Here is a 54,838-nt window from a genome sequence, read left to right on the forward strand (position 1 = left end):
AAGGCGTTGCCGATGCCTTTTCGGGCCGTACGCAGCTCGAAAACGACGAGCGTTTTCAGAGCGCCCGCTTCGAGACGCTGGTAACGGGCGCGCCAGTCCTTGCCGATGCACTTGCCGTTTTCGATTGCCGGGTGACCGATATCAAGGAAATGCCGACCCACAATGTCATTTTCGGCGAGGTCGCTGCCGTGCGCTTTACCGAAATACATCCGGCACTGCTTTATCTGAACCGCGGCTATCACTCGGTATAGGTCTGAAGCGATGGACAATGCCGGCATCGAGGAAATGTTTCAGTCGCTTGGACCCGTCACCATCAAGCGCATGTTCGGCGGCAAGGGCATCTACCATCTCGGCCGTATCCTGGCGCTCGAGGTGCGCGACGAAATCCTGCTGAAGGCCGATGAAGAGAGCGCGCCGGAATTTGCCGCGGCAGGCGCCAGCCAATGGTTCTACGAGGGCAAGAAGGGCGCTCCGGTGAAGATGCCCTACTGGAGCATCCCCGACGAAGCCTATGACGACCCAGATGTCATGGCGCGCTGGGTGCGGCTTGCCTACGAAGCTGCGCTGCGGGCCGAATAGCTGCAATTCTGCATCACGGGGCGTTTACGGAAGAAGCGGTACCTTTTCTTCGATTGAAAGGCCTAATTCAATATTCCCAGGCCTTTATCTGCACGACCGCCAGTGCCACTTTATGATGTAGTCGTTCCAAGTTTTCATATGGATAGATTCCGCTTAAGCGAAATCCATCCATATGAAATCATTTATAAAAAAGATGACATCGCCACAACAAATCTGAGTTTTTGATCGACGGAGTCAACCACAAAGCGAAAAGTTTTAAGATGGAGGTAACCCGATGTCGGCAATCTGTAGTCGTAAATTCCATTATCCCACTGTGTGGAACGGCTACGAAAGAATGAAAAATTTTTGGCAAGAAACTTGAAGTAAGCCATATCTGGCGTGATCGTATAATCCAAATCGACACTCGTTGATGTGATTGTATCAAAAATACGATTAGCCTCTTCTATTATTGAATCATCTTCAGTTTGCTGGGATGAAAATAAAATGAGAAGGCTCTGCGAATTAAAAACACTTTTCTGGTTGGAAGTCAGTATTGCATCGCCAGACGACGGCATATTCTGTTGCGTCGGGTGTAACGCTTGCCCAGTAGACGTCGCTTCAAAAGCGAAACCGGAGATTCCTAGCAAAAGCAAAGACCGTATAAAATAAACAGACATGGAACCGTCCTGAAAGCGCATCAGTCTTATATACAACGGCTATATGACGACTATCGCAATTGCAACCTGGTCGTCATACTCAGGAGGAGGACTGATTATTCTTATCCGGGCGGCAGCCGTTCATCTAGTTCCATGCCGCGTTCCGCTGCTGGCAAAGCAGCGATCGCGGCCTTCGTGAAAGCCGACAGCGGCTCCGGCAGGTCGGCAAGACCGAACCAGCCAAAATCCGACAGCTTGTCCGGTTCCGTCAGTTGCGGTTCACCCGTTACTTCGCGGGCGATATAGAGAAGGGAAATCCAGTGCTGGCGGTCGGCATCGATGATCTGCTCGGTAGAGCCGATCCGCTCGACGCGGCCGATTGTGAGGCCCGTTTCTTCTTCGGCTTCGCGGCGCGCGGCTTCCTCAGCGGGCTCCATATGGTCGACCTTGCCGCCGACGATATTCCAGTAGCCAGCTTCAGGCGGATTCACGCGCTTGTAGAGAAGGATCTTGCCGTCGCGCAAAATCACCAGACCTACACCGAGGCCTGGGAAATCAATGCCGGGCTTGCCCATTGAGGGTCTCAGATCTTGGCGTTGGCCGCGATCAGCATGAAGGCAGGAATGTCGTCGCCGAACCCGACCGGTGTGGGGCCATCGTCATGATCACGGTGACGGCGACGCTCGCGATTGTCGTCGTTTGCCGGATAGGGCCGACCGCCGCGCGCATTGTTCTGCGGCTTCTGTTCTGCTTTGCGCTCGTTCTTCACGCTGTCGGCCTTTGCTGCTGCTTCCACGACTTCGCCACCATTATCTTCGGCGTTGATATCAGATTTATGACTCGAAGACCGGCGCTCGCGGCCACGATCCTTATCCCGCTCACGGCCCTTGCCGCGACGGGGAGAGCGCTCGCTGTCGCGGCTCTCTTCGGCCGGCGGCAGGGCGGCGAGATCGCCGCTCAGCCATTCGACCTTTTCGCCGATCAGCTTTTCGATCGCGTCGGCATGTTTCTGGTCGCGGCGCGTGACGATGGTGAAGGAGGCCCCTAAACGACCGGCGCGGCCGGTACGGCCAATGCGGTGAACATAGTCTTCGGAGTGAATCGGCACGTCGAAATTGAAGACGTGGCTGACATCGGGAATATCGAGGCCGCGGGCGGCGACGTCGGAGGCAACGAGCAGCTTGATGTTGCCGTCCTTGAAATTGGAAAGCATGGTCATGCGCGAGCGCTGGTCCATGTCGCCGTGCAGGGCGCCGACGGAGAAGCCGTGGCGGTCCAGCGAACGGAAGAGTTCGGCGACATCCTTCTTGCGGTTGCAGAAGATGATCGCATTCTTGAGATCTTCCTGGGCGCGGATGAGATCGCGCAGGACGGCGCGCTTCTCGTAATCCTTGTCGTGCGAGGCGACGAAGCGCTGCGTGATCGTGCTCGATGCCGAGGCCGGCTTGGAGACCTCGATACGCTCCGGATTCTGCAGGAAGCGGTCCGCGAGCTTCTGGATTTCCGGCGGCATGGTGGCCGAGAAGAACAGCGTCTGGCGGGTGAAGGGGATCAGCTTGGCGATGCGTTCGATATCGGGAATGAAGCCCATGTCGAGCATGCGGTCGGCTTCATCGATGACGAGAATTTCAACACCGCTCATCAGGAGCTTGCCGCGCTCGAAATGGTCGAGAAGTCGGCCGGGGGTGCAGATCAGCACGTCCGCGCCGCGCTCCAGCTTGCGGTCCTGATCTTCAAAGGAAACGCCGCCAATGAGCAGGGCGACGTTGAGGCGGTGGTTCTTACCGTATTTTTCGAAATTTTCGGCAACCTGGGCGGCCAGTTCGCGGGTCGGCTCCAGGATCAGGGTCCGGGGCATGCGGGCGCGGGCACGGCCTTTTTCCAGAAGCGACAACATGGGAAGAACGAAGGAAGCCGTCTTGCCGGTGCCGGTCTGCGCGATACCGCAGATATCGCGGCGCTCCAGCGCGAAGGGAATTGCCCCGGCCTGAATGGGAGTGGGGATCGTGTAGCCCGCATCGGTAACAGCGGAGAGCACTTTGGGGCTCAAACCAAGTTCAGCAAATGTCGTCAAAGGGAAAACTGTTTCCGTTTCGTTCGGCCGGTCTCTGGCGAGTCGGCAGGATTGCATGCCGCAATGTGGGCGACATATTCCGAAACGGCCGGCAAGTCAAGGAATAGCGTCTCCACCCCAGGTAGCGAGGTGAAGCATTCGTTACCGCGACCGGCTATTTTATATAAGTGGCAAGTTTAAGGCCGGCATTCATGAAATAGATCGGATCGACCGCATGTCCATCCTGGCGCACCTCATAATGCAGATGCGTACCCGTTGAACGGCCCGTGCTGCCGGCAAGCCCGATGACATTGTTGCGGCCAACCGTATCGCCGACCTTGACCAGAATTTCCGACATATGGCCGTAGCGCGTCGAAATGCCGTTGCCATGATCGACCTCGACCATGTTGCCGTAGCCTCCGGTCCAGCCGGCTGCAATCACCTTGCCCGGCGCGGTCGGGCGGATCCTTTCCCCCGGCGAGAAGCGGAAGTCGATGCCGGAATGAAGCGCAAGCCGGCCGAGGAAGGGATCGCGCCGGTTGCCGAAGGGGCTGGTGACTTCCTTGCCGATGGCCGGATTGCGGAAGGGCAGGGATTCCGCGGTGCTGCGCACCGCTTCCAGACGCGTCAGCGCGCCATCGAGCTGGATCAGCGAATTGTTGAAATCGTCGTTGCTTTCGGGCTCCACATATGGGCCACCAACTGCGTCTTCGTCTTCCTTGGCGGCGATCGTCTCGGCCGGAACGGCGATATGGAAGCGGTCCAGCACGCCTTCGATCGTATTGGCGGCGTTGCCGGCGTCACTCGTCAGCTGGTCGATGCGGCTCTTCTGATCCTGCTCGACGGTCTTCAGCGAGATCGTGACCTTCGAAAAGATGCGGTCGGCGCGGTCGCCGACGGTTTCTTCTGCGGGAACAAAGGCAAGCGTGGAATTGTCGGGGGTTTCGGCGTCGGCCGGTTTGCCGTCGCCTGCCAGCATCTTTTCAATTGCCAGCGCGCCGCCGGTCAGCGACGCACGTTTGTCCTTGATGTCAGGCGCATAGGACTGCGCCGGGATATCGGTCGCCGGAGCATCCTTGCTCGTCAGACCGGAGCTTTCGGCGCGGTCAAGCAGGTTGTCGAGCTTTCCGTGGCGCGAGGTCAGCGCCATCTGCTGCTCCATCAGCTTGTCGACCTTGTCCTCGACGACCTGCTGATCGAGAAGCTGGCGGGAGGTGATGCGGTCGACCTGGGCACGCAGTGCCGCGATGCGATCCTCATAGTCGTGCTGCATACGGGCCTGGCGGGCCATGGTCGCGCCGATCAGATCGTCGCGCAGCACGAGGTAGGAGGTGGCGAGCAGGTAGCCGATCGAAAAGACCCCGACGAAGCAGAAAGCCAATGCCGCCATCCAGGGTTTGACCGTCATGTGACGCACCTTGTCGCCACTCGCAAGAATAAGGACGTGTTCCTGCGACCTCTTGCCGAATACCCGACTGTGATGTCCGTTCGTCACCGAGGATCCCCCGAAGATTCGCTTTTTAGCGCCTGCCCCATTGGGAGATGATTACATACTTTTATGGTTAACAGCCGGTTTACGTCAGCAAGCCAGAGCTTACCAATCAGCTCTGGCTGGTCGAGGTCAGTGCCCTGTAGAAGGAGGGCGTCAGCCCGGCTTCGGCGCGCGCCACATCATTGAACGGCGCCTTCAGCGGACCGCGGAAATTGGCACGCACCAGTTCCTGAAAAGTCCTTGCCGGATCACGCTTTTCACGGGCGCAGAGGAAGCGGAACCATTTGGCGCCGACGGCGACATGGCCCTTCTCGTCATTGTAGATGACGTCGAGCACCGCCGCGCTTTCGAGATCGCCGGTTTCGCGCATCTTGGCCTGCAGGGCAGGCGTGACATCCAGTCCGCGCGCCTCGAGAATCAGCGGCACGACGGCAAGGCGGGCGGTGAGATCGTTGCGGGTCGAGTGCGCTGCCTGCCAAAGGCCATCGTGGGCTGGCAGATCGCCATAGTCGGCGCCGAGATCATTGAGGCGCTTGCGCACCATGCGGAAATGCTTGGCCTCTTCAAAGGCAACCTGCATCCAGCCGTCGAAGAAAGAGTTCGGCACATGCGCCGAGGCAAATCGAGCCACGATGTCGAGTGCCAGGTCGACGGCATTGAGCTCGATATGGGCAATCGCGTGGAGCAGGGCGATACGGCCAGGCACGGTATGCAGCGAGCGCTTCTCGACCTGGGTCGGCGGCACCAGCAGAGGCTTTTCCGGCCTGCCGGGGCGCTCGGGCAGCGGTGCATCCAGCGGCGAGCGCAGCGAGATGCGCCGGGCGAACCACCTGTTAGCACTTTCCTGCGCCAGTTCCGTCTTGCGGTCGAGATCTGCCGAACGGATTGCATCGATCGCGCCACCGCGCAGCGAGGTGATCGCCGTCACGCAGCGAGGTTCCTGACGGCTGCCAGCACCGTTTCGGCGTGCCCCGCGACCTTCACCTTCTGCCAGATGGTGGCGATGGTGCCGTCCCTGCGGATCAGGAACGTGGTACGTTCGACGCCCATGAAGGTGCGGCCATACATCTTCTTTTCCTTCCACACGCCATAGGCCTGCAGCACCGTCTTATCCTCGTCCGATGCGAGTGCCACCGTCAGCTTGTGCTTCTTGATGAAGCGGTCGTGGCAGGCGGCCGAATCGGGCGACATGCCGACGATGGCAGCGCCGGCGGCTGCAAACTCATCTGCAAGTGCGGTAAAATCCAGAGATTCCGTCGTGCAGCCCGTCGTGTCGTCCTTGGGGTAGAAGAAAAGCACCACCGGCTTGCCATGATAATCGGAGAGCGAAATATGCCCGCCGCCGTCGCGCGGGAGGCTGAAATCGGGAGCACGGGAGCCAATACCGGGTGCGGACATCTCAAAACTTTCTTTTGCCGGGTTTAGGAGAGATACTATATCGAACCGGTATATAGTGGACGAAACGGCGTCCCGCACAGAGTGATTCAAACCAAACTCAGGAGTTTCCCAAGGCGCATGTCAGCCATCCGCGGCGAAAAGGTCACGTTCCGAAAGAAGGACATCGTCGCCTTGCACAACCTGCCTTCAGCGCAGGTGCAGGATCCTCTTATCGTGCATTGCCCGCCGCCGCGCTCCCGCATGCGCGGCACGGCGAAGGCTACCGGCGGTTTCTGCGCAGTCATCCTGCTCATCCTGGCGGCGATCGTCTTTACCATCGAAAGCGGGATCATCGACGCGCCCCTGTCGCAGCAGGCGCAGTCGGCGCTGAACAGTGCGCTCGGGCCGCGATACCGCGCCGAAGTCGGCTCCACCGTCATCCGCTTCACCTCCGGCATGCGGCTGGCGCTCGAAGCGCGGGACGTCAACATGATCGACCAACAGAGCGGTCAGCATCTTTCGACCACAGCTTCCATGCGCATGGCGCTCGATCCGCTGCAACTCTTCCGCGGCCGCATCGCCATATCATCGGTCGAAGCGGACGATATCGCCCTCGACACCTCGCTGCTTCCATCCAGCGCCCCCATCAAGCTTGACGATCTGCGCGTCGATGCCATCCCGGCGGCAATGGAGACGATCTTTTCCCATCTCGACCTGTTCGAGAACTTCATCGAACGCGGGGCCACCGATTCCGTGCGCTTCTCCGGGATCGATATCAAGCTTGCGGATACAGCAAACGGGCCGCTTTCGCTCGTCGTCAACAATCTCGCCTTCGAACATGCCGGGCCGAACTCGCTGCAGCTGAGCGGCCAGATTTCCATCAACGGCGAGACGGCCGATCTCAATGTAATCACGGAGCAGGCGGGGGGGCATGCAACCCGGCTCATCGCCACATTATCACACGGTGACCTGACGCCGTTTACGCTGAAGCGCAATGAACAGGGCGAGATCCGCCAGGGGCTCAACACCTTCGGCGATCTTACCATTTCCGCGGTCAGGGCAGCCGACGGCGCCAAGCCGCTTCTCAATGCCGCTCTCAAGCTCGATCCGGGCCTTATCTATGTCGACGGCGATTCTCAGCAGCTGACGGATGGGCAAGTCAATCTGGCCTATGACTTCGACAAGCAGACATTGGAGATTGCCAAATCGCAGCTCCATCTCGGGCCGACAGTGCTGCCGATCAGCGGCGCGGTCATCGATCTCGACAAGCTCGATCCGAATGCCGGCAAGGGGTTCGGCATCGACGCGCTGATCAGCGGCGGCACGGCAGCACCCAATTCCGGCGAGCAGCCGCTGTCCTTCGATCTGCAGGCGACCGGACGCTATCTTGTCGCCGGCCGCGAATTCCAGTTCACGAATATGGTGGCTTCCTCGCCGCTTGGCTCCCTCTATGGGGCTCTGCATATCCGGCTGAACGAGAAATCACCGGAGATCAGCTTTGCCGGGCAATCGCAGCAGATGCAAACGACCGCGATCAAGCAGCTCTGGCCCTTCTGGATGGCGTCCAAAGCGCGGGTGTGGGTGCTGGCAAACCTCTTCGGCGGCCTGGTGACCGATGCCTCCATTTCCGTCTACATCCCGCCAGGGCGCCTGGACGAGGCGGCAGAAGGCCGTGGGCTGCGGCTCGACGAAAATCAGCTCCGCATCGCTTTCGACATCGACGGGACTCGCCTGAATGTCGCCGGCGAGATACCGCCGGTGCGCGATACCGCGGCGCATTTCGACCTGTCGGGCGGGCGGGCGACCATCTCCCTCAAGAGCGGCACTTCCTATTTTCCGTCGGGGCGTTCCGTGACGCTGCAGCCGAGCACCTTCGTGCTGCCATCGACCTACGACAAGCCATTGATGGCGGACGCCGACATTTCCGTCTCAGGTTCAGCGGATGCGGTCGGCGAGCTTCTGACCTACAAGCCGATCAAGGTATTGCAGCGCGCGGGCTTCGTGCCTGACGACCTCAAGGGCAATATCGACGCGCATGTGAAGGCGCATTTCGGACTTCTGTCCTCGCAGAACCCGCCGCCCCCCGAATGGCAGGCGCAGATGAAGCTCACCGATGTCGCACTTGCCAAGCCATTTTCGGGACGCATGATCACCGATCTTGACGGCACGCTCGATGCCGATCCGCAGCAGATAAAGGTCAAGGGCAACGCCGACATCGATGGCGTCTCCGCCGATATCGACATGCTGGAGCCCGTCGACAAATCTTCCGGCATCGAGCCGCAGCGCGTGATTTCGGCAACACTCAACGGCGACCAGCGCGACAGGCTGCTGCCTGGCCTGTCCAGCATTCTTGGCGGCAGCGTCAAACTGGTGCTGACACGGCTGGACGAAAACCGGCAGGACGTGCAGCTCGACCTCGGCAAAGCATCGCTCGATCTTCCCTGGATCGGCTGGTCGAAAGGTGTCGGTATTCCTGCCAATGCCGAATTCGAGGTTTCAGGCCCGCCTGACAATACGCAGGTCAAGAATTTCCGCCTGAAGGGCGATGGCTTCGGGGCGACCGGAGCACTCATGATCGGCAAGAGCGGCCTGATATCGGCAGATTTCGATAGTGTGAAGCTGTCTTCCGTCGATGATTTCGGGTTGTCGCTGAAGCGCAGCAAAGGCGGCTTCGATATTTCCATAGCCGGCGCCAGCGCCGATGCGCGACCGATCATCGCCAGGCTGAAATCGGATTCGGACAGTAGTGGCAGCGACGACACCAGCGTAAGCGTGCGGGCAAAGCTGCAGAACATCATCGGCTTCAACGACGAGAAGATCGGCAATTTCCAGGCACAGATCGCCCTGAGCGGCAGCCGGCTGCAATCGCTGAATTTCTCCGGCATCACCGATAGCGGCGAGGCGGTCGTCAGCCGGATGCAGGGTGGGGGCGTCATCAATATCACCAGCGGCGATGCCGGCTCAGTGTCACGCTTTGCTGATCTTTACCAGCATATGCAGGGCGGGCTTCTCAACCTGGCTATCCGCCTCAGCGCAGGCAGCGGCTGGGATGGATCGGTCGACGTGCGCCGCTTCTCGATCGTCAACGAACAACGCCTGCGGTCTATCGTCTCCACACCGGTCGGATCGGACCAGCGCAGTCTCAGCGAAGCCGTGAAGCGGGATATCGATACCTCCTCGCAGCGCTTCCAGCGTGGCTTTGCCCGTGTCGTCTCACGCGGGGGGACGATCTCCATCGAAAACGGCGTGCTGCGCGGTGATCAGATCGGCGCCACGTTCCAGGGAATGGTGCGCGACCGGAAGGGCAATATGGACATGACCGGCACTTTCATGCCGGCTTACGGTCTCAACCGGCTTTTCGCCGAATTGCCGCTGATCGGCGTCATCCTCGGCAATGGTTCGGACCGCGGCCTGATCGGCATCACCTTCAAGCTGACCGGAAAATTCGATCAGCCGAACCTGCAGATCAATCCGCTCTCGGTGATCGCGCCCGGCGTCTTCCGTCAGATCTTCGAATTCCAGTAATCCGCTGGGGACCAGCGCTGCCTGATAGTGTCATGACGGAGAAAATCTACCCGCCGTCATGCTGACAGGCGGCAAAGAAAAAGCCGGCGCGACGGCCGGCTTTTCTTTTCGTATCGCTTGCGCGGCTCAGGCCGCGCGGCGGATCAGGATGTGCTTCTTCTTGCCGAGCGACAACTTGATGACGCCATCTGCGGTGATCTCGCCGCTGCCGATCATCTTGCGTTCGTCGCTGACGGCCTGGTCATTGATGCGCACGGCGCCGCCCTGGACGTGACGGCGGGCTTCGCCGTTCGACGCGGCAAGACCGGCGCGGACGATCAGCGACAGAAGGCCGATGCCGGCATCGAGTTCGGAGGCGGGAACCTCGACCGATGGCAGGTTGTCGGAGAGGCCGCCTTCCTCGAAAGTCTTGCGGGCCGTCTCGGCAGCCTGTTCGGCGGCTTCACGGCCGTGCAGGATCGCAGTGACCTCGGTCGCCAGGATCTTCTTCACCTCGTTGATCTCGGAACCGGCGAGTGCCGAGAGGCGGGCAATCTCATCCATCGGCAGCGTGGTGTAGAGCTTCAGGAAGCGCGAGACATCAGCGTCTTCCGTATTGCGCCAGTACTGCCAGAAATCGTAGGCCGAGAGCATGTCGGCATTCAGCCAGACGGCACCCGTGGCCGACTTGCCCATCTTGGCACCGGAGGAGGTCGTCAGCAGCGGCGAGGTCAATGCGTAGAGCTGTTTCGTCCCCATGCGGTGACCGAGGTCGATGCCGTTGACGATGTTGCCCCACTGGTCCGAACCGCCCATCTGCAGGCGGCAATCATAGCGCTTGGCAAGCTCGACGAAATCGTAGGCCTGGAGGATCATGTAGTTGAATTCCAGAAAGGAAAGCGACTGTTCGCGGTCGAGGCGCGTCTTGACGCTGTCGAAGGACAGCATGCGGTTGACCGAGAAATGCTTGCCGACATCGCGCAGGAACTCAAGGTAGTTCAGCGAACGCAGCCATTCGGCATTGTTGATCATCAGCGCGTCCTTGGGGCCGTCGCCGTAATTGAGGTAGTTCGAGAAGACGCGATTGATGGAAGCGATATTGCCTTCGATCGTATCGACGGTCATCAGCTGGCGGGCCTCCTCCTTGAAGGAGGGGTCGCCGACCATGCCCGTGCCGCCGCCCATCAGCGAGATGGCGCGGTGACCGGTCTTCTGCATCCAGTGCAGCATCATGATCTGGATCAGCGATCCGGCATGCAGGCTGGGCGCGGTCGGATCGAAGCCGATATAGGCCGTCACGGTTTCCTTGGCGAAAAGATCGTCGAGGCCGCTTTCATCGGAAATCTGATGAATGAAGCCGCGCTCTTGCAGCGTGCGGAGGAAATCGGACTTGAACTCGGGCATGGGCTTCGTCTCTTGAACGTCGAACGGGAATGGGATTGACGCTTGTTGAACCGTCGCGGCGCGTTTAGCACTGTTTTTCCAAAAGTGCATCCGGGAATCGCATGAAAGGCGCGCGGCGCAATGGATATCGTCAGGACTGCGGTCGGCTTGATGAGCGGCACCTCGATGGACGGCATCGATGTGGCACTGCTCCGGACAGACGGACGAGGCTTCATCGAGCGCGGTCCGTTTCTGGGCGTGGCCTATGACGGCGGCTTTCGCGAGGAGCTGAAGCGGGCGCTTGATCTGGCGCGCCCGCTGACCGATCGCAGCGCGCGGCCGGACGAGCTGCGCAAGATCGAGGTCGAACTGACCCTGCGTCACGCAAATGCCGTTACGGCATTTCTAGAGAAGTTCGGCCTCGTCAGGGGCGATATCGACGTGCTGGGCTTCCACGGCCAGACCGTGCTGCACCGGCCCGATGATGCGCTGACCATCCAGATCGGCGATGGTGCGCTTCTGGCCGAACGATCCGGCATTCCCGTCGTCCATGACATGCGCGCCAACGACATGGTGCATGGCGGGCAGGGCGCGCCGCTGGTGCCTGCTTACCACGCGGCGCTCGCCGGCCGCTTCCAGAAGGATGGACAGGCCGTCTGCTTCGTCAATATCGGTGGAATTTCAAACCTCACCTATATCGGCGCGGAGGGGCGCATCGCTGCCTTCGACAGCGGCCCCGGCAATACGCTGATCGACCAGTGGGTGGAGATGCACACGGGCAGGACTTACGATCCGGGCGGCGAGATCGCGAGGCGCGGGCAGGTGGTGCCTGACCTCGCCGCGCGCTACCTCGGTAGCCCGTTTTTCAGCGGCAATATCCGCCGCTCGCTTGATCGCGGCGATTTCAAGCCACTGGCGCACGGTGAAGCGACCCTCGAGGATGGCGCGCGCACGTTGGCGCATGTCGCTGCGGGCTCGATCATCAAATCGGCCGGTTATCTGCCTGACAGACCGTCAGTCTACATCGTTTGCGGTGGCGGACGGCTGAATGGCACGATCATGGCTGAGTTCGCCGACATGGCCGGCAAGAACGGCTCTCGTGTCATGAGTGCCGAAGAGGCCGGTTTCGATGGGGATGCCATGGAGGCAGAAGCCTGGGCCTATCTCGCCGTCCGCTCGCTGGAGGGCCTGCCGCTGACCTATCCCGGCACCACAGGTGTCAGCCAGCCGGTGAGCGGCGGCGTGCTGTCGGAGCCCGAAAGATGAGCGGCGACGTTATTTTCCGAACGCCGCGCCTTGTCGCCCGGATGTGGGAAAACGGCGATGCTGATCTGATCCAGGACCTGCATTCGACGATCGAGACGACGCGCTACATGTCTGGAGCGGCCCCGTGGTCACGTGAAAAATGCGAGGAGCGGCTGCGATCCTATTTTGCCGAGCAAGCGCGCGACGGCACGACAAAATACAAGATCGTCAGCCGCGAGGACGGCCGCTTCATCGGGCGAGCCGGTATTTCGCTCTTTCATACCGGCGAACATGAAATGGGCTATGCGTTTTACGCCGGCGAATGGGGCAAGGGATATGCGAGCGAAATCGCAGCGGGGCTCGCGGACTGGTTCTTCGCCGAAGGCATCGCGCCGCATTTCGTGGCCTTCACCCACCCGGACAATCTCGTCTCGCAGCACATATTGAAAAAGATCGGCATGCGGGAGCGCGGGCCGATCTTTATCGAAGGTGTCAAGGGCGTAGAATTCGAGATGACGGCCGCCATGCGGCAAGCCGTTACCTGATGCGCTTGGCGGCCGGTTCCGGCACGAGTTCGCCATTCAGGCGGCGGTCGAGGTAATCCTCGCATTCGGCCATAAGCGTATCAACCTGGCCGTTGAAGAAGTGGTTGGCGCCCGGCACCGTGCGGTGGGTGATCAAAATACCCTTCTGGGTCTTCAGCTTCTCGACGAGACCATTGACGTCCTTTTCAGGTGCCACCTTGTCCGCCTCGCCATTGATGATCAAGCCGGAGGAGGGGCAGGGTGCCAGGAACGAGAAGTCGTAGGTGTTCGGCTGCGGCGCGATCGACATGAAACCTTCGATTTCCGGGCGGCGCATCAGAAGCTGCATGCCGATCCAGGAGCCGAAGGAATAACCGGCAACCCAACAGGTCTTCGAATCGGGATGCAGGCTCTGCACCCAGTCGAGAGCGGAGGCGGCATCCGAAAGCTCGCCCGCACCGTGGTCGAATTCGCCCTGGCTGCGGCCGATTCCCCGGAAATTGAAGCGCAGTGTCGTAAAGCCGCGCTTCTGGAACATGTAGAAGAGCTGGTAGACGATCTGGTTGTTCATCGTGCCACCAAACTGCGGGTGCGGGTGCAGAATGACGGCGATCGGTGCGCTTTTTTCCTTGGAGGGCTGGTAGCGGCCTTCAAGACGGCCGGCTGGGCCGTTGAAAATAACTTCGGGCATCGGTACTCCGGTTTTATTTCGCGTTCACGCTACGTTTGGCGACAACATGACTTGACGACGGTTGTCAGCTTTTCTAAAACGCAGTTTAGAACAATTCGAAACTTGCATGGCGATCCACGCAGCGTGGAACGTGTCATACGGCAAGCCCGGCGGAAATTTCAAGAAAAATGCACCGCCGCGCCCGAGCAAGCTCGTCAAGCGCAGGACCGAAGACAATGGCGCCGCCACGCCTTTATCTCGATTGGAACGCAACATCGCCGATGCACCCTGCTGCGCGTGACGCGGTCATGCGCGCCGTGGATGTCTTCGGCAATCCCAATTCCGTGCACGGCGAAGGCCGTGCTGCGCGTGCAGCCATCGAGGGCGCACGCCGCAAGATCGCGCTTTTGTCAGGCACTGATTCCGCCAATGTGATCTTTACGAGCGGTGCAACCGAAGCCGCCAATATGGTCCTGACGCCGGAATTCAGCATGGGCCGCACGCCGCTGAAACTCGGCCGTCTCTATCATTCGGCCGTCGAGCATCTGGCCGTGCGCGAAGGCGGACGCTTCCCGAAAGAAAAAACGACGGAAATTCCGGTCACCGACGCCGGCATCGTCGATCTGAAGGCGCTGGCCGCTCTTCTCGACGCTCACGACAAGGCGAGCGGCCTGCCGATGGTGGCGATCATGTTCGTCAACAACGAGACGGGCATTGTCCAGCCGGTCGAGGAGGCGGGCAGGATCGTGCGCGCCCATGGCGGGCTCTTCGTCGTCGATGCCGTTCAGGCGGCCGGCCGTCTGCCGATAGAGATCGAACGGATCGGCGCGGATTTCATGATCATATCCTCCCACAAGATCGGCGGCCCGAAGGGTGCCGGCGCACTGATTGCCCGCGGCGAGGCGCTGATGCCGAAGGCGCTGATCCGTGGTGGCGGGCAGGAGAAGGGTCACCGCTCGGGGACACAGAATTCACTGGCGCTGATCGGCTTTGGCGCCGCTGCAGACGCCGCCCTGCAGAACCTTGAGGAACGGAATGCGGCAATTGCAGCGTTACGAGACCGGCTGGAAGCCGGCATGCGTGCTGCCGCGCCCGATGTCATCATCCACGGCGCGGACGGTCCGCGCGTTGCCAACACGATCTTCTTCACGCTTCCTTCCATGAAGGCAGAGACCGGCCAGATCGCCTTCGATCTCGAAGGGGTGGCGCTTTCGGCGGGGTCTGCCTGCTCCTCCGGCAGGGTCGGCGAAAGCCATGTGCTAACGGCGATGGGCCGCGATCCGAAGCTCGGGGCCTTGCGCATATCGCTCGGCTTTTCGACGACGGAAGACGACGTGGATCGGGCGATTGTGGCCTTTGCGAAAATTGCCTCCCGGCGAAAGCTGGCGGGCGAGGCAGCCTGAACGCCTCATAATCTTGCGGAAACGCAAATTTCTACTTGCCATCAGGGCTGAAAAGTCCCTTTTGGCCACTTACATCAGGGGCAAAGAAAAATAGCCCCACTGACAAGCTGCCGGACCTTTTCTCCGGCGAGATTGGAGAGTGACATGCCTGCTGTCCAGGAAACAGTCGATCGCGTCCGCCAGATCGACGTGGACCAGTACAAATACGGCTTCGAAACCGTCATCGAAATGGATAAGGCACCCAAGGGCCTTTCCGAAGACATCATCCGGTTGATCTCCTCCAAGAAGCAGGAGCCGGAATGGATGCTCGAATGGCGTCTCGAAGCCTACAAGCGCTGGCTGACGATGGAAGAGCCCACCTGGGCGCGCGTCGACTATCCGAAGATCGATTTCAACGCGATCCACTACTACGCGGCGCCGAAGAGCACGCCAGGCCCGAAGTCGCTGGACGAAGTCGATCCTGAAATTCTCAAGGTCTATGAGAAGCTCGGCATTCCGCTGAAGGAACAGGAGATCCTCGCCGGCGTCGAGAGGCCGAAGATCGCCGTCGATGCTGTGTTCGATTCCGTCTCGGTCGTGACGACCTTCAAGGAAGAGCTGAAGAAGGCCGGCGTGATCTTCATGTCGATCTCGGAAGCCATCCGCGAGCATCCGGATCTCGTGCAGAAATATCTCGGCTCCGTCGTTCCGACGACCGACAACTATTATGCGACGCTGAACTCGGCTGTCTTCACCGACGGTTCCTTCGTCTTTGTGCCGAAGGGCGTGCGTTGCCCGATGGAGCTTTCCACCTACTTCCGCATCAACGAGAAGAACACCGGCCAGTTCGAGCGCACGCTGATCATTGCCGAGGAAGGCGCCTACGTCTCCTACCTCGAGGGCTGCACAGCACCGCAGCGCGATGAAAACCAGCTGCATGCCGCCGTGGTCGAGCTCGTCGCCCTCGATGATGCCGAGATCAAATATTCGACCGTCCAGAACTGGTATCCGGGCGACAAGGACGGCAAGGGCGGCATCTACAACTTCGTCACCAAGCGCGGCGATTGCCGCGGCGACCGCTCGAAGATTTCCTGGACGCAGGTCGAAACCGGCTCTGCCATCACCTGGAAATATCCGTCCTGCATTCTGCGCGGCGATGACTCCCGAGGCGAGTTCTACTCGATCGCCGTTTCCAACGGCCATCAGCAGATCGACAGCGGCACCAAGATGATCCATCTCGGCAAGAACACGTCGAGCCGCATCGTCTCCAAGGGCATTGCTGCCGGCGTTTCGCAGAACACCTATCGCGGCCAGGTTTCGGCTCACCGCAAGGCATCGAACGCCCGCAACTTCACGCAGTGCGACTCGCTCTTGATCGGCGACAAGTGCGGTGCTCATACGGTGCCCTATATCGAGGCCAAGAACTCGACGGCACAGTTCGAGCATGAGGCAACCACCTCGAAGATCTCCGAAGACCAGCTGTTCTACTGCCTGCAGCGTGGCATTCCGACCGAAGCGGCGATCGCGCTGATCGTCAACGGCTTCGTCAAGGAAGTCCTGCAGGAACTGCCGATGGAATTCGCCGTCGAGGCACAGAAGCTGATCAGCATCTCGCTGGAAGGCTCGGTCGGCTGACATGAGCGAGGCGGACAAGAAGCGAATTCTTGAACGCCTGACGAATATGCGCGGGGAGATCCTGTCGAAGATAGGCCCCCGCGAGCAAAGATACGAGACGGAAAGGCCGCCGGGGCGACCCTATGTGTTTCTCCGGCAGCGCATGGAAAAAATGGCAAAACCGGGAGGGATGATTGCGGATAGCCCGGATCTTGAGGGGCTTTCGCTCGTAACGGCCGCCATTTTCCGTGTCATTCGTTTCTTTTGGCGGTAGCGCCGTGCACAACATGTCAATGCCCTTAGAAATTACGCGAGGCTCCGATGAGCTACGCAGACAAAACGCAGGAACCAAAGATGCTTGAAATCAAGAACCTTCATGCCCGCATCGCCGAAGACGGCACCGAGATCATCCGTGGCCTGAACCTGACCGTGAAGGCTGGCGAAGTTGCCGCCATCATGGGCCCGAACGGCTCCGGCAAGTCGACGCTCTCCTATGTGCTGTCCGGTCGTGAAGATTATGAAGTGACCGAGGGCGACATCCTTTATAATGGCGAGAGCATTCTCGAGCTCGATCCGGCCGAGCGTGCGGCCAAGGGCATCTTCCTCGCTTTCCAATACCCGGTCGAAATCCCCGGTGTCGCCACCATGCAGTTCCTGAAGGTTGCGATGAACGAGCAGCGCAAGGCGCGCGGCGAAGACGAGCTGACGACGCCCGATTTCATGCGCCGCGTCAAGGACGCTGCCGCCAAGCTGCAGATCAACACCGACATGCTGAAGCGCCCGCTGAACGTCGGCTTCTCCGGCGGTGAAAAGAAGCGCGCCGAGATCCTGCAGATGGCGCTGCTCGAGCCGCAGCTGTGCGTGCTCGACGAAACCGATTCCGGCCTCGACATCGACGCGCTGAAGATCGTTGCCGACGGCGTCAACGCGCTGCGTTCGCCCGACCGTGCCGTTATCGTCATCACCCACTACCAGCGCCTGCTCGATTACATCGTGCCCGACACGGTCCACGTCCTCTACAAGGGCCAGGTCATCAAGTCCGGCGACAAGACGCTGGCTCATGAGCTGGAAGCCAACGGTTACGCCGATATCATCGGCGCCGCAGCCTGAGCGTGGCGGAAAGGACGACGTCCATGAATATGCAAACGACGAGCCGCCTGACCGCGGCCGAATCGGCGCTGATCGAAGCCTTCAACGAGAAGATCGGCGAATTGCCGGGCAATGGCGCTGTCACCGCGCTGCGTGACCGGCTGCTCGACGACCTGAAGAAGCAAGGCCTGCCGACGCGCCGTATCGAGGCCTGGCACTATACCGACCTCAAGAATCTCTTGCGCAATGTTCCGGTCCAGGCGGGTGACGCCGGTTCGGAAGCGCTGGAGCCGCTGGTCGAAGGGTCTCCGGTTCTGTCCGTCATCCAGGGCAAGGCAGCCAACAAGGCTTCGGCTGGCGATGTCCAGGTTTTTCCCTATTCCGAAAAACTGATCGACGGTTCTGCCGCTGCAGGCCTTGATGCGCTCGGCAATGACGACGCGGTCGGCCGTATCAATGGCAGCTTCGTCAAGGACGGCTATGTCGTCGAAGTGCCCGAGGGCACCGAGCTTGAAGAGCCGCTGGAAATCCAGTTCATCCATGCTGGCGGCGACGTTCATACCCGCCTGCCGGTTGCCTTTGGCGCGAATGTGAAGGGTGTCGTCATCGAGCGTCACCAGTCGGTGACCGACAATGCCGCGCTTGTGTCGCATGTCAGCGAGATCGCGGTCGGGCAGGGCACGGAGCTGACCTGGATCATCCTGCAGCAGCAGGGCGCCGAGGATACGCATCTTGGCCAGATCCGCGTCGATCTCGGCCCTGACGCAAAGCTGAAGCTCTTCGTCATCAATGCCGGCGGCAAGCTTGTGCGCCAGGAGCTGAACATCAAGGTGAGCGGCGAGGGCGCCGATCTGACGCTGCGCGGCATCAACCTGCTCGGCGGCGAGACGCATACCGATGTGACGATGGTTCTCGGCCACAACGTGCCGCATACCGGCTCGACGGAAGTCATCCGCAACGTCGTTTTCGACCGCGCCAAGGGTGTCTTCCAGGGCATGATCCGGGTTGCACCCGATGCCCAGAAGACCGATGCCAAGATGGCCTGCAACACGCTGCTGATGTCCGATGATGCAGAGTTCTCGGTCAAGCCCGAGCTCGAAATCTTCGCCGACGACGTTCAGTGCGGCCACGGCGCGACGGTTGCCGATATCGACCACAACCATCTCTACTACCTGATGGCTCGCGGCATCCCGGAGAACAAGGCGCGCGCCATGCTCGTCAACGCCTTCGTTGCCGAGATTGTCGAGGAACTGGAAGACGAAGCCCTGGTCGAGGCGCTGGAAGGCGTCATCTCGGCCTGGCTGGAAAAGCACGCCTGATCGGAAAACGCCATGGACAAGATCGTACCGGCAACCGCCTATGATGTCGAAGCCATCCGCAGGGATTTCCCGATCCTTGCGGAGAAGGTGCATGGCAAGCCGCTGGTCTATCTGGACAACGGCGCTTCCGCCCAGAAGCCGCAGGCGGTGATCGACGCGATCTCGCATGCCTACAGCCATGAATATGCCAATGTGCATCGCGGCCTGCATTACCTTTCCAATGCGGCGACGGAAGCCTATGAAGCGGCGCGCGAAAAGGTTCGCCGCTTCCTGAATGCGCCTTCTGTAGACGATATCGTCTTCACCAAAAACTCGACCGAGGCGATCAATACCGTCGCCTACGGCTGGGGCATGCCCAAGATCGGCGAGGGTGACGAGATCGTGCTGACGATCATGGAGCACCACTCCAATATCGTGCCCTGGCATTTCATTCGGGAGAGGCAGGGCGCCAAGCTCGTCTGGGTGCCTGTCGATGATGAGGGCGCCTTCCATATCGAGGATTTCGAGAAGAGCCTGACCGACAAGACCAAGCTCGTCGCGATCACCCATATGTCGAATGCGCTCGGCACCATCGTCCCGGTCAAGGAAGTCTGCCGCATCGCCCATGAGCGTGGCATTCCGGTGCTGATCGACGGTTCGCAGGGTGCTGTGCATCTGCCCGTCGACGTGCAGGATATCGATTGCGACTGGTATGTCATGACCGGCCACAAGCTCTATGGCCCCTCCGGCATTGGCGTGCTCTATGGAAAGAAGGACCGGCTGAAGGAGATGCGGCCGTTCCAGGGTGGCGGCGAGATGATCTTCGAAGTCAGCGAAGACATCGTCACCTACAACGATCCGCCGCATCGCTTCGAAGCCGGCACCCCGCCGATCGTGCAGGCGATCGGGCTCGGCTATGCGCTCGACTACATGGACAAGATCGGCCGCGAGAATATCGCCGCCCATGAGGCTGATTTGACGGCCTATGCGGAAGAGCGGCTGAAGGCGGTCAATTCGCTGCGCGTCTTCGGCAATGCGCCTGGCAAGGGCGCGATCTTCTCCTTCGAGCTTGCAGGCATCCACGCCCATGACGTCTCGATGGTAATCGACCGACAGGGTGTTGCCGTGCGCGCGGGCACGCATTGCGCCATGCCGCTCTTGAAACGCTTCGGCGTGACCTCCACATGCCGTGCATCCTTCGGCATGTATAATACCCGCGCCGAAGTGGATGCGCTGGCCGATGCGCTCGACTATGCGCGCAAGTTCTTTGCTTGAGGAAGAAGCCATGAGCCTGGATGAAGAAAAGATCGACGTGCGCGAGGGCATCGTGCATTCCAGCATTCCGGAAGCGGAACTGGCGCGGCTCAGCGAGGACGTGATCGGCGCTCTCAAGACCGTCTACGACCCGGAAATTCCCGCAGACATCTTTGAGCTCGGCCTCGTCTACAAGATCGATATCGAAGATGACCGCATGGTGAAGATCATGATGACGCTGACGGCTCCGGGCTGCCCGGTTGCCGGCGAAATGCCGGGCTGGGTGGAAAATGCCGTGGGCGCAGTCGAAGGTGTTTCGGGCGTCGAGGTTTCCATGACCTTCGATCCACCGTGGACGCCGGACCGCATGTCTGAAGAAGCGCAGGTCGCGGTTGGCTGGTACTGATACGGTACCGTGGTATTGATCGCTTAAGGTGCTCGCCTTACATTGATTCATGAAGCGCCGGATCTTGACCCCGGTCGTGGAAGGAGATTTGGCCCATGGGCTTTGCAGTAATGAGCATGACGACAGCCGCCGCGGACCGCGTGAAGGCGATCGTCGAAAATGGCGGGCCGGATGCCAAAGGCATTCGCGTCGGCATCAAGAAGGGTGGCTGCGCCGGGATGGAATATACCATCGACATGGTGACAGAACCCAATGCCAAGGACGACCTGATCGAGCGCGACGGCGCCCGGGTCTGGATCGAGCCTTCGGCCGTTCTCTACCTGCTCGGCACCGAACTCGGCTTTGAAACGACCACGCTGCGCTCCGGCTTCATCTTTACCAATCCAAATCAGACCTCGGCCTGCGGATGTGGTGAATCTGTCGAGCTGAAGCCCGCCGATCTCGCAGCCCTTGCCGCGCGCGGCGATGCCGTGGTTCCGGCTCAGCATTAACAGTTTTCCATTGAAATTGCCTGATGGCCGCCATAATTGGCGGCCTTTTGATTTTGACGAGCCTGTCCGAGATCGACAAGCGACCAAGAAGAAACGAAGCGGACAATGCTCCTCCTGTTCCTCAAGGGCGCCCTCCTGGGTGTTATCATCACTGCGCCGCTCGGGCCGATCGGAACGCTCTGCATCAACCGCAGCCTCGAGAAGGGGTTCTGGTATGGCTTTTCCGGCGGACTAGGGACCGCGCTCGGGGATGCAAGCTATGCGCTGGTCGCTGTCGCCGGGATTGCCGTTTTCTCCGAAACCATGTCGATGGCCACCATGCCGCTGGCGCTTGGGGGTGGCCTGATGCTGCTCTGGCTCGGCTGGCGCGGGCTGAAAAACAAGGGAAAGATCAAGGCGGCAAAGATCAATGCGGCCGATTTCCTGCACACGACCATCTCGACCTTCCTGCTGACCATTTCCAATCCGGCAACGATCCTCTCGTTCGGCGCACTGTTTGCCGGCCTCGGCCTGACGGAGGAGACGCGCCGGTTCAGTTCGGCAATGATCGTCTCGGGCGTCTTCATGGGATCGCTGCTCTGGTGGTTCTGCCTGAGCGGCGCCGTCAGCCTCGCCAGGGACCGGCTGTCGACCGATTTCACGGCCAAGGTCGGCCGAGCGACAAGCTACATGCTGATCGCCTTCGGCGCGGTGGCGCTCGGTTCGGTGGCTTATTCGATCGTATAGAGCAGGAGAGCGCGTTAATCGCGCTTGATGCTCATCAGCACGTCCCAGAGATCGGCGCCGGTTTCGAAGACCGCGGCATTGGCCTTGTAGCTCTGTTCGGTTTCGACGAGGTCGGTCAGTTCGGTGGCGAAATCCACGTCCTGGTCGGTCGCGGTGACGCTTGCCTGAACACCCGTCGGTTCAACAGACTGGAAGCTCGTGTCCAGCCGGCCGTAGCCCGGCGTGCTCGCATTGGCGACATTGTTGGCGATCGCGCCTGCGCGCTTCGTCTGCGCCAGCATTCCCGAGAGAGCCGTATGCGTGATTGCAGAAATGCTCATCGACCGTTTCCCTGTTCCGGACACCAGCGTTGTATCGGCAAGGATTTAGGGAATGCTGAACGGCTTCGGTTAGCGAAAGGCGAGGGTGATTGAACGGTTGTGCCGGAATGGCACGCGGCCTTAGCGATTGGCCCTCATGCCCGCGATCAGGATATCGATGAGCTGGCGGGCCGCTTGCCTCCAGGCCGGGCCGCAGCTGATGCTTGCACCACCGGCAAGTGCCCGAAGAAGGTCGAGCGGGTCCATGGTGAGGCGGATCTCGCCGGCCTCAGTGGCGCGGTCGATCAGCAGATTGACGGCATCGGTGATCGGGGTAACGGAATCGGCATAGAGCTGCGACGTACCTCCAACAAGTGAATCCAGCAGTTCGGACATGCCGTGTTTGGTCACCACATAGTCGACGAACTGCACCAGCCACAGGCGAAGCGCTTCGACCGGCGGATGCGTTTCGGACAAGCTCCCGGCCGCAGCCGCAAGCTGGGCAGTCTCGTTGCGATAGACGGCGGAAATCAGCGCATCGCGCGTCGGGAAATGGCGATAGAGTGTACCAATGCCAACGCCGGCTAGGCGGGCGATTTCCTCCAGGCTGGCGCTGGAGCCCTTATCGGCGAAGACGGTCTTTGCCGTTTCCATCAACAGCAGGCGATTGCGTTCGGCATCCGCACGCGGCTTTCGGACGGCAGGCCCGTCACTTTTTCCGGCCATTTTTCGAGACGTCCCCTTGATAAACGGAGGGTCCCTCCGTATTTATCTGGAGGCATCCTCCTTTTATTCCATCAGAGGCCGGCGGGCAATGGTCCACCAGCCCGGAGCGGTGCGTCCATGATCAAGGAGATAATCATGAGTGGACTTTTTGGCACGACATCGACCACCGACGAGGTGCTTTCCGGCGTCGATCTCAAGGGCAAGCGTGTTTTCGTGACAGGTGTTTCGGCCGGTCTCGGTGTGGAAACCGCGCGCGTGCTGGCAGCCCATGGAGCACAAGTCGTTGGTACGGCACGCGATCTCGCAAAGGCAAGGGTGGCAACGGAGGTCGTGCGCGCCGGTGCAGCCGATGGAGGCGGCCTTGAGATCGTCGAGCTCGATCTTGCTTCTCTGGCAAGCGTACGAGCCTGCGCCGATGCGCTCATTGCGGATGGGCGGCCCTTCGACGTTGTCATTGCCAATGCCGGTGTCATGGCCGCTCCCTTCGGCCGCACGGCAGACGGTTTCGAAACACAGTTCGGCACCAATCATCTCGGTCATTTCGTGCTGGTCAACCGCATCGCGCCGCTCGTCAAATCCGGTGGCCGCGTGGTGATCGTCGCATCCTCAGGCCATCGCATGGCACCTTTCAGCCTCGACGACCTCAATTTCGAGAGCAAGACCTATGAGCCCTGGGCGGCCTATGCCCAGTCGAAAACCGCAAATATCCTCTTCGCGGTGGAGCTCGACCGGCGCCTCGGGGAGCGCGGCATCCGCGCAACGGCATTGCATCCCGGCGGCATCCAGACTGAGCTCGGCCGTCATCTCGACCCCGGCATGATCGAAGGCATGCTGGCGCAGATCAATGCGGCACTTGCTGCCGAGGGCAAGTCGGGCTTCGAGTGGAAGACAATACCGCAGGGTGCAGCGACTTCCGTGTGGGCCGGTTTCGTCGCCCCGGCAGACGCGATCGGCGGCAAATATTGCGAGAATTGCCACGTCTCGCACGTGACGGACGCGGAGATCAGCCCGATTTCCGAGGGCGTACGCTCCTATGCGCTCGATCCCGAAACGGCGAAGGCATTGTGGGCCAGGAGTGAAGAAATGGTTGGCGAGCGCTTCTAGGCAGCAAACCCACGCTTCGCCAACGACAGAGAGCAGGGGGCCGGGAGACTGGTGCCCCTGCCGAGGAATTGAACCTGGATCGGCTGCAAACCAGACAGCTGCTCTGACGTTGAGCTACGAGGGGCGTGGTGTCTTTATGCCAGAAACGACGTCCGCAGGCGAACGGAGCTTCAACAGACGGTTAGGCAGTAAGGTTAACCTGCCGCAGATGGCGGATACAGGAGAAGGGCGCCCGGTACAGGGGCAGGCAGCCCTTCTCCCAGCTGGTCGTTAAAGCATCCAGCATGAATGATTACGCAGAGAATCGAAAATGGTTCACCGGTGCGGACAAAAGTCCCGAAAAAGTCTCAACGCCCTCATCGCCGGGAAAGCAGAGCCGCGCATCGTCCAATCTCGCGGCTCTTTGCCAATCGCCGCTGCTCAGGCCTTGATGTCGAGGCCAGCTTCGACTGCGGCGGCGATGAAAGCCTTGCGCGCATCCTCGCCGGTGCGCTTGCCCTTGATGACATCGGCGCAGATCAGCAGCGCCTGATCCAGTGCGGCACCATCTTCCGTCGGCCAGTCCTCGATCATCGCCCAGGAGGCCGCCTGGGTATTGGCGATGGTCTCATATTGGCCGGGCTCTTCGAGGGCGACGAGCACGGGCTTCGACCAGGGCGCCTGCATTCTTGCTTCGCTTTGATCCTGAGACATGGTGTGAATTTCCTTCGCGCATTTCCATCAGAATTAGGAAAGCCCCTCCCATGATGGAAGGGGCTTTGATCGCTCGGCCCTTCACTTGCGCTTCGGGCAGCTGGCTTGGCCGCTACTCGGCTGCCTCTGCGTAGGCCTCGACGGGCGGGCAGGTGCAGATCAGGTTGCGGTCGCCGAAGACGTTATCGACGCGGTTGACCGGCGACCAGTACTTGTCGACGCGGAAGGCACCGGGGGGGAAGCAGGCCTGTTCGCGCGAATAGGGGCGATCCCATTCGCCGACGAGGTCTTCCACCGTATGCGGGGCGTTCTTCAGCGGGTTGTTCTGCTTGTCCGAACGGCCTTCCTCGATATCGCGGGCTTCCTGACGGATCGCCAGCATCGCTTCGCAGAAACGGTCGAGTTCGGCCTTGGTTTCGGACTCGGTCGGCTCGATCATCAGCGTGCCGGCAACCGGCCAACTCATGGTCGGCGCATGGAAGCCGCAATCGATCAGGCGCTTGGCGACGTCGTCGACGGTCACGCCGCAGCTATCGACCAGCGGACGCGTGTCGATGATGCATTCATGCGCCACACGGCCGGCAGCCGACTTGTAGAGCACGTCGTAAGCGCCCTTCAGGCGGGCAGCGATATAGTTGGCGTTCAGGATCGCCACCTTCGTTGCCTGCGTCAGGCCTTCGCCTCCCATCATCAGGCAGTAGCTCCAGGAGATCGGCAGGATGGACGCCGAGCCAAAGGCCGCTGCGGAAACCGCACCCGAACGACCGTCCGTTTCAGGATGGCCGGGCAGGTGAGGCGCCAGATGCGACTTGACGCCGATCGGGCCCATGCCGGGACCGCCGCCGCCATGCGGGATGCAGAAGGTCTTGTGCAGGTTGAGGTGCGAGACGTCGGAGCCGATGTCACCAGGACGGGACAAGCCGACCATGGCGTTCATGTTGGCGCCGTCGAGATAGACCTGGCCGCCGTGCTGATGCACGAGATCGCAGATTTCCTTGACGGTTTCCTCGAACACGCCATGCGTCGAGGGGTAGGTGATCATGCAGCAGGAAAGGTTTGCCGCATGTTCTTCTGCCTTGGCGCGGAAATCGTCGAGATCGATATCGCCGTTTTCACGTACCTTGACGACCACGACCTTCATGCCGACCATCTGGGCCGAGGCCGGGTTGGTGCCATGCGCCGAGGTCGGGATGAGGCAGACGTCGCGGTGACCCTGGCCGTTGGCAATGTGGTAATTGCGGATGGTCAGCAGGCCCGCATATTCGCCCTGCGCGCCGGAATTCGGCTGCATGGAGAATGCGTCATAGCCAGTGACGGCGCAGAGCTTTTCCGTCAGGTCATCGATCATTTCGCGGTAGCCGAGCGCCTGATCGGCCGGCACGAAAGGATGGATGTCGGAAAATTCCGGCCAGGTGATCGGCAGCATTTCCGCCGTGGCGTTCAGCTTCATCGTGCAGGAGCCGAGCGGGATCATCGAGCGGTCGAGCGCCAGATCGCGGTCGGAGAGCCGGCGGATGTAGCGGGTCATTTCGCTTTCGGCGCGGTTCATGTGGAAGATCGGATGCGTCAGGTATTCGCTGGTGCGCAAGAGATCCTTCGGCAGGCGATAGGACGGCTCGAAATCGGCGATCTGGAAATTGCCGCCGAAGGCGCGCCAGACGGCTTCGAGCGTTGCCGGGCGGGTGCGCTCGTCGAGCGACATGCCGATCTTCGTCTGACCGACCTTGCGCAGGTTGACACCTTCGGCGACGGCTGCGCGCAGGATGAGACCCTGCATATGTCCGACATCGACGGTGATCGTGTCGAAGAAGGTGTCCGGCTCGACCTTATAGCCGAGCTTTTCCAGGCCCTTGGCCATCAGCACGGCCTTCTGGTGGACCTGCTGGGCGATCGCCTTGATGCCCTTCGGACCGTGGAAGACGGCGTACATGGAGGCCATGACGGCGAGCAGAACCTGCGCGGTGCAGATGTTCGACGTCGCCTTCTCGCGGCGGATATGCTGTTCGCGCGTCTGCAGCGACAGGCGATAGGCGCGGTTGCCGCGGGCATCGACGGAAACGCCGACGAGACGGCCGGGCATGGAGCGCTTGATGGCATCCTTGACCGACATGTAGGCCGCGTGCGGACCACCGTAGCCGACCGGAACGCCGAAACGCTGCGAGGAACCGATGGCGATGTCGGCGCCCATTTCGCCCGGCGATTTCAGAAGCGTCAGCGACAGAATATCGGCGGCAACGACGGCGATCGCGCCCGTCTGGTGCAGGCGGGAGATCAGGCCGGTGAAATCGCGCACATGGCCGTGCGTGCCCGGATACTGGAAGATCGCGCCGAAGACATCGACCGGATCGAGGTCCTTGAAGGGGTCGCCGACGACAACAGACCAGCCAAGCGGCTCGGCACGGGTCTTGATCAGCTCGATCGTCTGCGGATGGCAGTCGGCATCGACGAAGAAGGCCTTGGCCTTCGACTTGGAGACGCGCTCTGCCATCGCCATGCCTTCGGCAGCGGCGGTGGCTTCATCGAGCAGCGAGGCGTTGGCGACGTCGAGGCCGGTCAGGTCGCAGATCATCGTCTGGTAGTTCAGGAGCGCTTCGAGGCGTCCTTGAGAGATTTCCGGCTGGTAGGGCGTGTAGGCCGTGTACCAGGCAGGGTTTTCCAGGATGTTGCGCTGGATGACCGGCGGCGTGATCGTGCCGTAGTAGCCCTGGCCGATCAGCGAGGTCAGAACCTTGTTCTTGTTGGCGGTTTCGCGCAGCTTGTCGAGCGCCTCGCGCTCCGTCATCGGCGCGCCCCAGAGGAGCGGCGCCTTCTGGCGGATGGCGGGCGGCACGGTTGCGTCGATCAGCGCATCGAGGCTCTTGTAGCCGATGACGCCGAGCATATCCGACATTTCAGACGGCGAGGGGCCGATATGACGACGGTTTGCGAAGTCATAGGGCTGATAGTCGGTGAACTGGAATTCGGTAGGCGTCGTCATTACGCAGTCAGCTCCTTGTAGGCTGCTTCGTCGAGCAGGCCATCGGCATCGGAGAGGTTCTTGAGCTTGAGCTTGAAGAACCAGCCAGCACCCTGCGGATCGGAATTGACGAGCGACGGATCGGCAACGATAGCCGGATTGACTTCGACGATCTCGCCATCGAGCGGGCAGTAGACATCCGAAGCCGCCTTGACGGATTCGACGGTCGCGGCATTGCCATCCTTGGAGAAGGTGGCGCCGACCTCAGGCAGTTCCACAAAAACGAGGTCACCGAGCTGCTCGACAGCGTAAGTGGTGATGCCGACGGTCGCGACATCGCCTTCGAGCTTCAGCCATTCATGTTCCTGGGTAAATTTCAGCATGGAAAAATCCTCTCGCAATAAGGGTCAGCGTTTGTAGGTCGGCGTGATGAAGGGAAGGGCGGAAACGGTGATGGGCAGATATTTGCCGCGCACTTCCGCGTAGATCTGCGTGCCCGGTGCCGTGTGGGAAACCGGCACATAGCCCATGGCGACGGGGCCTTCGACGGAAGGGCCGAAACCACCCGAGGTGACTTCGCCGATCTCAGCCTTGCCTTCGGCATCGGCATAGAGCTTGGCATGGCCGCGCACCGGCGCCTTGCCCTCCGGCTTCAGGCCGACGCGCTTGCGGGAAACGCCCTTGTCCAGTTCGCCGAGGATACGCTCGGCACCCGGGAAACCGCCGGCGCGGGCGCCACCGGTGCGGCGGGCCTTCTGCATGCCCCATTCGATGGCCGCTTCGACCGGCGACGTGGTCGTGTCGATATCGTTGCCATAGAGGCAGAGGCCGGCTTCAAGGCGCAGCGAGTCACGGGCGCCGAGGCCGATCGGCTCGACATCGGGATGCTCGAGCAACCGGTTGGTGACATCCACGGCCTTGTCGGCGGGAATGGAGATTTCAAAGCCGTCCTCGCCGGAATAGCCAGAACGCGAGACGAGACAGGAAACGTCGTGCAGACGGCAGTGGCGCACGTCCATGAATTTCATGGCGGCGACATCGGCCCAGAGTTCGGCAAGTGCTTCGACGGCGCGCGGGCCTTGCAGGGCGATCAGGGCGCGGTCGAGCACGGTGATGTCGCAGGTGTCAGACAGATGCTTCTGCAGATGCGCGACGTCCTCATCCTTGCAGGCAGCGTTGACGACGACGAAGAGATGGTCGTCGAGATGGGTGATCATCAGGTCGTCGAGGATGCCGCCATTCTCATCCGTGAAGAAACCGTAGCGCTGGCGTCCCTCGGCAAGGCCAAGAATATCGACCGGCACGAGGCTTTCGAGCGCGAGCGCCACGTCCTCGTACTTGCCGGACTTCGCCTTGATGATGACCTGGCCCATATGGGAGACATCGAAAAGACCGGCGGCGGTGCGGGTCTGCAAGTGTTCCTTCATCACGCCGGCCGGGTATTGCACCGGCATGTCATAGCCTGCGAAGGGCACCATGCGGGCGCCGAGCGACAGATGCAGCGCGTGAAGCGGGGTTTTCTTGAGGGCAGCAGTATCGTCCAAACGACGCCTCCGGGGTTTGCGCCGGAAATTCCGAGCGCGGGCTCAAAACTGAAGGCGCGGCTGCGCCTTGTCTCCTTGAGCCCCCTCTGTCCCTGTGCCTGAGATTGTTATCCCTTCGGCGGACGTTTCGAGAACGCCTCTCTCCAGAGTTCCGTCTGCCCCTTGTGGTCCTTTTGCCTGAGAGTTTCCGGGGCGGTTGCTCCTTCGGCACCGGCATCAGCGTACCGGCTTCTCCCAACAAGGTTGCGGCAATTATCCGGGGGTGACAGGCCTTGGCAAGCAAAATGTCGCGACCGCACAAATTTTTGTCGCGGCTTTGGAATGGCGATGGTGGCAGCGGCAAAAGGGCTTTTGCATTTGGCGGCGAAATTGGCTAACGGCAGCCGAGAGCATTTTCCTGATCAGATCGGAACACTCCGGTCAGGAAAGGCTCTGGAGCGAGGAGATATTCCATGAGCATTGTCAGGACATCGGCTTTTGCGGCACTTCTTTGCGCCTGCGGCTTTGCCGGATCGGCTATCGGTCAGGACCACCAGCACATGCAGGGCATGGACATGGGCAACATGGGCTCCATGAACATGTCATCGGATGCCGACACGGTGAAGGTCGGCGATCTTGAAGTTTCCGGCGGGTTTGCAAGGCCATGCTCCCCGGCCAGCCCGTTGGCGGCGGCGGCTTCACCGTGAAGAACAATGGTGCGACAGAGGACCGGCTCGTTTCTGTCACATCTCCCACGTCAGGCGAAGTGCAGATCCACGAAATGGCCATGCAGGATAATGTCATGAAGATGCGTCAGCTGAAGGATGGTATTGCCATACCGGCCGGCAAAACCGTGGAGCTTTCGCCCGGCAATCTGCATCTGATGTTCCAGAAGGTGAAGACGCCCTTCAAGCAGGGCGACAAGGTGCCCGTCACGCTGACCTTCGAGAAGGCTGGCAAGGTCGATCTGGTGCTGAACGTACTATCGGCCCAAGGCAAGTAAGATCGGGCAATCGATCCCGCAAAGAAAAAGCCCGCGACAGGGCGCGGGCTTTGCTCCTCCCAGCAATCTTTAAATCTCAGACGTCCTCGTAGGACTGCAGGGCCTGCTGCAAGCCGGCCTGCGGCTGGCGATAACCTTTCGTCATGAGATCGAGCGCGATTTCGGTATTCTGGATGATGTTGGTCACTTCCTCGGGATCTTCGCCGCTCTGATTGAGCTGGCGTTCCGCGATCTTCCGAGCCTCGCGCGCGGCCGTACCCGTTGCCACGCGCTGCGGGATCCGCAGGGATTCGAAGGCGACAGCCGCGGTATTCGCGGATATGGAAACGACCTGTGTCATGCGCCTGTCATACCTGTGCGATCTTCGCATTCGGCTTAAGAAAATCACTCACATTTTACCGGATGGTAAGAATTCCGCGGCCGCGATTGGAATCAGGGCGGAATCGCAATAAACCGGAGGCATGTTCCAGGCTCTGCTCGTCGCGGTCGGCGGCGCAATCGGTTCGCTTCTGCGCTATTATGTCGGCCTCGGCTCTCTGCGGCTCATGGGGCCGGGCTTCCCGTGGGGAACGCTCATCGTCAACGTCGTCGGCTGCTTCATTATCGGTGTCTTTGCCGAGATGACCATGCGCCGTTTCAATGCTTCGGTGGAACTGCGGCTGCTGCTGATCACCGGTTTTCTTGGCGGCTTTACCACCTTCTCCGCCTTCTCGCTGGATGCCATCACGCTCTTCGAGCGCGGCGAGGTCTTTGCCGGCGGCATCTATATCGCAGCAAGCGTCGGGCTCTCGATGGTGGCTGTCATGGCCGGCCTCGGTCTGATGCGCGCGCTCATCTGATTTCGATTCCGATTTCCGTTTTGTGAAAAATGCTCTAAAGGCAGCGGCAAGAGAGGCGCCGGCTTCGATCGCGCCCATATTTTCCGAAAGAATTCCATGGCAGGTATAGAACACATCAAGGTGGAGCCCGATGAAGCGGGCATGCGGCTCGACCGCTGGTTCAAGATCCACTACCCGGGTCTCGGCTTCGGCCCGTTGCAGAAGCTCTTGCGCTCCGGCCAGGTGCGTATCGATGGCGGCCGCGTCAAGTCGGATGCCCGCGTGCAACCCGGTCAGATGGTGCGCATACCGCCGCTCGATGTCGATGCCAAGGCGAAGGCCGGACCGATCGCCGGCAAGGATCTCAAGCATTCGAGCGATTTCGAACTGCTCTCGCGAATGGTGCTGCACGAGGACGAGAAGGTCATCGTGCTCAACAAGCCACCCGGCCTTGCAGTGCAAGGCGGCTCCGGTGTCGCCCGGCATATCGATCAGATGCTCGAAGCCTGGACCAGCCCGAAGGGTGAGAAGCCGCGCCTCGTTCACCGCCTCGACCGCGATACGTCGGGCGTGCTCGTGATTGCGCGCACCCGCGGTGCCGCGCAGAAGCTGACGGCTGCCTTCCGCGAGCGCGATACCAAGAAGACCTACTGGGCGCTGGTCAAGGGCGTGCCGCGCAAGCACGAGGACAGGATCTCGACCTGGCTCGTCAAGGAGCCGACGGCCGACGGTGATCGCATGCGCATCGCCAAGCACGGCGAGGAGGGCGCCGATCACGCGATTTCCTTCTACCGCGTGCGCGAGACGGCGGCCCAGAACCTGGCCTGGCTTGAGATGGAGCCCTATACGGGGCGCACCCACCAGCTGCGCGTCCACGCGCTGCATATCGGCCACCCGATCATCGGCGATCCGAAATATTACGACGAAGATCCAAACTGGGATTTCCCCGGCGGCATCCAGAAGAAGCTGCATCTGCACGCACGCCATATCGATATCCCGCACCCTTCCGGCGGGCGCTTGCGCGTCAGTGCGCCGCTGCCACCGCACATGGTACAGACATGGAACCTGCTCGGTCTCGACCTTGCCGGGGCTGAGAGAGACGACGAATGAAACTCGCGCTTTTTGACTGTGACGGCACGCTGGTCGACAGTGCCGGGCTGATCCATGAAACCATGCGCCGCACCTTCGAAAAATTCGGCAAGCCCGAGCCGCGCTTCGAGGACACCAAGGCGATCATCGGCCTGACGCTCGATATCGCCATTGCCCGCATGCAGGGCAAGCCGCATGTCGAGCAGGAAGATGTCGACATGACCGCGCATTACAAATCTCTGTTTTCGGTCGTGCGTCAGGATCTCGATTATCGCGAGCCGCTCTTTCCTGGCATTCGCGAGATGATCGATGCGCTTACCGGGCGCGAGGATCTGCTGATCGGTGCGGTGACCGGCAAGTCCCGGCGCGGGCTGAAGCTGGTGATGGAGACGCACGGCTTCGACAAGCATTTCGTCGTCGCACGCACCGCCGACGATTGCCCCTCCAAGCCGCATCCGGCCATGGTGAGCGAATGCTGCGACGAAACCGGCATGGATGCGGCCGATGCCATTGTCATTGGTGACGCGATTTACGATATGCAGATGGCAAAGGCCGCCGGCGCCAAGGCGATCGGCGTTGCCTGGGGATATGCCAGCGTGGATGAGCTGATCGCCAACGGCGCCGATGCGATCGCCTATCATCCTGACGAGATCTTGCACCATTTTTCCTGAGGTGAGCCCATGCGCGACCTGCTGAACGACCTTTCCGAAGACCTGAGCCATCCCGATCCGATCCGCCGCGCGCAGATCCAGATGAAGAAGCCGCTGCCGAAGCGTTTCTATCAGGCTGTTTCAGTCGAACCGAATGAGGACGGTTTCGCCATCATGCTCGACGGCAAGGCCGTGCGCACGCCGGCCCGCCAGATCCTGGCCGTGCCGAGCGAAGCGCTGGCAAAGCTCGTGGCCGCCGAATGGGACGCACAGCGCGAGGTCATCGATCCCTCGCTGATGCCGGCAACGCGCCTCGTCAACACGGCGATCGACGGTGTTGCGACAGACACGCAGGCCGTCTTCGAGGATATTCTGCGCTTTTCGTCAAGCGATCTGCTCTGCTATCGCGCCGATGGTCCGGAAAAGCTGGTCGAACGACAGATGGAACGCTGGGATCCGGTGCTCGACTGGGCAGCCGCCGATCTCGGCGCACGCTTCATCCTTGTCGAAGGCGTGATGCATCATGAGCAGCCGCGCGAGGCGATCGCTGCCTTCGGCTCGGCACTGCGCCGCCACGACAGTGCCCTTGAGCTCGCAGCTCTCCACACGATGACGACGATCACCGGTTCGGCGCTGCTGGCGCTTGCCATTGCCGAGACTGCGATCACGCCGGACGAAGCCTGGTCGCTCGCCCATCTCGATGAGGACTGGACCATCGAACATTGGGGAAGCGACGAAGAAGCCGAGCAGCGCCGGGCCAAGCGTTTTGAGGATTTCAAAGCGGCAACGGATGTTTTTTTCGCGCTAAGAGCCTGAATCATATTGCTTTGATGGGCTTTATGACCAAATCTGCGACTCCGGACGGGGATTTGCGGGAATTTGGAATGGCGTGGCTGAGGTCGAGAATTTGCCTGATGGCGCTTGTTTGCGTGGCGCTGACGGCCTGTGCCAGCCTTATGCCGAAGAAGCAGGAAAAGCCCGTCTATGACGTGCGCAGTGCCGTGGTTCTGTCCAGCACGACCATGTCGGCAGAGCTGCTCTCCGGCATCAACGATCGCGTCAACGCGGCCATCCGTGCAACGGTGCGCACGACCGAACTGCCGCGCGTGGTGCTGACGATTCGCATCGTTTCTGTCGTCAAGGGTCTCGGCTTCCAGAAGGACCGCAACGTCGCCAAGGTCAGTATCGATGCCGCTTCCGTGGAGGACGGATCCGTCATTGCAGTTACATCCTTTGAGGTCACCAGCCTGACCGCAGATCCTGATCTGGCGGACCAAATTCTTGCGGAAGATATCGCGGCACGCGTGCGCTCCGCCTTCGCACTCAGCGGGCGATAGATCATTTCCGTTTCTCGTCGAATCCGGAAATGATCTATCTCTTTGTTTTAACGCAATTCCGCATGCAAAACCGCTGCGCAGTTTTGCTGGAATTGCCCGAGCTGTAAAATCGGCCGTTGCAAGCGGCGAGGGGAAATCATGAAGGATATTCTTGAAGAACTCGAACGCCGCCGCGGTATTGCCCGTCTCGGCGGTGGCCAGCAGCGTATCGACGCGCAGCACCAGCGCGGCAAGCTGACGGCGCGCGAGCGCATCGATCTTTTCCTCGACGAAGGCTCTTTCGAAGAGTTCGACATGTTCGTCGAGCACCGCTCCACCGATTTCGGCATGGACAAGAGCCGCATCGCCGGCGACGGCGTGGTGACCGGCTGGGGCACGGTCAACGGCCGGACCGTCTTCGTCTTTGCCAAGGATTTCACCGTCTTCGGCGGCTCGCTCTCGGAAGCCCATGCCGAGAAAATCATCAAGGTGCAGGATATGGCGCTGAAGAACCGCGCCCCTATCATCGGCATCTATGATGCGGGCGGCGCGCGCATCCAGGAGGGGGTCGCAGCGCTTGGCGGATATGCGGAGGTCTTCCAGCGTAACGTGCTGGCTTCCGGCGTCATTCCGCAGATCTCCGTCATCATGGGACCATGCGCCGGTGGCGACGTCTATTCGCCCGCCATGACGGACTTCATCTTCATGGTGCGCGACACGTCCTACATGTTCGTCACCGGTCCCGATGTGGTCAAGACGGTCACCAACGAGACCGTGACGTCGGAGGAACTCGGCGGCGCCAGCGTGCACACGACACGCTCGTCGATCGCCGACGGCGCCTATGACAATGATGTCGATACGCTCAGCCAGGTGCGACGCCTCATCGACTTCCTGCCGCAGTCGAACACGTCGCCGGTGCCGGAAATCGAATGGTACCAGTCGGTGACGGACGCGGACAATTCGCTGGACACGCTGATCCCCGCCAATGCGAACAAGCCCTACGACATCAAGGAACTGATCCAGAAGGTGGCGGACGAGGGGGATTTCTTCGAGATCCAGGCGAGCTTTGCCAAGAATATCGTCTGCGGTTTCGGGCGTATCGAGGGTTCGACGGTCGGCTTCGTCGCCAATCAGCCGATGGTGCTTGCCGGCGTGCTCGACAGCGACGCCTCGCGGAAGGCGGCGCGCTTCGTGCGCTTCTGCGACTGCTTCAACATTCCGATCGTTACTTTCGTCGACGTACCGGGTTTCCTGCCGGGCACGGCACAGGAATATGGCGGGCTCATCAAGCACGGCGCCAAGCTGCTTTTTGCCTATGCGGAGGCTACGGTGCCGAAGCTGACGGTCATTACCCGCAAGGCCTTCGGCGGCGCCTATGACGTGATGGCGTCCAAGCATCTGCGCGGCGATTTGAATTATGCCTGGCCGACGGCGCAGATCGCCGTCATGGGTGCCAAGGGTGCTGTCGAGATCATATTCCGCAAGGATATCGCCGATCCCGAAAAGATCGCTGCGCACACGAAGATGTACGAGGACCGTTTCCTGTCACCTTTCGTGGCCGCTGAACGCGGCTATGTCGATGAGGTGATCATGCCGCATTCGACACGGCGGCGGCTGGCGCGCGGGCTGAAGATGTTGAAGAACAAGGACCTCAGCAATCCGTGGAAGAAGCACGACAACATTCCGCTATGATCGAATAAAATAGCCTATTCAAGTGTTTATCCACAGTCAAAGTTGTGAACGCCTGTCAGCAAATTGTGTCTTCAGTCGTCGATAGAGACACGATAACGCTCGGCAGTACACCCTTAAGGAGAGTCTTTATGTCAACTTTCGAGCGTCTATCTGCCTACCGCCCCTATGGTCTGGCCGCTCTCAGAATCATGACCGCGCTTCTGTTCATCGAGCACGGTACGATGAAGCTTTTCGGCTTCCCGGCCGCCCAAGGCGACGGGCCGCTGTCCACCTTATTCCTGATTGCAGCATTGCTGGAAACCTTTGGCGGTATCCTCATTCTCATCGGCTTCGCAACACGACCGGTAGCCTTCCTGCTGTCGGGCGAAATGGCGATCGCCTATTTCATGGCGCATATGCCGCACAGCTTCTTCCCGGCTCTCAACCAGGGCGACGGCGCGGTGCTGTTCTGCTTCATCTTCCTCTACCTGTTCTTTGCCGGCGCCGGTGCATGGTCCGTCGATAACCGAAACGCATCAGCGTGACGTCTTAGCCCTCGGCCTGGATGTGGAAGCGCCTAGCAGGCGCTTCCACATTCGGACGTCTGTCTAGATATTGCCAGGAGGCGCAAAAAAGCAGTTCACGTCGTTTTCCGTCGGATGAAGACAGATGTGATAACGGCCGTCTCCGGACGGAATCTCATCCCCGTACGGAATGAAAAAGAGATGCGGTCTGGTGGCAAGCGGATGATCTCCGGCACGCAGAAAGACGGAAAAACCGCGATGCCCTGGCCTGACATCCAGCGTTGGAATGGCATCACAATCCCGGTGTAGTTGATCAGACTTGCAACAGGCAGGTGGGTAGGTCCAGCCGCTCTCTGTCTCATGAGCGTCGGTTCTATCCGACATGCTGGCCAGGATTGCCGCTGTTGCGGCCAGAAATACTGTCGAAGTCCCTGTTGTCATTGCATACCTCCTTGGAGGCAGCCCGTCGAAAAACGCCGAGAGCGTGCTCGCTGATAGTCAAGAATACGACGTCTTGTTGATGCATCGATCAATCGTTTCCCATCCGGACGCGAAACTTCCGGCAACTGCGGATGAGGCCGCAAAGGAAACGAATTACAGCTTAAATGCGGGGAGAGCGCCTTCGCCACCAAGCTGGCAGGCATGGTACTCTCCTGAGAAGATCGGGTAAAATCAAACCCTCGGCCGCCAGGCTTGAGGGTTAAGGAATTTCGGGTTGAGGGCATTGGTTTGGGCCACGGGTTTTCTTCCCGCGGCCCTGTTTATTTCTGATGATTGCCTTCAGGCCGTCAGCTTGAGACCGGCGATGCCTGCAACAATAAGAGCAATGCAGATCAGGCGCGAGGCGCTTGCGGCATCGCCCAGAAGCCAGACACCGAGCAGGACTGTGCCGACCGTGCCGATACCGGTCCAGATCGCGTAGGCCGTGCCGATCGGCAGGGTTTTAACGGCAAGACCAAGCAGAACGACGCTGATGACCATCGAAATCACCGTGAGGATGGTCGGCATAGGACGAGTGAAGCCATCGGTATATTTCAGACCGATTGCCCAACCACATTCAAAAAGGCCAGCGAGAAAAAGCAGGAACCAGGCCATCATACTCTCCATATCAAGAGCGAGGCCGTCCCCGCGACTTTTGCGACCCGGGCAAACCCGAGCGCCGCAGTCGTCTGCGTCGCACTTCATATGGACGAGGGAACGGCTGACTTCAAGCTAGGAATTGGCATAGCTGCCATGCCACCCGATTCCAGCGCCCGGAGAATGAAGTCAGGCGTTCTTGGCGCGGCGGCAAAGACGATCGAACGTTTCGAGAAAACGCGACCGGTCCTTGGGGCTGAAGACGGCGTTGTAGCCCTTGCTCTCACCGGTTTCACGCAGATGCGCGCCGAGATCGCGCATGGCGCTTGCCATGCCGATATTCGTTTCGTCGAAGACACGGCCCGTCGGACCGGTCACGAAGGAGCCCTTGGCGACACAGCGGACCGCAAGCGGCACATCGGCGGTGACGACGACATCTGTCGGGCCGGTATTGTCGGCAATCCAGTTATCGGCAGCGTCGAAGGCGTTGGAGACGATGACGTTGCGCACCATCGGGTCGCGGGACGGGCGCAGGCCCGAATTGGCGACGAAGGTCACTTCCATTCCGAGGCGTTCGGCCACCTTCAGGATTTCGGGTTTGACGGGGCAGGCATCGGCATCGACATAGATCATGGCGATATCTTCAAGCGGGCTCGGTGGCCAGCGGACGGACCATATCGATATGGGGAATGCCGTCTTCGAGATATTCCTCCGAGATTTTCACGAAACCGAAGGACTCATAGAAGCGGCTCAAATGCGCCTGCGCGGAGAGGGCAATCGGATTTGCCGGATAAAGCCTTTCGCAGGCCGCGATCGATTCGCTCATCAGCGCATCGCCAAGTCGCTTGCCGCGATGAGCGGGAGAGACGACGACGCGGCCGACCTTTGCCGGATCTTGCGCACCGTAGGGCTTCAAGAGCCGTGTCGAGCCGAGCAGTTCGCCGCCCTCCATGAGCCGCAGATGCAAGGCATCGATATCCTTGCCGTCCAGTTCCGGATAGGGGCAGTTCTGCTCGACGACGAAGACATCCACACGCATCCGCAGGAGGTCGTAGAGCTCTCGCGCGGAGAGCTCATCGAGACCCTTGAGATCGACTGTGTAGCTAGGCGCAGTCATCGATACAAAACCCCAGTAGAGATAGATATAATGGAACACATGAGCGCAGAGCCCTCATAGAAATTTCGCAAGGATGGCACGGCGGCTCTCGACAAGATAAATCAATGAATGCCGCTATCTGGTAGAGGTGGATCTTCCTCTACATCGTCGTCGCCACGCTTATATTGGTGAAAATCCAAGTCGTAAGCAAATGGCTTGTCTTGCGGAGGCTGCTGCGGATCAGTCGAGTAAAGATAAATGCGGCCGGTGGCATTGAAACCGACGTGTCTTCCTATGCTGACGACCATATCCGTGGCTTCGTCGCCGTCGGTAGCCCACGCTTTGATAGTAAAGAAGGCGGCCATGCCGAAGGTGGTCTCGAAATCCGGATTGGCCTCGGCGATTTCCCCGTCGGCGATAACCGTGAAATGGCGGAAAGCCGTTTTCAGCTTTCCGTATCTCAATTTCAATTTCCAGTTCTTCAGCAGATCCATGGACGACTAGTAAACCACGACGCCGCGGATGCTCTCACCCTTGTGCATGAGATCGAAGCCCTTGTTGATGTCTTCGAGCGGCATGGTGTGGGTGATCATCGGGTCGATCTGGATCTTGCCTTCCATGTACCAGTCGACGATCTTCGGCACGTCTGTGCGGCCACGGGCGCCGCCGAAGGCCGTGCCCATCCAGTTGCGGCCGGTGACGAGCTGGAAGGGACGCGTCGAGATCTCCTGGCCGGCGCCGGCAACGCCGATGATGACGGACTTGCCCCAGCCGCGGTGGCTGGCTTCCAGCGCCTGGCGCATGACCTTGGTGTTGCCGGTGCAATCGAAGGTGTAATCGGCGCCGCCGATCAGGTCGCCATGGCGCTTCGTCATGTTGACGAGATGGGGCACGATGTCATCGCCGACCTCCTTCGGGTTGACGAAATGCGTCATGCCGAACTTCTCGCCCCATGCCTTGCGGTCGGGATTGATATCGACGCCGATGATCATGTCGGCACCGGCAAGTCGCAGGCCCTGAAGAACGTTGAGGCCGATGCCGCCGAGGCCGAAGACGATGGCCGTCGAGCCGATCTCGACCTTGGCCGTGTTGATGACTGCGCCGATGCCCGTCGTGACACCGCAGCCGATATAGCAGACCTTGTCGAAGGGGGCGTCGGGATTGATCTTCGCCAGCGCGATCTCCGGCAGAACGGTGAAGTTCGCGAAGGTCGAGCAGCCCATATAGTGGTGGATCTTGTCCTTGCCGATCGAGAAGCGCGAGGTGCCGTCAGGCATGACGCCCTGGCCCTGGGTTGCGCGGATCGAGGTGCAGAGATTGGTCTTGCGCGAGGTGCAGGAATAGCATTCGCGGCATTCCGGCGTGTAGAGCGGAATGACATGATCGCCCTTCTTGAGCGATGTGACGCCCGGGCCGACATCGACGACGATGCCCGCACCTTCATGGCCGAGGATCGCCGGGAAGAGACCTTCCGGATCGGCGCCCGACAGTGTGAAATCATCGGTGTGGCAGATGCCCGTCGCCTTGACCTCGATCAGCACTTCGCCGGCCTTCGGGCCGTCGAGCTGAACGGTCATGACCTCAAGGGGTTTTCCTGCCTGAACGGCAACGGCGGCGCGAACATCCATCTTCGATCTCCTCGTGATTTGCGTGGCGGACTCTTGCACGCTCCGCAAGGGTGGCTCAAGCACAAAAAAGGCTTAGAGGGCCATCCGGAAATCGTGGTCGATGCTTCAGGCGAATTCCATGATGACGGCATCGACAGCGAGGCTCTCGCCGGGCGCGGCCTTGATCTTGCCGACGACGAGATCGCGCTCGGCGCGCAGCACATTTTCCATCTTCATAGCTTCGACGATGGCAAGCGTCTCTCCAGCCTTGACCTCCTGGCCCTCGGCGACGGCAATCGAGACGACGAGGCCGGGCATGGGGCAGAGCAGGAACTTGGACGTATCCGGCGGCAGCTTGACCGGCATCAGGCGGTCGAGCTCGGCATGGCGAGGGGTGAAGACGCGCGCCTTGACCGATAGACCCTGCCAGTCGATGCGCAGGCCATTGAGAACAGGTCGGATCTGCGCGGTTACCGGGCGGCTGGCAATCCTGCCATGCCAGACCGGGTCGCCCGGTCTCCAATCGGTGACAACGGTTTCGGTGCGGCCGGCAACCTCCATTTCCATCTCGAAGGGGATGGTGACGAGGCCATCGACCAGTTTCACCGGTACATAATTACCGCCGAGCTTGACGACCCATTCTTCGCGCAACGGGCCGCTTGCCTGCCGCAGACGATCGGCAAAACCTTCGCGGCGGCCGGCCTCGATCAGGGAAACGGAGAGCGCGATGGCGGCAAGGGCTGCCTCTTCCGCCGCATCCGGCGCCATCGGCGCGAAGCCCTCGGGATATTCCTCGGCAATGAAGCCGGTGGAGAGGCGGCCTTCGCGCCAGCGCGGATGTTTCATGAGGGCCGAGAGGAAGGGAACATTGTGCTCGATGCCATCGACCAAGAAAGCATCCAGCGCCTGTCCCATGGCTTCCACCGCCTGCAGGCGGCTCGGCGCCCAGGTGCAGAGCTTGGCGATCATCGGGTCGTAGTACATGGAGATTTCAGCGCCTTCGAAAACGCCGGTATCGTTGCGTATGATGATGTCGCCGGTGCGGCCTTCCGCCGGCGGACGGTAGCGCGTCAGGCGGCCGATCGAGGGCAGGAAGTTGCGGTAGGGATCTTCGGCATAGAGGCGGCTTTCCACCGCCCAGCCGTTGAGCTTGATATCCTTCTGCGCGAAGGGCAGCTTTTCCCCGGCAGCAACGCGGATCATCTGCTCGACGAGATCGATGCCGGTCACCAGCTCCGTCACAGGATGCTCGACCTGCAGACGGGTATTCATTTCGAGGAAATAGAAATTGCGGTCGCGGTCGACGATGAATTCCACCGTGCCGGCGCTCTGGTAATCGACGGCCTTGGCCAGCGCCACAGACTGCTCGCCCATGGCAGCGCGGGTCTTCTCGTCGAGGAAAGGCGAGGGCGCTTCTTCGGCGACCTTCTGGTTCCGGCGCTGGATGGAACATTCGCGCTCGCCGAGATAGACGACGTTGCCATGCGCATCCGCCAGAACCTGGATTTCGATATGGCGCGGATCGACGACGTATTTCTCGATGAAGACGCGATCATCGCCGAAGGAACTCTTGGCTTCCGAACGGGCGCGGTCGAAACCATCTCGCACTTCTGCCTGGTTCCAGGCAATGCGCATGCCCTTGCCGCCGCCGCCAGCCGACGCCTTGATCATCACGGGATAGCCGATCTCGCCGGCGATCTTTTCGGCATGCGCCGCATCCTCGATCACGCCGAGATAGCCCGGCACCGTGGAGACCTTTGCCGCATTCGCGAATTTCTTCGATTCGATCTTGTCGCCCATCGCCATGATGGCCTTGGGTTTCGGACCGATGAAGACGATGCCCTGCTTTTCCAAGGCCTCGCAGAATGAAGCGCGCTCGGAAAGGAAGCCGTAGCCGGGATGCACGGCTTCAGCACCGGTTTCCTTGCAGGCGGCGATGATCTTGTCGGCGACGAGATAGCTTTCGGCTGCCGGAGCAGGGCCGATATGGACAGCCTCATCGGCCATTTCGACATGCAGGGCATCCCGATCCGCATCCGAATAGACCGCAACGGTGGCAATGCCCATGCGGCGAGCGGTTTTGATCACGCGGCAGGCAATCTCGCCGCGATTCGCGATCAGGATCTTCTTGAACATCGAGTCTCCACCCAGGAAATGCGCTCCGGAGTTTTACGCATAAAAAGCCGGAACGCACAATCGGGCTGAGAAATCACCGGCAGATCAGGCAACTGCGGCAGCGGCAACCGGCTCTTCATCGATAATACGAAGCCAGCGGCTCCGCCTCGGCTGGGCATAGTCCCTGAGTTCGACCGCGGCCATGATCTCGCCCCAGCGCTGATGATTGGCGCCAGGCTGGGTTACCGCATCAATGCGCTGCAGCACGCCATATTCGACCGGCGACACGCCGATGACGCCGCCGTCGCTGACGTTTCTCAAAACACGCATCAGGTAATCCACATCCTGCCGCGTGATGCTCTTGCGGTCGGTCGCGCGGGTCAGCTTGTAGCCGCCGAGATCCTCTGAGAGCGCCAGGCGGAGCTGATCGAGCGCCAGGGCGCGCAGCTCATCGGGTACGTGGGCGCTGAGCTCCATGACATGCAGGATGAGCTCCAGCTCGAGGGCGGAATTGACGACGCCGTCGGTCGTGAACATGCGCATGATCCATGCGACATTGATCTCGTCCAGCGAGCCCTGCGGATAGGTGTAATCGACGATGAAGCCTGCCAGCTGTTCGATGAAAAACGTGTTCCACTCGGGGCATTTTTCGGGGCAGGAATTATTGAGCGCCAACAACACTACGACATGATCGGAAGTCCGGATTCCCTCCGGGAAGGTGTGTTTGCGCAAAAGCACAATGTCTTCGGCCGTCAGCCGATGCTTCCCGGCGATGACACACGCCGGAAAAGCGAGACGGAACTCACTCATGTTTTATCTCCAGACTTCATCATGAAGCCGGAAATGGTTTTATCGGTGCCGAATTGAAGATCCCTCAAGAAGAAGGGTTAACTGCAGTTTGGGGATTTCACGCGGATTTTAATGATCGCGCCTGCACGCGCTCGCGCCAGATGATGAAGAGCCCCGATGCAACGATAATTGCGATGCCTATCCATTTGGAAAAATTAGGAAAATCACCGAAGAGGGCGTAACCGAGCACGGTCGCCGAAATGATTTCGAAATATTGGAAGGGTGCCAGCAGCGACAGTGGCGCGAGCCGGAAAGCCTTAACAACCAGCATGTGCGCATAGCCCGAAATCGTGCCCAGGATCAGCAGCAGGACGAGGCCGAGCCAAGAGGCCGGCAGGGAGGGCGTGAAGTCGGCATTGCCGAAGCTGTTTCCGACAAACATTGCGCCCGCCATGAAGATCGTACCGCCAATACCGGACATGGTCTGCATCGTCAGCGGCGAATCTGCCTCGCCGATGGCGCGGTTGAGGAAGAGATAGAGCGAGAAGAGGAAGGCGCAGAAGACCGGCAGCAGCGCCTTCAGGCCGAAAATCTCGTAGCTCGGCTGGATGACGATCATGGCGCCGCCGAACCCGACGACGATTGCCGTCCAGCGCCGCCAGCCGACCTTGTCGCCGAGGAAGAGCGCCGAAAGCGCCGTCAGCATGAAGGGCTCGACGAAATAGATGGCGAAGACATCGGCGAGCGGCATGTATTTGACGGCGACGAAGAAGAGCAGGCTTGCCGCACCATGCAGCGCGCCGCGAAGCAGGTTCATCCATGGGCGCTTGGCCGACAGAGCCCGCTTACCGAACATGGCAAAAAGGATCGGCAGGGTACAGACGAGCTGGAAGAAGAAGCGGTAGAAGGTTACCTGCCCGGGCGACATGCCCTCAAAGGTCGCCATATATTTTGCAATCGCATCCATCGTCGGCAGGATGGCCATGGCGCCGGCCATGATGGCCATGCCCCGGAGGGGATTCTGGGTGGAGGGAGATTCGGACATGACGGCTGCTTCTTGCGGATGATGTCATCAACCACAGGAAGCCCGGGCAATCAAGGACGGCAATCAGGGACAGAGTGCTGTATCGTTGACGGTTTCGCCGAATATCTCTTCGAAGGCGGCGCGCAGGCGGATGTCGGCATCGACCATCGTCACGAGCAGGCCGAGATCGACGAGGCTGGTGACGCCATAGGCCGAGATGCCGCAGGGCACGATGCCGCCGAAATGATCGAGATCGGGATCGACGTTCAACGACAGTCCGTGGAAGGTCACCCATTTGCGAAGACGGATGCCGAGTGCCGCGATCTTGTCTTCCGCCATGGTGCCGTCAGGCAGCAACGGTCTCTCCGGCCGTCGGACCCAGACGCCCACACGATCCTCGCGGCGTTCGCCGCGGATATTCATCGAATCGAGCGTGCGGATGATGACCTCTTCGAGCGCTGCCACGAAGGCGCGCACATCCTGCCTGCGGCGCTTGAGATCGAGCATGACATAGGCAACGCGCTGGCCGGGGCCATGATAGGTGTATTCGCCGCCACGTCCGGTGGCGAAGACCGGAAAACGATCCGGCTGGACGAGATCCTTCGCGTCGGCGCTGGTGCCGGCTGTATAAAGCGGCGGATGTTCCAGCAGCCAGACAAGCTCGTCCCCGCCTTCGGAAATCAATGCAACCTCCCGCTCCATCGTCTCCACCGCTTCCTCATAGGGAACGAGCCCGTCTGAGATGCGCCAGCGTACGGGGCGTGAGCCGAGTTTCGGGAGCATGGAAAAATCGAGATCGGTGCGTAGCATGGCAGTCCTTGGCGCAATCCGCAAAAATGGAGGGGGCGGGCGCGGGCTTCTATATGGACTTGGGCGAAGAGCGATTCAATCGCTCTTTGTGGCGATCAGCCATCCTGGAGATGCAGCCCCGTGCAATCAATCCATAATGAAATGCGGGACAAAACGGGAGAGGTTCTGGGTAATAGGCGATTTGTCCTCGCGGATGCAGATGCCGCAGGCTTCGCCGGCGACGACCCAGGAGCCGATCACGGCATAATCCTCGCCGAACTGCGGGAGCAGGCAGGTTTCCTGCACAATGTAGCCCTCTGCGCCATATTCGCCATCCACCGCGATTATCGTTTCCCCCGACGTCAGCGTGACATTTGCGCCTTCGCGCGACAGGAGCGGTTTTCTGACGGCGTTTTCCAGACGCAGCGCCTGCGGATCGTCGGCGAAATAGGCGGGCAGCAGGTTCGGATGGTTGGGCGCCATTTCCCAGAGGACGGCGAGGAGGCCCTTGTTCGACAGCGTCATCTTCCACAGCGGCTCGTGGATCTTTGTGGGCGTGGAGATGAGATGTGCGCCAAACTCCTCGTGCACCATGAATTCCAGCGGGTAGAGCTTGAAGAGATTCTCCATCCGGCGGTCTTCGAGATCGGTGAACCAGTTCTCGGGATCGATGCCGATCTCTTCCATATCGAGCACCACAACTTCGAAGCCCGCCTGGAAGGCAACGTCGGCGAGATATTTGGTCGTCAGATAGTCTTCCTCATTGTCGGTGATGCAGCCGAAATGGAAGACGCCGCTGTCGCTGGCATTCTTGAAATACTGGAAAGCGCCAATGAGCTTCTCGTGGATCGAATTGAACTGATCGGCATCGGTGCTCAACCGGCCAAGGCGCTTCATGTCTTGGAGCCATTCCCACTGGATAACAGCGCTTTCGAAGAGTGAGGTCGGCGTATCGGCATTGAATTCGAAGAGTTTTGCCGGACCCTTGCCATCGTAACGCAGGTCGAAGCGGCCGTAGATATCACGATCGGACCATTTCCAGGATCTACTGACGGCGGCGTGGAACTCGGCCGGGATCGCCATGCGCGTCATCAATGCGGGATCGGCGCAAATGCGATCGACCGCTTTGTAGCAGAGCTGCAGAATCTCGTTGGTCGGATCCTCGAGACCATCCTCGATCTCAGCGAGCGTGAATTGGTAGGCATTGCGCTCATCCCAATAAAGTTCGCCATACATGTGGTGGATGGTGAAATCGAGGTCTTCGAGTTTCCGCACCCAGTCAGGTCTTTCGCCGGTCGCGATGCGCTTCATCTTGAGCCCTCAGGACGCAGCAAAGTGGCGGGCGCCAAAACCGGAGCGGGCGAGCGTCGTCGTGGGGGCTGCGGGCTTATAGTGAGCGGCGGATTGATAGGCCATCTTGAAGCCGCCGACCTTGTTGGTGACCAGAATGCCCCGAGCGTCCACGAAACCCGGAACATGGCGGCTCTCGTACAACGCCGATGCGGGCACAGCCGGATAGTAGACGCCATTGACCTTCTTATCGGGTTGACCAACGAGATACCCGCCGAGATATGGGCTGAAATGTCCTCCTCCGGAGGCATGGACCGAAGAGGTCTGCTCACAACGGCCGTCGCCGAATTCCTCCTCGCAATCCTCGCGTTTATCGTAGGAGGGGGAGCTTTTCAGATGTTCATCGCGAGCGATCGCGAAGCTGCTTTTGCAGTCGTCAGGACCGAACTTGTTGTCCTTAAGGCAGTCATCGACCGTCTTGTAGGCCGCCGTCTCGGTATCGCCGTGATACAGCGAGTCGATGTAAAGGCCGATAACGAGGGTTCCGAGAATCGCGAGTGCTACGCCGCCCTTGACGTACTCGTAGCGATCTTCCGATGTCATGCCGTCCCCCATGGTTAGGCGCGATGCAAATGCGCGGGCAAAGCGAATAAGCGCCAAGCCGAAATGTCCGGCTTGCGTTCGAATGTATGAGAAAGGCTGGATTGCCAGCGAGCGTGAGTTACCTCACGCAGGAACCGGCATCAGCGGAAGCTAGTTCTTCTAGCGAAACGTCAAAAATTGCCGATCGAAATAATTTTCATGAAAGGAACACCCCTGAACCCCTAAGCGTTCCATCTATGTTCTCAATTCCAGATGGAAGTCAAGCGGCAGATTGCGCACCAGAATTGCGGCAAGTACCGGCTGGCTTTGCTGTGATATCCACCAGGGGCGATATCGGCGGGAAAGGGCTGCCGCGCGCTACTTCTTGCGGCGAGGCAGTCAGGACCGGCGAACTAAACCTTTGGCCAAAAAAGAAAAAACCCGCCGAAGCGGGTTTCTTTGGTGCGGTCGAGAAGACTCGAACTTCCACGGGTTGCCCCACAGCGACCTCAACGCTGCGCGTCTACCAATTCCGCCACGACCGCATCGTGGTAGGCCGATTTGCGTCGGCGAGGCAGCATGTAGCAAAAGCCTCTGACGGACACAAGCGCGATGTGACAGTTTTTTTTAAAAGCTTGCCCGAGGTGTGGATTACGCCGAGCGGGACATTGAATTTACAAGAGAAAAGGGCCGGAAACCGGCCCTTTCTTGGATCATGTCAATGCATTGCGCGGCATGCCTCTGTGCGGCTTGCACCGCTATCGGCACCTTTCTGGCGAGAGCCTTTCGGGCCGATCATGCTGTGGCAATCCGGAAGCGGCTTGATGCTGGCGGTCGCGGTGTTGTCGACTTTCGCGGGCTTGGCCATCGCGGCCGGTGCGAAGCCGTCGCTATCATTGGTATAGTCGCTCGAATAGGCCGGGGGGGCCACACGCGTCGGATAGTGGACGGGCTTTGCCGGCGCGACCGGCGTCTGGTAGAGGCCATCACCATTGTTGGAGTAGTCGTCCATAAATTTCGGCTGTGCAAAAGCGGCACTTGCCATGCTGACAGCAAACAGGGTGGCGGCGACGGCGAACTTCATACGCATGGGTCTATCTCCTCAATCTATTGTTGAATTCAACAACGTAAATCCAACCCTCGGCACGATAAGTTCGCGCTCCAATTTGGGCGATTTTGTGAGAAAGATGACAGCTGCGTTGCGGCGTTTTGTCCAAATAAAATCACATATTTGTCAACGTTTTTGACGGGCACGTTACCTTAGCCGGCACAGTTAATTGCCTGAGATGTCAGCGCTTTCCGAAAGATTACAATACTGCAATCTTTGATTGATTAACTATTTTTAATTTTAGAGACAGCAAAACCGGAAAGCAGGCCGCTTTCCGGTTTTCAAATGTGGCGACTTTGTGTTTTTCGCCTCAATCCTCGTTCGGGATATGGGCATCGACACCGGTTGTGTGCAGGTGGTTGCGGACATGATGGACACCGTCTACCGACAGGGCGCCAAGTTCGACCTTGCGGGCAATCCCGATCGTTTCGACAGAACCCTCCAGCGTCACGGTATGGCCGTCGGCGTGAACTTCCACACTGTCGATATCGACCTCGGGGATATTCTCCAGGTTCTCGGTCACGCGGGCTTCGAGATCGTCGCTTTCGTCGCGGTCGATCGTGTCAGGCTCAAGCGAATCCTTCAGGCGATTCTCGTTGCCGTCCTCGTCCGTACCGTCGATGCGGAAGCCGCTATTGCGGTCGCGGTCGAAATTGGCCGAGGTTTCGCCGTAGGCACGGTTTTCAGTGCCGGCAGCCTTGGCGCCGCTGCCGTCCGCGTAGGGCCAGCCGTCGTCCAGATTGCGCTCTTCGAAGTCGCGGTAGTCTTCCTCGCGGGAAAGCGAGGACTTGTCGTTCTTGCCAGGCATTTCCGTCTCCTTCCGGTTTCACTGCAAGGCAAACGTCGGAAGGGCGCACTTGGTTCGCACGTTTAATAGCGCGACTCAGCTTTTCGTCTTTTCCCATTTCCTGATCAGCCGGTCACGTTTGAGCCGCGACAGACGCTGCAGCCAGAAAATGCCGTCGAGCTGATCGATCTCATGCTGGATGCAAATGGCGAGGAAGCCGGTGGCCTCTTCTTCATGCTGATGGCCATCCAGATCCTGATAGCGGAAACGAACCGCGCTCGGCCGCGTGACCTCGTCCGTCGCCCCCGGCATGGAGACGCTGCCTTCCATATGAACCATCGTCTGATCCGAAAACCACGTGATCTCCGGATTGGCGTAGATGCGCACGCCGTCCGCCTTGTCGAGTTCCAGCACCGTCAGGCGCTGGAAGACGCCGATATGGGCAGCGGTGATGCCGACGCCGGGTGCCGCGCGCATCGTCTGCAGCAGATCTTCGGCAAGGGCGGAAAGGGCCGAATCGAATGCGGTCACGGGCGTGCAGACCGTCTTCAGGCCGGGATGCGGATAGCGGAGAATCGGGCGGATCGGCACGGCTGAGCTTCCTTTCGATAAATGGCAGCGGAAACTATAGCTGGCCACAGGCATTGTCATCAGAAAGCATGGGTTTGCGCTTTACGGCAGAAATGCTTTCGGCTAGCAGGTCGATGTGCATTCCGGCGACCAAAAGGGCAGGGCGGAATTCGCTTATCCGCTTGTTGACAATGCATTTTCAGCCGACATTTTCGAATGCGGCGCGACAGTCGTTGAAATCTGACAGAAATGCGAGGGCGGCATATGACGACGACCGATACCGAAGACCGCAATCGCAAACGTCCGGCAGACGAAGACGTCGATATCTATAATGAAGACGGCAATGTGCGCAGCGATTTCCTCGTGCGCCTCGGCGCCGCCATTGCCGATCGCGACACGCTCTTTCTCCGCCAGAATGTCGCGCGACTCCACGAATCGGAAATAGGCGACCTGCTCGAATCGATCCAGCCGGATCAGCGTCTGGCACTGGTGCATCTGCTCGGCGACGATTTCGACATGACGGCGCTGACCGAGGTGGACGAGACGATCCGCCGCGAAATCGTCGATCAGATGCCGAACGAACAGATTGCCGCGGCGATTGGCGAACTGGATTCCGACGACGCCGTCTACATTCTCGAAGATCTCGACCAGGAAGACCGCGAAGAGATTCTCGCGCAACTGCCATTCACGGAGCGGGTTCGCCTTCGCCGCGCGCTTGATTACCCTGAAAGCTCCGCCGGCCGACGCATGCAGACGGAATTCGTCGCCGTGCCGCCATTCTGGACTGTCGGGCAGACGATCGACTATATGCGCGACGAAGAGGATCTGCCCTATTCCTTTTCGCAGATCTTCGTGATCGACCCGACCTTCAAGCTGCTCGGCGCCGTCGATCTCGACCAGATCCTGCGCACCAAGCGGCAGTCAAAGATCGAAGCCATCATGCGGGAGACGAACCATCCGATTCCGGCCGAGATGGACCAGGAAGAGGCGGCCCAGCTCTTCGAACAGTATGACCTTCTTTCCGCTGCCGTCGTCGACGAGAACGAACGCCTCGTCGGCGTGCTCACCATCGACGACGTGGTCGACGTGATCCATGAAGAGGCGGACGAGGATATCAAGCGCCTCGGCGGTGTCGGCGACGAAGAACTGTCCGACAATGTGATCTCGACCGTGCGCTCGCGCTTCCTGTGGCTGCTGATCAACCTCGGTACGGCGATGCTGTCGGCCAGTGTCATCGGCCTGTTCGACGGTTCGATCGAGAAGATGATCGCACTCGCGGTGCTGATGCCGATCGTTGCCTCCATGGGTGGCAATGCCGGCACACAGACCATGACCGTGACGGTGCGCGCGCTCGCGACCCGCGATCTCGATATCTATAATGCGGGGCGCATCATCCGAAGAGAAGCGGGCGTCGGCATTCTGAACGGCATTCTCTTCGCCATCCTGCTCGGCGCCATCGCCGGCACCTGGTTCCACAACTACCAGCTCGGCGCCGTCATCGGAGCAGCCATGATCATCAATCTGATGGCGGCGGCGCTTGCCGGCATCCTGCTGCCGCTGCTTCTCGACAAGATGGGAGCCGACCCGGCGATCGCTTCATCCGTTTTCGTCACGACCGTGACCGACTGCACCGGCTTCTTCGCCTTCCTCGGCCTCGCGACATGGTGGTTCGGCATCTGAAACCCGCCGAAATTGACTATTACGTAAAAGTCAATAATATGTCAGGTCGATGACGGGGATGAGATGCTAGTGAACAAATACTATACCATAACGGAGCTGACGCGCGAATTCGGAGTGTCGACGCGCACGCTTCGCTTCTATGAAGATGAGGGATTGATCCATCCGGAACGTCGCGGACGCACGCGCCTGTTTCGACCTGCCGACCGGCGCCTCATCCAGGAAATCCTGCGGGGCCGGCGTATCGGCTTCACCATTGCCGAAATCCGCGAAATCATCCAGGTCTACAAGGAGCCGCCGGGTGAGCTCGGTCAGCTCAAGCTCCTGATGAAACGCGTGGACGAAAAGCGTGAAGACCTGCGCCAGAAGCGCAAGGATATCGACGAAACGATCACCGAGCTCGACAATATCGAAGAGGCCTGCCTCGGCCGCCTCGCAGAAATCGGCGTCACCACCTGATCATTGTTTGATCACTGTTGGGGCTCGGGCTGCGGCTCGGGCTCGATTTGGGCGCTGCACTGGCCGGCAAGCGCCATGATCCTCTCATCGTCGGCTTTGACCTGACCTGCCTGAAACAGCGTGAAGAGCTGCTGCGCCTGCAGCTGCTCGAGCGTGCACTGGCAGAAGCTGCGGCAGACCGCTTCACCCTGTTCGACGGTGCAGGACGTGTTGCACTGGCGCAGATAGGTCGCGACCGGATCGGGCTTCGGCGGCGCGATAATGAATGTCAGACCGTAAGCGATCGCGATCAGCACCGGCTGGTGAATGAGGTAAAAGGCGAGGCTGTGGCGGCCGAGGCGCGCAAGCCATGTGCCGCCTGTACCCAACGCCGCCAGCCGATGCGGCAGGTTCGTCCGGAAGGCAAGGCGCGCAAGGCTCATGCCGAGGAAGAAGGGTGTCGCCCAGGGGAAGAGCGGCACAAAATCATTGGAGCGATCGGGCGTGGCCGCAAAGCCGAGCCAGGCAAGATATTTCGGATCGAACAGGTGCGAACCGAGCACGCCCGGCATCACGAAAATATCAGCAATCCAGCCGACTAGCAGTGCCAGCGTGACGAGCAGCGTCAAAGGCAAGGGCAGGCGCAGGAAGACCACGCCGATGAGGCTCAGAACCGCAATGGAATGCAGGATGCCGAAGTAAATCCATTCCCCGGGCACAAGATAGGCGGTCGCCGCCGATATGAGCACGGCCGCAGCGGCGATCATGCCAAAACGCTTCCAGAAGGAGGGCCAGCGAATGTCCGGCCGGCTGGCGAGCACGAGGCTGACACCCACGATGAACAGGAAGGTGGCGGCGATCGCCCGGGCATAAATCTTCAGCCAGCCGGTCTCGGCCGTTCCAGGCTGCAGATAGCCCATGAATTCGAGATCCCAGCTGAAATGATAGGTGGCCATGGCAATGAGCGCCGCACCCCGCGCCGTGTCCACGAGGCCGATGCGCGGCGGTTTTGCATAAGGCGCCGCTTCCGTTGCCGGCAATGTCATTCACAATCTCCCGGACAATTCGTCGCCGTCAGTCGGTGAAGGCGTATTGGGCAGAACAGGAGAAAGATGGAGATTTGGTGGCACTTGCGGCTCCATGATCGCCAGCCGCTCTGCCGAAAAGAACTGCCGGCGGGTGAGCACGAAGACGACAATCGATGTCGTTCCCATGAAGACATAGGGATTGATGAACCAACCGAGGTAGCCGATCGACAGAAAGATAGCCCTAAGCCCCTCGTTGAAGTGGCTGCCGGCAAGGACGTTCATGCGGATGACACGTTCGGCGGCACGTTCGGCGGCGATGATATCCTTGTCGGTATCGTGCATCATGGGCATGGAGCCGAACAGGATGGTGCAATAATTGAAGAGACGGTAAGACCAGCCGAACTTGAAGAAGGCATAGCCGAACAAGGCAGCAAGGCCGCCGACCTTCATTTCGAAGACGGCATGGCCGCTATGAAAGACGAAAGGCAAGTCGGCAAAGACTGCATCGACCTTTTCCGTTGCGCCGAGAAGCGCAAAACAGCTGCCGATGGCAAAAATGGAGGTCGAGGCAAAAAAGGCCGTCCCGTTCTGCAGCCCGGCCATGATCTGGGTGTCGATCATCTTCAAATCACGGCGCAGGGAATTATATATCCATTCACGCCGCCGCTCCGCCATGGCATGGGTCAGGCTCGTGCGCCCGAAGAAAGTCCGGCCGCGCAGCAGCCAGGAATAGCCCATCCAGATAAAAATAAAGAAGGCAAGCGCGATATAATCCGCGGTCGTCATCATCAGCGAGTCAGTTCCCGTATAAATGCGGCCACTCTACAGATGCATTCGAATGCTGCAATGACCGGCAAGATGAGAATCACTGGCAAGATGAGCGGCTTCCAATTAGTGTCCGGCCTGATGTCGCACCGGTTCAAGGCGATGTCGGTCCGCCACGCGGATGTCGAGCCGGGCTCGCATAGTCTGCATCGTGAATTTTAGAAGGCGCCTCCATGTTTCTTTCGGTATTCGATGTGTTCAAGATCGGTGTCGGCCCGTCGAGCTCGCATACGATGGGACCGATGACGGCTGCCAACCGATTCCTCGACCTTATCTTGTCCGATGAATGGCCGCGTCCTTCCATCGGCGCTCAGGTCGCCGCCATCAAGGTGAGCCTGCACGGTTCGCTCGCCCATACGGGCATCGGCCATGGTACGGGCAGGGCGGTCATCCTCGGCCTGATGGGCGAGGCGCCCGACAAGGTCGACCCGGATCATATGGACGCCACTATCGATGGCGTGGAAAAGAGCGGCCGGATCACGCCGGAGGGCCACCCGGGCTACCAGTTTCAGCCGAAGACGGATCTGATTTTCGACAAGAAGCAGCCGCTGCCAGGCCACGCCAACGGCATGAGTTTCTCCGCCTATGACAAGGACGGACGGCTTCTCGTCAAGCGCATCTATTATTCCGTCGGCGGCGGCTTCGTCGTCACCGATACGGAGCTCGAACAGATGCGGGCGCGCAAGAAGGCGCAACAAGGCAATTACAAGGTGCCTTACCCCTTCGCCAGCGCCAAGCAGATGCTTGATATGGCCGAGCGCTCCGGCCTGTCGATTGCGCAAATGAAACGCGCCAATGAGGAAAGCCAGCGCAGCCGTGAAGAACTGGATACCGGTCTCGACCGCATCTGGGAAGCAATGCGCTCCTGCATCGAGCGCGGGCTGAAGGTCGAGGGCATCATGCCCGGCGGCCTCAACGTCCGGCGCCGGGCCAAGCACATCCACGACAAGCTTCAGGAAGAATGGCGCAGCAACCGCGTCAACCCGCTGCTCGCCAACGACTGGCTGAGCGTCTACGCGATGGCGGTCAACGAGGAGAATGCCGCAGGCGGGCGCGTCGTCACGGCTCCGACCAATGGCGCGGCCGGCGTCATCCCGGCAACGATCCGCTACTACGAGCATTTCCACGAGGATTGGGACCGGAAGGGGATCCATGACTATCTTCTGACCGCAGCGGCGATCGGCGGCATCATCAAGCACAATGCCTCGATCTCGGGCGCGGAAGTCGGCTGTCAGGGCGAGGTCGGCTCGGCTGCCGCCATGGCAGCCGCCGGCCTCGCAGCCGTCATGGGCGGCACGCCTGCACAGATCGAAAATGCCGCCGAGATCGCACTCGAACACCATCTCGGCATGACCTGCGATCCAGTCGGCGGCCTCGTGCAGGTGCCCTGTATCGAACGCAATGCGCTGGGTGCGGTTAAGGCGGTCACAGCCGCATCGCTCGCTGTGAAGGGCGATGGCCAGCATTTCGTGCCGCTCGATGCCTGTATCGAAACCATGCGCCAGACCGGCAACGACATGAGCGAGAAATACAAGGAGACCTCGACAGGGGGCCTTGCCGTCAATGTCGTCGAATGCTGAGCTTGCGGACGTTTAAGGCTTTGTTTTAGGCATCTCGTTGACGCAAAACCGCTGCACACTTTTGCTCGACATGCTTTATTTCGCGCATGTCGTTGACGCAAAACCGTTGCACACTTTTGCTCGACTTGCGTTAGCCGCTTGACGCTGCCGGCCAAAAGGATTTCAACGGCAGCATGGCATTAAATCTCATCAAGCTCTGCGTCGGCTGCGACTCGATCGAAGACCTGCGCGAATGGGTGGCCGAGCGTTCGCTGCGCGCCATTGCCGCCGGATTGGAACCGCACTCGGTCCATACGACCCGCATGGTACCGAAGCGCGTGGACGAGCTGCTCGATGGCGGCTCCCTCTATTGGGTAATCAAG

The 54,838-nt window shown here is 60.1% G+C and carries 59 protein-coding genes, 2 tRNA genes, 1 pseudogene and 1 riboswitch (2 of these 63 only partly in view); of the genes and pseudogenes, 28 read left to right on the forward strand and 34 right to left on the reverse strand.

What is annotated here, in order from left to right; translation table 11 throughout:
• Window positions 1–251: the 3' portion of a flavin reductase gene (locus tag FHX06_RS08665; RefSeq protein WP_112547729.1), read on the forward strand. It extends 244 nt beyond the left edge of the window; the window shows 251 of its 495 coding nt (coding positions 245–495); its start codon lies beyond the left edge, outside the window; the stop codon is at window positions 249–251.
• A gap of 10 nt (window positions 252–261) precedes the next feature.
• Window positions 262–579: a TfoX/Sxy family protein gene (locus tag FHX06_RS08670; RefSeq protein WP_112547728.1), complete on the forward strand. Its 318-nt coding sequence runs from the start codon at window positions 262–264 to the stop codon at window positions 577–579.
• Window positions 580–761: 182 nt separating this feature from the next.
• Here the strand turns inward: FHX06_RS08670 and FHX06_RS08675 are convergent, their stop codons facing one another.
• The 6 genes from FHX06_RS08675 to FHX06_RS08700 all read right to left on the reverse strand — a co-directional run bounded on the left by FHX06_RS08675 (window position 762) and on the right by FHX06_RS08700 (window position 6,157).
• Window positions 762–1,235 carry a hypothetical protein gene (locus FHX06_RS08675; RefSeq protein WP_162738596.1) on the reverse strand — a complete coding sequence of 158 codons (474 nt, stop codon included), beginning with the start codon at window positions 1,233–1,235 and terminating at the stop codon, window positions 762–764.
• Between the two features lie 101 nt (window positions 1,236–1,336).
• On the reverse strand, window positions 1,337–1,789 hold the full coding sequence (locus FHX06_RS08680) for an NUDIX domain-containing protein (RefSeq protein WP_113015839.1): 453 nt from the start codon (window positions 1,787–1,789) through the stop codon (window positions 1,337–1,339).
• 8 nt (window positions 1,790–1,797) lie between these two features.
• Window positions 1,798–3,345, reverse strand: a complete 1,548-nt coding sequence (locus tag FHX06_RS08685; protein WP_183878946.1) for a DEAD/DEAH box helicase — start codon at window positions 3,343–3,345, stop codon at window positions 1,798–1,800.
• A gap of 97 nt (window positions 3,346–3,442) precedes the next feature.
• Window positions 3,443–4,762 carry a peptidoglycan DD-metalloendopeptidase family protein gene (locus FHX06_RS08690; RefSeq protein WP_113213200.1) on the reverse strand — a complete coding sequence of 440 codons (1,320 nt, stop codon included), beginning with the start codon at window positions 4,760–4,762 and terminating at the stop codon, window positions 3,443–3,445.
• Between the two features lie 106 nt (window positions 4,763–4,868).
• Window positions 4,869–5,687, reverse strand: coding sequence for a ferritin-like domain-containing protein (locus FHX06_RS08695; protein WP_112547724.1), 819 nt, complete (start codon window positions 5,685–5,687; stop codon window positions 4,869–4,871).
• Complete coding sequence (locus tag FHX06_RS08700) at window positions 5,684–6,157, reverse strand: peroxiredoxin (RefSeq protein ID WP_112547723.1); 474 nt, start codon at window positions 6,155–6,157, stop codon at window positions 5,684–5,686. Before FHX06_RS08700 ends, FHX06_RS08695 begins: the two co-directional genes overlap by 4 nt.
• Before the next feature lie 117 nt (window positions 6,158–6,274).
• Here FHX06_RS08700 and FHX06_RS08705 point away from each other — a divergent pair, with 117 nt between their 5' ends.
• Window positions 6,275–9,661: a DUF3971 domain-containing protein gene (locus tag FHX06_RS08705; RefSeq protein ID WP_183878948.1), complete on the forward strand. Its 3,387-nt coding sequence runs from the start codon at window positions 6,275–6,277 to the stop codon at window positions 9,659–9,661.
• A 126-nt stretch (window positions 9,662–9,787) separates the two neighbouring features.
• Here the strand turns inward: FHX06_RS08705 and tyrS are convergent, their stop codons facing one another.
• Window positions 9,788–11,044 (reverse strand): tyrosine--tRNA ligase, encoded by a 1,257-nt coding sequence (gene tyrS, locus FHX06_RS08710; RefSeq protein ID WP_183878949.1) that lies wholly within the window; start codon window positions 11,042–11,044, stop codon window positions 9,788–9,790.
• Window positions 11,045–11,164: 120 nt separating this feature from the next.
• On the opposite strand from tyrS, the gene FHX06_RS08715 reads away from it, so the two are divergent.
• Both FHX06_RS08715 and FHX06_RS08720 read left to right on the forward strand, forming a co-directional pair.
• Window positions 11,165–12,289 (forward strand): anhydro-N-acetylmuramic acid kinase, encoded by a 1,125-nt coding sequence (locus FHX06_RS08715; protein ID WP_183878950.1) that lies wholly within the window; start codon window positions 11,165–11,167, stop codon window positions 12,287–12,289.
• Window positions 12,286–12,813: a GNAT family N-acetyltransferase gene (locus FHX06_RS08720; RefSeq protein ID WP_183878951.1), complete on the forward strand. Its 528-nt coding sequence runs from the start codon at window positions 12,286–12,288 to the stop codon at window positions 12,811–12,813. The genes FHX06_RS08715 and FHX06_RS08720 overlap by 4 nt, the downstream gene beginning before the upstream one ends.
• On the opposite strand, the gene FHX06_RS08725 is transcribed toward FHX06_RS08720, so the two are convergent.
• Window positions 12,806–13,483 (reverse strand): alpha/beta hydrolase, encoded by a 678-nt coding sequence (locus FHX06_RS08725; RefSeq protein WP_025668882.1) that lies wholly within the window; start codon window positions 13,481–13,483, stop codon window positions 12,806–12,808. The genes FHX06_RS08720 and FHX06_RS08725 overlap by 8 nt on opposite strands.
• 215 nt (window positions 13,484–13,698) lie before the next feature.
• Here FHX06_RS08725 and FHX06_RS08730 point away from each other — a divergent pair, with 215 nt between their 5' ends.
• The 9 genes from FHX06_RS08730 (at window position 13,699) to FHX06_RS08770 (ending at window position 21,722) form a co-directional block, all read left to right on the forward strand.
• The gene (locus tag FHX06_RS08730) at window positions 13,699–14,865 is read left to right on the forward strand and encodes a cysteine desulfurase family protein (protein ID WP_112547718.1); all 1,167 of its coding nucleotides are present in this window, start codon (window positions 13,699–13,701) and stop codon (window positions 14,863–14,865) included.
• 144 nt (window positions 14,866–15,009) lie between these two features.
• Entirely contained in the window at window positions 15,010–16,479 is a 1,470-nt protein-coding gene (sufB, locus tag FHX06_RS08735; RefSeq protein ID WP_112547717.1) for a Fe-S cluster assembly protein SufB, read from the forward strand.
• Between the two features lies 1 nt (window position 16,480).
• The gene (locus FHX06_RS08740; RefSeq protein ID WP_113148206.1) at window positions 16,481–16,732 is read left to right on the forward strand and encodes a hypothetical protein; all 252 of its coding nucleotides are present in this window, start codon (window positions 16,481–16,483) and stop codon (window positions 16,730–16,732) included.
• An 80-nt stretch (window positions 16,733–16,812) separates the two neighbouring features.
• Window positions 16,813–17,568, forward strand: coding sequence for a Fe-S cluster assembly ATPase SufC (gene sufC, locus FHX06_RS08745; RefSeq protein WP_112547715.1), 756 nt, complete (start codon window positions 16,813–16,815; stop codon window positions 17,566–17,568).
• A gap of 23 nt (window positions 17,569–17,591) precedes the next feature.
• A complete protein-coding gene (sufD, locus tag FHX06_RS08750) occupies window positions 17,592–18,866 on the forward strand; it encodes a Fe-S cluster assembly protein SufD (RefSeq protein WP_183878952.1) in 1,275 nt (424 codons plus the stop codon).
• A 12-nt stretch (window positions 18,867–18,878) separates the two neighbouring features.
• Complete coding sequence (locus tag FHX06_RS08755) at window positions 18,879–20,120, forward strand: cysteine desulfurase (RefSeq protein ID WP_112968179.1); 1,242 nt, start codon at window positions 18,879–18,881, stop codon at window positions 20,118–20,120.
• 10 nt (window positions 20,121–20,130) lie between these two features.
• A complete protein-coding gene (locus FHX06_RS08760) occupies window positions 20,131–20,505 on the forward strand; it encodes an SUF system Fe-S cluster assembly protein (RefSeq protein WP_112547712.1) in 375 nt (124 codons plus the stop codon).
• Window positions 20,506–20,600: 95 nt separating this feature from the next.
• Window positions 20,601–20,996, forward strand: a complete 396-nt coding sequence (gene sufA / locus FHX06_RS08765; RefSeq protein ID WP_112547711.1) for a Fe-S cluster assembly scaffold SufA — start codon at window positions 20,601–20,603, stop codon at window positions 20,994–20,996.
• 105 nt (window positions 20,997–21,101) lie between these two features.
• Window positions 21,102–21,722 (forward strand): LysE family translocator, encoded by a 621-nt coding sequence (locus FHX06_RS08770; protein ID WP_112547710.1) that lies wholly within the window; start codon window positions 21,102–21,104, stop codon window positions 21,720–21,722.
• Between the two features lie 14 nt (window positions 21,723–21,736).
• Here the strand turns inward: FHX06_RS08770 and FHX06_RS08775 are convergent, their stop codons facing one another.
• Together FHX06_RS08775 and FHX06_RS08780 are read right to left on the reverse strand one after the other, a co-directional pair.
• On the reverse strand, window positions 21,737–22,042 hold the full coding sequence (locus tag FHX06_RS08775) for a flagellar basal body protein (RefSeq protein ID WP_113117034.1): 306 nt from the start codon (window positions 22,040–22,042) through the stop codon (window positions 21,737–21,739).
• A 120-nt stretch (window positions 22,043–22,162) separates the two neighbouring features.
• The gene (locus FHX06_RS08780; RefSeq protein ID WP_113148210.1) at window positions 22,163–22,747 is read right to left on the reverse strand and encodes a TetR/AcrR family transcriptional regulator; all 585 of its coding nucleotides are present in this window, start codon (window positions 22,745–22,747) and stop codon (window positions 22,163–22,165) included.
• Between the two features lie 135 nt (window positions 22,748–22,882).
• Here FHX06_RS08780 and FHX06_RS08785 point away from each other — a divergent pair, with 135 nt between their 5' ends.
• On the forward strand, window positions 22,883–23,851 hold the full coding sequence (locus FHX06_RS08785) for an SDR family NAD(P)-dependent oxidoreductase (RefSeq protein WP_183878953.1): 969 nt from the start codon (window positions 22,883–22,885) through the stop codon (window positions 23,849–23,851).
• Window positions 23,852–23,900: 49 nt separating this feature from the next.
• Here FHX06_RS08785 and FHX06_RS08790 read toward each other — a convergent pair.
• The 5 genes from FHX06_RS08790 to gcvT all read right to left on the reverse strand — a co-directional run bounded on the left by FHX06_RS08790 (window position 23,901) and on the right by gcvT (window position 29,044).
• Window positions 23,901–23,976, reverse strand: a tRNA-Thr gene (locus FHX06_RS08790).
• A 295-nt stretch (window positions 23,977–24,271) separates the two neighbouring features.
• Window positions 24,272–24,517: a DUF982 domain-containing protein gene (locus tag FHX06_RS08795; protein ID WP_029869121.1), complete on the reverse strand. Its 246-nt coding sequence runs from the start codon at window positions 24,515–24,517 to the stop codon at window positions 24,272–24,274.
• Window positions 24,518–24,656: 139 nt separating this feature from the next.
• Window positions 24,657–27,521, reverse strand: a complete 2,865-nt coding sequence (gcvP, locus tag FHX06_RS08800) for an aminomethyl-transferring glycine dehydrogenase (RefSeq protein ID WP_183878954.1) — start codon at window positions 27,519–27,521, stop codon at window positions 24,657–24,659.
• Entirely contained in the window at window positions 27,521–27,883 is a 363-nt protein-coding gene (gcvH, locus tag FHX06_RS08805) for a glycine cleavage system protein GcvH (protein ID WP_029868842.1), read from the reverse strand. Before gcvH ends, gcvP begins: the two co-directional genes overlap by 1 nt.
• A gap of 24 nt (window positions 27,884–27,907) precedes the next feature.
• Window positions 27,908–29,044, reverse strand: coding sequence for a glycine cleavage system aminomethyltransferase GcvT (gene gcvT, locus FHX06_RS08810; RefSeq protein WP_113206243.1), 1,137 nt, complete (start codon window positions 29,042–29,044; stop codon window positions 27,908–27,910).
• A 155-nt stretch (window positions 29,045–29,199) separates the two neighbouring features.
• Window positions 29,200–29,292: riboswitch (glycine riboswitch) on the reverse strand.
• 258 nt (window positions 29,293–29,550) lie between these two features.
• Here gcvT and FHX06_RS08815 point away from each other — a divergent pair.
• Window positions 29,551–30,026 (forward strand): annotated as a pseudogene (locus FHX06_RS08815) (copper chaperone PCu(A)C); the annotation flags it as partial.
• Between the two features lie 76 nt (window positions 30,027–30,102).
• Here FHX06_RS08815 and FHX06_RS08820 read toward each other — a convergent pair.
• Window positions 30,103–30,366 carry a hypothetical protein gene (locus tag FHX06_RS08820; RefSeq protein WP_029868839.1) on the reverse strand — a complete coding sequence of 88 codons (264 nt, stop codon included), beginning with the start codon at window positions 30,364–30,366 and terminating at the stop codon, window positions 30,103–30,105.
• Window positions 30,367–30,487: 121 nt separating this feature from the next.
• Here FHX06_RS08820 and crcB point away from each other — a divergent pair, with 121 nt between their 5' ends.
• The 7 genes from crcB to FHX06_RS08855 all read left to right on the forward strand — a co-directional run bounded on the left by crcB (window position 30,488) and on the right by FHX06_RS08855 (window position 36,115).
• Window positions 30,488–30,865 carry a fluoride efflux transporter CrcB gene (gene crcB / locus FHX06_RS08825; protein ID WP_183878955.1) on the forward strand — a complete coding sequence of 126 codons (378 nt, stop codon included), beginning with the start codon at window positions 30,488–30,490 and terminating at the stop codon, window positions 30,863–30,865.
• Between the two features lie 96 nt (window positions 30,866–30,961).
• Entirely contained in the window at window positions 30,962–31,954 is a 993-nt protein-coding gene (locus FHX06_RS08830) for an RluA family pseudouridine synthase (RefSeq protein ID WP_029868837.1), read from the forward strand.
• Entirely contained in the window at window positions 31,951–32,604 is a 654-nt protein-coding gene (locus tag FHX06_RS08835) for an HAD-IA family hydrolase (protein WP_183878956.1), read from the forward strand. The genes FHX06_RS08830 and FHX06_RS08835 overlap by 4 nt, the downstream gene beginning before the upstream one ends.
• A 9-nt stretch (window positions 32,605–32,613) precedes the next feature.
• A complete protein-coding gene (locus tag FHX06_RS08840) occupies window positions 32,614–33,399 on the forward strand; it encodes an ATP12 family chaperone protein (RefSeq protein ID WP_113202592.1) in 786 nt (261 codons plus the stop codon).
• A gap of 68 nt (window positions 33,400–33,467) precedes the next feature.
• A complete protein-coding gene (locus tag FHX06_RS08845) occupies window positions 33,468–33,920 on the forward strand; it encodes a hypothetical protein (RefSeq protein WP_183845977.1) in 453 nt (150 codons plus the stop codon).
• A gap of 138 nt (window positions 33,921–34,058) precedes the next feature.
• On the forward strand, window positions 34,059–35,591 hold the full coding sequence (locus tag FHX06_RS08850) for an acyl-CoA carboxylase subunit beta (RefSeq protein WP_029868833.1): 1,533 nt from the start codon (window positions 34,059–34,061) through the stop codon (window positions 35,589–35,591).
• Window positions 35,592–35,719: 128 nt separating this feature from the next.
• On the forward strand, window positions 35,720–36,115 hold the full coding sequence (locus tag FHX06_RS08855; RefSeq protein ID WP_112547700.1) for a DoxX family protein: 396 nt from the start codon (window positions 35,720–35,722) through the stop codon (window positions 36,113–36,115).
• A gap of 63 nt (window positions 36,116–36,178) precedes the next feature.
• Here FHX06_RS08855 and FHX06_RS08860 read toward each other — a convergent pair whose 3' ends face one another.
• The 16 genes from FHX06_RS08860 to FHX06_RS08935 form a co-directional block, all read right to left on the reverse strand.
• A complete protein-coding gene (locus FHX06_RS08860) occupies window positions 36,179–36,535 on the reverse strand; it encodes a hypothetical protein (RefSeq protein WP_113148218.1) in 357 nt (118 codons plus the stop codon).
• 339 nt (window positions 36,536–36,874) lie between these two features.
• On the reverse strand, window positions 36,875–37,189 hold the full coding sequence (sugE, locus tag FHX06_RS08865; RefSeq protein ID WP_113117043.1) for a quaternary ammonium compound efflux SMR transporter SugE: 315 nt from the start codon (window positions 37,187–37,189) through the stop codon (window positions 36,875–36,877).
• A gap of 171 nt (window positions 37,190–37,360) precedes the next feature.
• Window positions 37,361–37,804, reverse strand: coding sequence for a YaiI/YqxD family protein (locus FHX06_RS08870; protein ID WP_112547697.1), 444 nt, complete (start codon window positions 37,802–37,804; stop codon window positions 37,361–37,363).
• A gap of 10 nt (window positions 37,805–37,814) precedes the next feature.
• The gene (locus FHX06_RS08875; protein WP_183845976.1) at window positions 37,815–38,288 is read right to left on the reverse strand and encodes a GNAT family N-acetyltransferase; all 474 of its coding nucleotides are present in this window, start codon (window positions 38,286–38,288) and stop codon (window positions 37,815–37,817) included.
• A 101-nt stretch (window positions 38,289–38,389) separates the two neighbouring features.
• Complete coding sequence (locus FHX06_RS08880) at window positions 38,390–38,761, reverse strand: hypothetical protein (protein ID WP_112547696.1); 372 nt, start codon at window positions 38,759–38,761, stop codon at window positions 38,390–38,392.
• 6 nt (window positions 38,762–38,767) lie between these two features.
• Window positions 38,768–39,895, reverse strand: coding sequence for an S-(hydroxymethyl)glutathione dehydrogenase/class III alcohol dehydrogenase (locus tag FHX06_RS08885; protein WP_113202595.1), 1,128 nt, complete (start codon window positions 39,893–39,895; stop codon window positions 38,768–38,770).
• 105 nt (window positions 39,896–40,000) lie between these two features.
• Complete coding sequence (locus FHX06_RS08890; RefSeq protein ID WP_183878957.1) at window positions 40,001–42,010, reverse strand: acetyl/propionyl/methylcrotonyl-CoA carboxylase subunit alpha; 2,010 nt, start codon at window positions 42,008–42,010, stop codon at window positions 40,001–40,003.
• 84 nt (window positions 42,011–42,094) lie between these two features.
• On the reverse strand, window positions 42,095–42,799 hold the full coding sequence (locus tag FHX06_RS08895; RefSeq protein ID WP_112547693.1) for a hypothetical protein: 705 nt from the start codon (window positions 42,797–42,799) through the stop codon (window positions 42,095–42,097).
• Window positions 42,800–42,896: 97 nt separating this feature from the next.
• Window positions 42,897–43,823: a DMT family transporter gene (locus tag FHX06_RS08900; protein ID WP_113213212.1), complete on the reverse strand. Its 927-nt coding sequence runs from the start codon at window positions 43,821–43,823 to the stop codon at window positions 42,897–42,899.
• Between the two features lie 63 nt (window positions 43,824–43,886).
• On the reverse strand, window positions 43,887–44,612 hold the full coding sequence (gene lipB, locus FHX06_RS08905) for a lipoyl(octanoyl) transferase LipB (RefSeq protein ID WP_113213213.1): 726 nt from the start codon (window positions 44,610–44,612) through the stop codon (window positions 43,887–43,889).
• Between the two features lie 126 nt (window positions 44,613–44,738).
• On the reverse strand, window positions 44,739–45,902 hold the full coding sequence (locus FHX06_RS08910) for a glutathionylspermidine synthase family protein (protein WP_183878958.1): 1,164 nt from the start codon (window positions 45,900–45,902) through the stop codon (window positions 44,739–44,741).
• Between the two features lie 9 nt (window positions 45,903–45,911).
• Window positions 45,912–46,484 (reverse strand): DUF1190 domain-containing protein, encoded by a 573-nt coding sequence (locus tag FHX06_RS08915; RefSeq protein ID WP_162738597.1) that lies wholly within the window; start codon window positions 46,482–46,484, stop codon window positions 45,912–45,914.
• Window positions 46,485–46,923: 439 nt separating this feature from the next.
• Window positions 46,924–47,008 (reverse strand) — tRNA-Leu (locus FHX06_RS08920).
• A gap of 173 nt (window positions 47,009–47,181) precedes the next feature.
• Window positions 47,182–47,553: a hypothetical protein gene (locus FHX06_RS08925; protein WP_183878959.1), complete on the reverse strand. Its 372-nt coding sequence runs from the start codon at window positions 47,551–47,553 to the stop codon at window positions 47,182–47,184.
• Between the two features lie 328 nt (window positions 47,554–47,881).
• Window positions 47,882–48,379 carry a BON domain-containing protein gene (locus FHX06_RS08930; RefSeq protein WP_183878960.1) on the reverse strand — a complete coding sequence of 166 codons (498 nt, stop codon included), beginning with the start codon at window positions 48,377–48,379 and terminating at the stop codon, window positions 47,882–47,884.
• 75 nt (window positions 48,380–48,454) lie between these two features.
• Window positions 48,455–48,949, reverse strand: coding sequence for a peptide deformylase (locus tag FHX06_RS08935; protein WP_183878962.1), 495 nt, complete (start codon window positions 48,947–48,949; stop codon window positions 48,455–48,457).
• 243 nt (window positions 48,950–49,192) lie between these two features.
• Here FHX06_RS08935 and mgtE point away from each other — a divergent pair, with 243 nt between their 5' ends.
• Together mgtE and FHX06_RS08945 are read left to right on the forward strand one after the other, a co-directional pair.
• The gene (mgtE, locus tag FHX06_RS08940; protein WP_112547684.1) at window positions 49,193–50,608 is read left to right on the forward strand and encodes a magnesium transporter; all 1,416 of its coding nucleotides are present in this window, start codon (window positions 49,193–49,195) and stop codon (window positions 50,606–50,608) included.
• 63 nt (window positions 50,609–50,671) lie between these two features.
• Window positions 50,672–51,064: a MerR family transcriptional regulator gene (locus FHX06_RS08945; protein ID WP_007826104.1), complete on the forward strand. Its 393-nt coding sequence runs from the start codon at window positions 50,672–50,674 to the stop codon at window positions 51,062–51,064.
• An 11-nt stretch (window positions 51,065–51,075) separates the two neighbouring features.
• Here the strand turns inward: FHX06_RS08945 and FHX06_RS08950 are convergent, their stop codons facing one another.
• Together FHX06_RS08950 and FHX06_RS08955 are read right to left on the reverse strand one after the other, a co-directional pair.
• Window positions 51,076–52,089 (reverse strand): heparan-alpha-glucosaminide N-acetyltransferase, encoded by a 1,014-nt coding sequence (locus tag FHX06_RS08950; protein WP_183878964.1) that lies wholly within the window; start codon window positions 52,087–52,089, stop codon window positions 51,076–51,078.
• Window positions 52,090–52,857, reverse strand: coding sequence for a DUF599 domain-containing protein (locus FHX06_RS08955; RefSeq protein ID WP_183879239.1), 768 nt, complete (start codon window positions 52,855–52,857; stop codon window positions 52,090–52,092).
• A 60-nt stretch (window positions 52,858–52,917) separates the two neighbouring features.
• Here FHX06_RS08955 and FHX06_RS08960 point away from each other — a divergent pair, with 60 nt between their 5' ends.
• The 3 genes from FHX06_RS08960 to FHX06_RS08970 all read left to right on the forward strand — a co-directional run.
• On the forward strand, window positions 52,918–53,058 hold the full coding sequence (locus tag FHX06_RS08960) for a hypothetical protein (protein WP_162710233.1): 141 nt from the start codon (window positions 52,918–52,920) through the stop codon (window positions 53,056–53,058).
• Window positions 53,059–53,069: 11 nt separating this feature from the next.
• Window positions 53,070–54,476: an L-serine ammonia-lyase gene (locus FHX06_RS08965; protein ID WP_112968159.1), complete on the forward strand. Its 1,407-nt coding sequence runs from the start codon at window positions 53,070–53,072 to the stop codon at window positions 54,474–54,476.
• Window positions 54,477–54,649: 173 nt separating this feature from the next.
• Window positions 54,650–54,838, forward strand: partial view of a DUF1489 family protein gene (locus tag FHX06_RS08970; protein WP_112547681.1) — the 5' portion only. 249 nt of this gene lie beyond the right edge of the window; 189 of the gene's 438 nt are visible here — the first part of the coding sequence; the start codon lies at window positions 54,650–54,652; its stop codon lies beyond the right edge, outside the window.

It is taken from the genome of Rhizobium sp. BK512 (assembly GCF_014194915.1).
In the GTDB taxonomy this organism is placed as follows: Bacteria; Pseudomonadota; Alphaproteobacteria; order Rhizobiales; family Rhizobiaceae; genus Rhizobium.

Bases quoted from the DNA above. Each gene is read 5' to 3' on its own strand.
- tyrS (WP_183878949.1), bottom strand. From the start codon at position 11,044: ATGCCCGAGTTCAAGTCCGATTTCCTCCGCACGCTGCAAGAGCGCGGC.
- sufA (WP_112547711.1), top strand. From the start codon at position 20,601: ATGGGCTTTGCAGTAATGAGCATGACGACAGCCGCCGCGGACCGCGTG.
- FHX06_RS08700 (WP_112547723.1), bottom strand. From the start codon at position 6,157: ATGTCCGCACCCGGTATTGGCTCCCGTGCTCCCGATTTCAGCCTCCCG.
- FHX06_RS08685 (WP_183878946.1), bottom strand. From the start codon at position 3,345: ATGCAATCCTGCCGACTCGCCAGAGACCGGCCGAACGAAACGGAAACA.
- FHX06_RS08910 (WP_183878958.1), bottom strand. From the start codon at position 45,902: ATGAAGCGCATCGCGACCGGCGAAAGACCTGACTGGGTGCGGAAACTC.
- FHX06_RS08855 (WP_112547700.1), top strand. From the start codon at position 35,720: ATGTCAACTTTCGAGCGTCTATCTGCCTACCGCCCCTATGGTCTGGCC.
- gcvP (WP_183878954.1), bottom strand. From the start codon at position 27,521: ATGACGACGCCTACCGAATTCCAGTTCACCGACTATCAGCCCTATGAC.
- FHX06_RS08705 (WP_183878948.1), top strand. From the start codon at position 6,275: ATGTCAGCCATCCGCGGCGAAAAGGTCACGTTCCGAAAGAAGGACATC.
- crcB (WP_183878955.1), top strand. From the start codon at position 30,488: ATGTTCCAGGCTCTGCTCGTCGCGGTCGGCGGCGCAATCGGTTCGCTT.
- FHX06_RS08880 (WP_112547696.1), bottom strand. From the start codon at position 38,761: ATGGATCTGCTGAAGAACTGGAAATTGAAATTGAGATACGGAAAGCTG.
- FHX06_RS08730 (WP_112547718.1), top strand. From the start codon at position 13,699: ATGGCGCCGCCACGCCTTTATCTCGATTGGAACGCAACATCGCCGATG.
- FHX06_RS08890 (WP_183878957.1), bottom strand. From the start codon at position 42,010: ATGTTCAAGAAGATCCTGATCGCGAATCGCGGCGAGATTGCCTGCCGC.
- FHX06_RS08875 (WP_183845976.1), bottom strand. From the start codon at position 38,288: ATGACTGCGCCTAGCTACACAGTCGATCTCAAGGGTCTCGATGAGCTC.
- FHX06_RS08895 (WP_112547693.1), bottom strand. From the start codon at position 42,799: ATGAGTGAGTTCCGTCTCGCTTTTCCGGCGTGTGTCATCGCCGGGAAG.
- mgtE (WP_112547684.1), top strand. From the start codon at position 49,193: ATGACGACGACCGATACCGAAGACCGCAATCGCAAACGTCCGGCAGAC.
- FHX06_RS08680 (WP_113015839.1), bottom strand. From the start codon at position 1,789: ATGGGCAAGCCCGGCATTGATTTCCCAGGCCTCGGTGTAGGTCTGGTG.
- FHX06_RS08845 (WP_183845977.1), top strand. From the start codon at position 33,468: ATGGCGTGGCTGAGGTCGAGAATTTGCCTGATGGCGCTTGTTTGCGTG.
- sugE (WP_113117043.1), bottom strand. From the start codon at position 37,189: ATGGCCTGGTTCCTGCTTTTTCTCGCTGGCCTTTTTGAATGTGGTTGG.
- FHX06_RS08860 (WP_113148218.1), bottom strand. From the start codon at position 36,535: ATGACAACAGGGACTTCGACAGTATTTCTGGCCGCAACAGCGGCAATC.
- FHX06_RS08925 (WP_183878959.1), bottom strand. From the start codon at position 47,553: ATGCGTATGAAGTTCGCCGTCGCCGCCACCCTGTTTGCTGTCAGCATG.
- FHX06_RS08850 (WP_029868833.1), top strand. From the start codon at position 34,059: ATGAAGGATATTCTTGAAGAACTCGAACGCCGCCGCGGTATTGCCCGT.
- FHX06_RS08950 (WP_183878964.1), bottom strand. From the start codon at position 52,089: ATGACATTGCCGGCAACGGAAGCGGCGCCTTATGCAAAACCGCCGCGC.
- FHX06_RS08900 (WP_113213212.1), bottom strand. From the start codon at position 43,823: ATGTCCGAATCTCCCTCCACCCAGAATCCCCTCCGGGGCATGGCCATC.
- sufC (WP_112547715.1), top strand. From the start codon at position 16,813: ATGCTTGAAATCAAGAACCTTCATGCCCGCATCGCCGAAGACGGCACC.
- FHX06_RS08955 (WP_183879239.1), bottom strand. From the start codon at position 52,857: ATGACGACCGCGGATTATATCGCGCTTGCCTTCTTTATTTTTATCTGG.
- FHX06_RS08675 (WP_162738596.1), bottom strand. From the start codon at position 1,235: ATGTCTGTTTATTTTATACGGTCTTTGCTTTTGCTAGGAATCTCCGGT.
- FHX06_RS08965 (WP_112968159.1), top strand. From the start codon at position 53,070: ATGTTTCTTTCGGTATTCGATGTGTTCAAGATCGGTGTCGGCCCGTCG.
- FHX06_RS08785 (WP_183878953.1), top strand. From the start codon at position 22,883: ATGAGTGGACTTTTTGGCACGACATCGACCACCGACGAGGTGCTTTCC.
- FHX06_RS08670 (WP_112547728.1), top strand. From the start codon at position 262: ATGGACAATGCCGGCATCGAGGAAATGTTTCAGTCGCTTGGACCCGTC.
- FHX06_RS08795 (WP_029869121.1), bottom strand. From the start codon at position 24,517: ATGCAGGCGCCCTGGTCGAAGCCCGTGCTCGTCGCCCTCGAAGAGCCC.
- FHX06_RS08755 (WP_112968179.1), top strand. From the start codon at position 18,879: ATGGACAAGATCGTACCGGCAACCGCCTATGATGTCGAAGCCATCCGC.
- FHX06_RS08840 (WP_113202592.1), top strand. From the start codon at position 32,614: ATGCGCGACCTGCTGAACGACCTTTCCGAAGACCTGAGCCATCCCGAT.
- FHX06_RS08820 (WP_029868839.1), bottom strand. From the start codon at position 30,366: ATGACACAGGTCGTTTCCATATCCGCGAATACCGCGGCTGTCGCCTTC.
- FHX06_RS08780 (WP_113148210.1), bottom strand. From the start codon at position 22,747: ATGGCCGGAAAAAGTGACGGGCCTGCCGTCCGAAAGCCGCGTGCGGAT.
- FHX06_RS08945 (WP_007826104.1), top strand. From the start codon at position 50,672: ATGCTAGTGAACAAATACTATACCATAACGGAGCTGACGCGCGAATTC.
- FHX06_RS08725 (WP_025668882.1), bottom strand. From the start codon at position 13,483: ATGCCCGAAGTTATTTTCAACGGCCCAGCCGGCCGTCTTGAAGGCCGC.
- sufB (WP_112547717.1), top strand. From the start codon at position 15,010: ATGCCTGCTGTCCAGGAAACAGTCGATCGCGTCCGCCAGATCGACGTG.
- FHX06_RS08885 (WP_113202595.1), bottom strand. From the start codon at position 39,895: ATGGATGTTCGCGCCGCCGTTGCCGTTCAGGCAGGAAAACCCCTTGAG.
- FHX06_RS08930 (WP_183878960.1), bottom strand. From the start codon at position 48,379: ATGCCTGGCAAGAACGACAAGTCCTCGCTTTCCCGCGAGGAAGACTAC.
- FHX06_RS08960 (WP_162710233.1), top strand. From the start codon at position 52,918: ATGACCGGCAAGATGAGAATCACTGGCAAGATGAGCGGCTTCCAATTA.
- FHX06_RS08720 (WP_183878951.1), top strand. From the start codon at position 12,286: ATGAGCGGCGACGTTATTTTCCGAACGCCGCGCCTTGTCGCCCGGATG.
- FHX06_RS08775 (WP_113117034.1), bottom strand. From the start codon at position 22,042: ATGAGCATTTCTGCAATCACGCATACGGCTCTCTCGGGAATGCTGGCG.
- FHX06_RS08760 (WP_112547712.1), top strand. From the start codon at position 20,131: ATGAGCCTGGATGAAGAAAAGATCGACGTGCGCGAGGGCATCGTGCAT.
- FHX06_RS08835 (WP_183878956.1), top strand. From the start codon at position 31,951: ATGAAACTCGCGCTTTTTGACTGTGACGGCACGCTGGTCGACAGTGCC.
- sufD (WP_183878952.1), top strand. From the start codon at position 17,592: ATGAATATGCAAACGACGAGCCGCCTGACCGCGGCCGAATCGGCGCTG.
- FHX06_RS08870 (WP_112547697.1), bottom strand. From the start codon at position 37,804: ATGATCTATGTCGATGCCGATGCCTGCCCCGTCAAACCCGAAATCCTG.
- FHX06_RS08770 (WP_112547710.1), top strand. From the start codon at position 21,102: ATGCTCCTCCTGTTCCTCAAGGGCGCCCTCCTGGGTGTTATCATCACT.
- FHX06_RS08830 (WP_029868837.1), top strand. From the start codon at position 30,962: ATGGCAGGTATAGAACACATCAAGGTGGAGCCCGATGAAGCGGGCATG.
- FHX06_RS08740 (WP_113148206.1), top strand. From the start codon at position 16,481: ATGAGCGAGGCGGACAAGAAGCGAATTCTTGAACGCCTGACGAATATG.
- gcvH (WP_029868842.1), bottom strand. From the start codon at position 27,883: ATGCTGAAATTTACCCAGGAACATGAATGGCTGAAGCTCGAAGGCGAT.
- FHX06_RS08915 (WP_162738597.1), bottom strand. From the start codon at position 46,484: ATGACATCGGAAGATCGCTACGAGTACGTCAAGGGCGGCGTAGCACTC.
- lipB (WP_113213213.1), bottom strand. From the start codon at position 44,612: ATGCTACGCACCGATCTCGATTTTTCCATGCTCCCGAAACTCGGCTCA.
- FHX06_RS08715 (WP_183878950.1), top strand. From the start codon at position 11,165: ATGGATATCGTCAGGACTGCGGTCGGCTTGATGAGCGGCACCTCGATG.